Source organism: Polaromonas sp., from assembly GCF_029945685.1.
Classification (GTDB): domain Bacteria; phylum Pseudomonadota; class Gammaproteobacteria; order Burkholderiales; family Burkholderiaceae_C; genus Polaromonas.
In genome coordinates this window covers 119091-175982 of sequence record NZ_JAQSDA010000008.1, presented here as the reverse complement: position 1 = coordinate 175982, position 56892 = coordinate 119091, and the positions used below count along the sequence as shown (strand labels likewise).

48 protein-coding genes (1 of these 48 cut by a window edge) are annotated in these 56892 nt (G+C 64.5%); 25 read left to right on the top strand and 23 right to left on the bottom strand.

The genetic code is table 11. From position 1 onward, the window contains the following. A protein-coding gene (locus tag PSV26_RS06330; RefSeq protein ID WP_300568912.1) for an SH3 domain-containing protein crosses the window boundary here: on the bottom strand, positions 1-15 show its 5' end (the start). It extends 576 nt beyond the left edge of the window; 15 of the gene's 591 nt are visible here — the first part of the coding sequence; the start codon lies at positions 13-15; the stop codon falls past the left edge of the window. A 36-nt stretch (positions 16-51) separates the two neighbouring features. Here PSV26_RS06330 and PSV26_RS06325 point away from each other — a divergent pair, with 36 nt between their 5' ends. Then, positions 52-846, top strand: a complete 795-nt coding sequence (locus PSV26_RS06325) for an SDR family oxidoreductase (protein WP_300511644.1) — start codon at positions 52-54, stop codon at positions 844-846. Positions 847-983: 137 nt separating this feature from the next. Here the strand turns inward: PSV26_RS06325 and PSV26_RS06320 are convergent, their stop codons facing one another. Beyond that, positions 984-2204 carry an MFS transporter gene (locus tag PSV26_RS06320; RefSeq protein ID WP_300511643.1) on the bottom strand — a complete coding sequence of 407 codons (1221 nt, stop codon included), beginning with the start codon at positions 2202-2204 and terminating at the stop codon, positions 984-986. A gap of 127 nt (positions 2205-2331) precedes the next feature. On the opposite strand from PSV26_RS06320, the gene PSV26_RS06315 reads away from it, so the two are divergent. Both PSV26_RS06315 and PSV26_RS06310 read left to right on the top strand, forming a co-directional pair. Next, the gene (locus tag PSV26_RS06315; protein ID WP_300568909.1) at positions 2332-3429 is read left to right on the top strand and encodes an SMP-30/gluconolactonase/LRE family protein; all 1098 of its coding nucleotides are present in this window, start codon (positions 2332-2334) and stop codon (positions 3427-3429) included. Positions 3430-3625: 196 nt separating this feature from the next. Further along, positions 3626-4267 (top strand): hypothetical protein, encoded by a 642-nt coding sequence (locus tag PSV26_RS06310; RefSeq protein WP_300568906.1) that lies wholly within the window; start codon positions 3626-3628, stop codon positions 4265-4267. Between the two features lie 150 nt (positions 4268-4417). Here the strand turns inward: PSV26_RS06310 and PSV26_RS06305 are convergent, their stop codons facing one another. Further along, positions 4418-5317 (bottom strand): DMT family transporter, encoded by a 900-nt coding sequence (locus PSV26_RS06305; RefSeq protein ID WP_300568904.1) that lies wholly within the window; start codon positions 5315-5317, stop codon positions 4418-4420. A 169-nt stretch (positions 5318-5486) separates the two neighbouring features. Between PSV26_RS06305 and PSV26_RS06300 the strand changes: the two genes are divergently transcribed. From PSV26_RS06300 to PSV26_RS06285, 4 genes are all read left to right on the top strand, one after another. Next, positions 5487-6482, top strand: coding sequence for a quinone oxidoreductase (locus PSV26_RS06300; protein WP_300568901.1), 996 nt, complete (start codon positions 5487-5489; stop codon positions 6480-6482). Between the two features lie 83 nt (positions 6483-6565). Beyond that, a complete protein-coding gene (locus PSV26_RS06295; protein ID WP_300568898.1) occupies positions 6566-8020 on the top strand; it encodes a DUF1800 domain-containing protein in 1455 nt (484 codons plus the stop codon). 20 nt (positions 8021-8040) lie between these two features. Then, on the top strand, positions 8041-9408 hold the full coding sequence (locus PSV26_RS06290) for a DUF1501 domain-containing protein (RefSeq protein ID WP_300511637.1): 1368 nt from the start codon (positions 8041-8043) through the stop codon (positions 9406-9408). Positions 9409-9508: 100 nt separating this feature from the next. Then, on the top strand, positions 9509-10330 hold the full coding sequence (locus PSV26_RS06285) for an NUDIX domain-containing protein (RefSeq protein WP_300511636.1): 822 nt from the start codon (positions 9509-9511) through the stop codon (positions 10328-10330). On the opposite strand, the gene PSV26_RS06280 is transcribed toward PSV26_RS06285, so the two are convergent. The 5 genes from PSV26_RS06280 to PSV26_RS06260 form a co-directional block, all read right to left on the bottom strand. Next, entirely contained in the window at positions 10321-11556 is a 1236-nt protein-coding gene (locus tag PSV26_RS06280) for a multidrug effflux MFS transporter (RefSeq protein ID WP_300568895.1), read from the bottom strand. The genes PSV26_RS06285 and PSV26_RS06280 overlap by 10 nt on opposite strands. An 18-nt stretch (positions 11557-11574) precedes the next feature. Continuing rightward, positions 11575-13242 carry a Na/Pi cotransporter family protein gene (locus tag PSV26_RS06275; RefSeq protein WP_300568893.1) on the bottom strand — a complete coding sequence of 556 codons (1668 nt, stop codon included), beginning with the start codon at positions 13240-13242 and terminating at the stop codon, positions 11575-11577. 186 nt (positions 13243-13428) lie between these two features. Continuing rightward, complete coding sequence (lspA, locus tag PSV26_RS06270; protein ID WP_300511632.1) at positions 13429-13926, bottom strand: signal peptidase II; 498 nt, start codon at positions 13924-13926, stop codon at positions 13429-13431. Next, a complete protein-coding gene (gene ileS, locus PSV26_RS06265) occupies positions 13926-16745 on the bottom strand; it encodes an isoleucine--tRNA ligase (protein ID WP_300568891.1) in 2820 nt (939 codons plus the stop codon). The genes lspA and ileS overlap by 1 nt, the downstream gene beginning before the upstream one ends. Positions 16746-16853: 108 nt before the next feature. Further along, the gene (locus PSV26_RS06260) at positions 16854-17963 is read right to left on the bottom strand and encodes a bifunctional riboflavin kinase/FMN adenylyltransferase (RefSeq protein ID WP_300568888.1); all 1110 of its coding nucleotides are present in this window, start codon (positions 17961-17963) and stop codon (positions 16854-16856) included. A 161-nt stretch (positions 17964-18124) separates the two neighbouring features. Here PSV26_RS06260 and PSV26_RS06255 point away from each other — a divergent pair, with 161 nt between their 5' ends. Beyond that, positions 18125-18682: an HNH endonuclease gene (locus tag PSV26_RS06255; protein WP_300511629.1), complete on the top strand. Its 558-nt coding sequence runs from the start codon at positions 18125-18127 to the stop codon at positions 18680-18682. 273 nt (positions 18683-18955) lie between these two features. Here PSV26_RS06255 and PSV26_RS06250 read toward each other — a convergent pair whose 3' ends face one another. The 3 genes from PSV26_RS06250 to PSV26_RS06240 form a co-directional block, all read right to left on the bottom strand. Then, the gene (locus tag PSV26_RS06250; protein WP_300568885.1) at positions 18956-20332 is read right to left on the bottom strand and encodes an alpha/beta fold hydrolase; all 1377 of its coding nucleotides are present in this window, start codon (positions 20330-20332) and stop codon (positions 18956-18958) included. A gap of 58 nt (positions 20333-20390) precedes the next feature. Next, entirely contained in the window at positions 20391-21506 is a 1116-nt protein-coding gene (locus tag PSV26_RS06245; protein ID WP_300568882.1) for an acyl-CoA dehydrogenase family protein, read from the bottom strand. 162 nt (positions 21507-21668) lie between these two features. Beyond that, on the bottom strand, positions 21669-22850 hold the full coding sequence (locus PSV26_RS06240; RefSeq protein WP_300511621.1) for an acyl-CoA dehydrogenase family protein: 1182 nt from the start codon (positions 22848-22850) through the stop codon (positions 21669-21671). Positions 22851-23005: 155 nt separating this feature from the next. Between PSV26_RS06240 and PSV26_RS06235 the strand changes: the two genes are divergently transcribed. The 3 genes from PSV26_RS06235 to PSV26_RS06225 all read left to right on the top strand — a co-directional run bounded on the left by PSV26_RS06235 (position 23006) and on the right by PSV26_RS06225 (position 25532). After that, positions 23006-24211 (top strand): MFS transporter, encoded by a 1206-nt coding sequence (locus PSV26_RS06235; RefSeq protein ID WP_300568879.1) that lies wholly within the window; start codon positions 23006-23008, stop codon positions 24209-24211. Between the two features lie 11 nt (positions 24212-24222). Continuing rightward, a complete protein-coding gene (gene purN / locus PSV26_RS06230; protein ID WP_300568876.1) occupies positions 24223-24831 on the top strand; it encodes a phosphoribosylglycinamide formyltransferase in 609 nt (202 codons plus the stop codon). A gap of 146 nt (positions 24832-24977) precedes the next feature. Continuing rightward, positions 24978-25532, top strand: a complete 555-nt coding sequence (locus PSV26_RS06225) for a fasciclin domain-containing protein (RefSeq protein WP_300568873.1) — start codon at positions 24978-24980, stop codon at positions 25530-25532. 81 nt (positions 25533-25613) lie between these two features. Here PSV26_RS06225 and mdeB read toward each other — a convergent pair whose 3' ends face one another. Next, positions 25614-28289 (bottom strand): alpha-ketoglutarate dehydrogenase, encoded by a 2676-nt coding sequence (mdeB, locus tag PSV26_RS06220; protein WP_300568870.1) that lies wholly within the window; start codon positions 28287-28289, stop codon positions 25614-25616. Positions 28290-28391: 102 nt separating this feature from the next. Between mdeB and PSV26_RS06215 the strand changes: the two genes are divergently transcribed. Next, complete coding sequence (locus tag PSV26_RS06215) at positions 28392-28859, top strand: Lrp/AsnC family transcriptional regulator (RefSeq protein ID WP_300511616.1); 468 nt, start codon at positions 28392-28394, stop codon at positions 28857-28859. Here the strand turns inward: PSV26_RS06215 and PSV26_RS06210 are convergent. Continuing rightward, the gene (locus PSV26_RS06210; RefSeq protein WP_300511614.1) at positions 28826-30706 is read right to left on the bottom strand and encodes a 7TM diverse intracellular signaling domain-containing protein; all 1881 of its coding nucleotides are present in this window, start codon (positions 30704-30706) and stop codon (positions 28826-28828) included. The two genes, PSV26_RS06215 and PSV26_RS06210, sit on opposite strands and share 34 nt — an antisense overlap. Positions 30707-30977: 271 nt before the next feature. Between PSV26_RS06210 and PSV26_RS06205 the strand changes: the two genes are divergently transcribed. Continuing rightward, positions 30978-31907, top strand: coding sequence for a DUF3616 domain-containing protein (locus PSV26_RS06205; RefSeq protein ID WP_300568868.1), 930 nt, complete (start codon positions 30978-30980; stop codon positions 31905-31907). 89 nt (positions 31908-31996) lie between these two features. On the opposite strand, the gene PSV26_RS06200 is transcribed toward PSV26_RS06205, so the two are convergent. Next, on the bottom strand, positions 31997-33622 hold the full coding sequence (locus PSV26_RS06200; protein ID WP_300511612.1) for a peptide chain release factor 3: 1626 nt from the start codon (positions 33620-33622) through the stop codon (positions 31997-31999). 35 nt (positions 33623-33657) lie between these two features. Continuing rightward, entirely contained in the window at positions 33658-33894 is a 237-nt protein-coding gene (locus PSV26_RS06195) for a DUF1653 domain-containing protein (protein ID WP_300568866.1), read from the bottom strand. A gap of 54 nt (positions 33895-33948) precedes the next feature. On the opposite strand from PSV26_RS06195, the gene PSV26_RS06190 reads away from it, so the two are divergent. Together PSV26_RS06190 and PSV26_RS06185 are read left to right on the top strand one after the other, a co-directional pair. Continuing rightward, positions 33949-35202, top strand: coding sequence for an RsmB/NOP family class I SAM-dependent RNA methyltransferase (locus PSV26_RS06190; protein ID WP_300568865.1), 1254 nt, complete (start codon positions 33949-33951; stop codon positions 35200-35202). A 196-nt stretch (positions 35203-35398) separates the two neighbouring features. Further along, entirely contained in the window at positions 35399-36598 is a 1200-nt protein-coding gene (locus tag PSV26_RS06185; RefSeq protein WP_300511609.1) for an acyl-CoA desaturase, read from the top strand. A gap of 297 nt (positions 36599-36895) precedes the next feature. Here PSV26_RS06185 and rpmG read toward each other — a convergent pair whose 3' ends face one another. The 3 genes from rpmG to trxB form a co-directional block, all read right to left on the bottom strand. Next, positions 36896-37063: a 50S ribosomal protein L33 gene (gene rpmG / locus PSV26_RS06180; protein ID WP_007863188.1), complete on the bottom strand. Its 168-nt coding sequence runs from the start codon at positions 37061-37063 to the stop codon at positions 36896-36898. A gap of 11 nt (positions 37064-37074) precedes the next feature. Further along, complete coding sequence (gene rpmB / locus PSV26_RS06175) at positions 37075-37308, bottom strand: 50S ribosomal protein L28 (protein ID WP_096666509.1); 234 nt, start codon at positions 37306-37308, stop codon at positions 37075-37077. Positions 37309-37561: 253 nt separating this feature from the next. Further along, positions 37562-38503 (bottom strand): thioredoxin-disulfide reductase, encoded by a 942-nt coding sequence (trxB, locus tag PSV26_RS06170; protein WP_300511608.1) that lies wholly within the window; start codon positions 38501-38503, stop codon positions 37562-37564. Positions 38504-38706: 203 nt separating this feature from the next. Between trxB and PSV26_RS06165 the strand changes: the two genes are divergently transcribed. The 8 genes from PSV26_RS06165 to PSV26_RS06130 all read left to right on the top strand — a co-directional run bounded on the left by PSV26_RS06165 (position 38707) and on the right by PSV26_RS06130 (position 47803). Beyond that, positions 38707-39384: a Crp/Fnr family transcriptional regulator gene (locus tag PSV26_RS06165; RefSeq protein WP_300511607.1), complete on the top strand. Its 678-nt coding sequence runs from the start codon at positions 38707-38709 to the stop codon at positions 39382-39384. 70 nt (positions 39385-39454) lie between these two features. After that, positions 39455-41806 (top strand): DNA translocase FtsK, encoded by a 2352-nt coding sequence (locus tag PSV26_RS06160; RefSeq protein WP_300511606.1) that lies wholly within the window; start codon positions 39455-39457, stop codon positions 41804-41806. Between the two features lie 107 nt (positions 41807-41913). Beyond that, complete coding sequence (gene lolA / locus PSV26_RS06155; RefSeq protein ID WP_300568862.1) at positions 41914-42627, top strand: outer membrane lipoprotein chaperone LolA; 714 nt, start codon at positions 41914-41916, stop codon at positions 42625-42627. A gap of 21 nt (positions 42628-42648) precedes the next feature. After that, positions 42649-43989 carry a replication-associated recombination protein A gene (locus tag PSV26_RS06150; protein WP_300511604.1) on the top strand — a complete coding sequence of 447 codons (1341 nt, stop codon included), beginning with the start codon at positions 42649-42651 and terminating at the stop codon, positions 43987-43989. 264 nt (positions 43990-44253) lie between these two features. Next, the gene (locus PSV26_RS06145; RefSeq protein ID WP_300511603.1) at positions 44254-45183 is read left to right on the top strand and encodes a branched-chain amino acid ABC transporter permease; all 930 of its coding nucleotides are present in this window, start codon (positions 44254-44256) and stop codon (positions 45181-45183) included. Positions 45184-45193: 10 nt separating this feature from the next. Next, positions 45194-46282, top strand: coding sequence for an ABC transporter ATP-binding protein (locus PSV26_RS06140; RefSeq protein WP_300511602.1), 1089 nt, complete (start codon positions 45194-45196; stop codon positions 46280-46282). A gap of 10 nt (positions 46283-46292) precedes the next feature. Next, positions 46293-47060: an ABC transporter ATP-binding protein gene (locus PSV26_RS06135; protein WP_300511601.1), complete on the top strand. Its 768-nt coding sequence runs from the start codon at positions 46293-46295 to the stop codon at positions 47058-47060. Between the two features lie 14 nt (positions 47061-47074). Then, positions 47075-47803, top strand: coding sequence for an ABC transporter ATP-binding protein (locus PSV26_RS06130; RefSeq protein ID WP_300511600.1), 729 nt, complete (start codon positions 47075-47077; stop codon positions 47801-47803). Between the two features lie 588 nt (positions 47804-48391). Here PSV26_RS06130 and PSV26_RS06125 read toward each other — a convergent pair. Together PSV26_RS06125 and PSV26_RS06120 are read right to left on the bottom strand one after the other, a co-directional pair. Next, positions 48392-49393 carry a hypothetical protein gene (locus PSV26_RS06125; RefSeq protein WP_300568859.1) on the bottom strand — a complete coding sequence of 334 codons (1002 nt, stop codon included), beginning with the start codon at positions 49391-49393 and terminating at the stop codon, positions 48392-48394. A 3-nt stretch (positions 49394-49396) separates the two neighbouring features. Further along, entirely contained in the window at positions 49397-50473 is a 1077-nt protein-coding gene (locus PSV26_RS06120; protein ID WP_300511596.1) for a hypothetical protein, read from the bottom strand. A 134-nt stretch (positions 50474-50607) separates the two neighbouring features. Here PSV26_RS06120 and PSV26_RS06115 point away from each other — a divergent pair, with 134 nt between their 5' ends. Next, positions 50608-51603, top strand: a complete 996-nt coding sequence (locus tag PSV26_RS06115) for a tripartite tricarboxylate transporter substrate binding protein (RefSeq protein ID WP_300568856.1) — start codon at positions 50608-50610, stop codon at positions 51601-51603. Positions 51604-52204: 601 nt separating this feature from the next. On the opposite strand, the gene PSV26_RS06110 is transcribed toward PSV26_RS06115, so the two are convergent. Next, a complete protein-coding gene (locus tag PSV26_RS06110) occupies positions 52205-53248 on the bottom strand; it encodes a CDP-6-deoxy-delta-3,4-glucoseen reductase (protein ID WP_300568853.1) in 1044 nt (347 codons plus the stop codon). Between the two features lie 67 nt (positions 53249-53315). Here PSV26_RS06110 and PSV26_RS06105 point away from each other — a divergent pair, with 67 nt between their 5' ends. After that, entirely contained in the window at positions 53316-54251 is a 936-nt protein-coding gene (locus PSV26_RS06105; RefSeq protein WP_300568850.1) for an NAD-dependent epimerase/dehydratase family protein, read from the top strand. A 49-nt stretch (positions 54252-54300) separates the two neighbouring features. On the opposite strand, the gene PSV26_RS06100 is transcribed toward PSV26_RS06105, so the two are convergent. Further along, complete coding sequence (locus PSV26_RS06100) at positions 54301-55356, bottom strand: S1C family serine protease (RefSeq protein ID WP_300514548.1); 1056 nt, start codon at positions 55354-55356, stop codon at positions 54301-54303. A 123-nt stretch (positions 55357-55479) separates the two neighbouring features. Continuing rightward, a complete protein-coding gene (locus tag PSV26_RS06095) occupies positions 55480-56778 on the bottom strand; it encodes an amidase (protein ID WP_300568847.1) in 1299 nt (432 codons plus the stop codon). Positions 56779-56892 lie beyond the last annotated feature (114 nt).

Below are 56892 nucleotides of genomic sequence, written 5' to 3'. Positions count from 1 at the left end.
TTTACTCAGTATCATGGCTCCTCAACTTTCAACGAAGAAGCGGAAATTATTATGGATTTAGGTATCGCAGGCAAATGGGCACTGGTGTGCGGCGCAAGCAAGGGCCTCGGTCTGGGTTGTGCCCAGGCGCTGGTGCGCGAAGGTGTGAACGTGTTGATCGTCGCGCGGGGCGCCGAGGTCCTGGAAGCGACTGCTGCAAAATTGATAGCTGACAGCGCCCGGCCGGCGAGCGCCAGCGTGCAGTTTGTTGCGGCGGACATCACAACCGTTGAAGGCCGCGCGGCGGTCTTCGCAGTGCGCAAGGACTTCGACATCGTGGTGACCAACGCCGGCGGCCCGCCACCCGGTGACTTCCGCGACTGGAACCGCGACGCCTGGATCAAGGCGCTGGACGCCAACATGCTGACCCCGATCGAGCTGATCAAGGCCACGGTGGACGGCATGGCGGCGCGCGGCTTCGGCCGCATCATCAACATCACCTCCAGCTCGGTGAAGGCGCCGATTGACATTCTGGGCTTGAGCAACGGTGCGCGCAGCGGGCTGACGGGGTTTGTTGCCGGCGTGGCGCGTACCAAACTGGCGGCCCAGGGTGTCACGATCAACAACCTGCTGCCCGGCAAGTTCGACACCGACCGCATCGCCACCACCGTGCGAGCTACTGCCGAGAAATCCGGCAAGAGTGTCGAAGAGGTCCGCCGCGCGCAACAGGCGCAAATTCCGGCTGGCCGTTTTGGCACGCCCGACGAGTTCGGTGCGATCTGCGCCTTCCTGTGCAGCACACATGCCGCTTACATGACGGGCCAGAACGTGCTGGCCGATGGTGGGGCTTACCCCGGGACCTATTGATCCGCTAAAGGAGTTGGCCCGGAACCCCTGCGATTCTCGAGCGCGAACCCGGCCGCGTGTCGGAAGGCAGCTTGCCGTGGGTTGGCGTCTGACCTTGGTCATAGGGGCAGGGATGAGGCTTTCGGCTGGCACGCTGGTCAGCTCGCTGCCTGGGGCAGGCGCTGCAGCACCCTGACTTGCGAACCAAAAATAATCCAGGCCTGAACCGCGAACCCCGCCAGGGCCAGCACCAGGCAGGCCGGTTCGCCCCAGGTCGCGCCCACGACGCCGCCAAGTGCGGCGCCGATGGGCCGGGCCCCCGTATTGGCAGCCAGAAAAATCGCCGACACGCGCCCCAGCATGGCGCCGGGGGTGACGGTCTGCCGCAAGGTTGTGGAGGTGATGGTCCAGACAATCGGGCCGGCGCCGAAAAGAAAAAATGCCATGCCCGCCAGCACGCCGGATGGAAGGGCGAGTGTGGCGACCATGGTCAGTGCCGCCAGCACCGAGACGGCCGGCCCCAGCTGAATGGCCCGGCCGAAGGGCAGCCTCGCAACAAGGTGCGGCGCCAGCAGCGCGCCCACCACCATGCCGGCGCCATATGCGGCGAGTGTCATGCCCACGGCCGCAGCACTCAGGCCGAGCAGCCGGATGGCGTAGGGCACGTAGGCGGCCTGCAGGACGAACCAGGAAATATTCCAGGCCACAGCCGTCAGAAAAATGGGCCGCAGCAGCGCATGACCCCAGACCCAGTGGGCGCCGTCCCGTATGTCGAGCAGGGGGTGACGCCTGGCCATGGGCGCGCGCGGCGGCTCCACCAGTTGCAGCAACAGAACCACCGCAGACCCTGACAACACGGCCGCCAGCACAAACGCGGCCGGTGCGCCGGCCCAGGTGACCAGCGCGCCGCCGAGCGCGGGCCCCGCTGCAAAAGCGGCGCTTCGGGCGAGTTCCAGCCGGCCATTGGCACGCGCGAGGGCTTCACGGGGCACCAGCGCCGGCACCAGGGCGGGCGCAGCGACGCTGAAGCCCACCGTGCCAACGGCGCCGAGAAATCCCAGCACGGCCAGCAGACCGATGGAGAGCTGGCCGGACATCACGGCGGCCAGCAGGCCGAACAGGGCCAGGCCGCGCAGGGTTTCGGCCCACACCATCAGGCGGCGCCGCGATGTGCGGTCGGCCAGCAGGCCCAGGGGAATCGACAGCAGCAGAAAGGGCAGGGTCTGGGCGGTTGCCAGCAGCCCGATGTCGCCGGGCCCGGCGCCCAGGGCCAGCACAGCGACGATGGGCACCGCCGCCAGGCTCAGCTGCTCGGCCGACTGCGCCGCCAGGTTGGCTCTGGTGAGGGCCAGCAGGGAACGGGGAAGCGCAGGTGTCATGGGGCGGGTGTTTTCCGGAAACGGGTATCATGCCGCGGCCTCCGGGCGACGACTGGCCATTTGCGGACCTGTCAGCGAAGGCCTGCACGGTCGGCTACAGGCTGCGCTCAAGGCTATAGTGCAGTCTATGAAAAAGGCAGCATGGATCGTGGTCCTGATGGTGGCGGCGGCGGGTGCGTACCTGAGTGGGTGGCCGGTACCGATAGAGCCCGTGAGCTGGAACGCAAACACGGCCCCTGGCTACACCGGTGCGCACGCGGTCAACACCAGACTGGCGGGGCTGCAAATGATTTCGCTGGGTGCAGAAGAAGGGCCCGAGCATGTTGTCGTCGCCAGGGACGGCAAGCTGTACGCCACCGCCGCCAGCGGCAACATCCTGCGCATGAATCCCGACGGCAGCGCGCAGGAGGTGTTTGCCAACACCGGCGGCAGGGTGCTGGGTTTTGACTTTGACGCCGCAGGCCAGCTGATAGCGGCGGATGCGGTCAAGGGCCTGCTGTCCATCGGTCCGGACAGAAAAATAAGGTTGCTGACCGACAAAGTGGGGGGCGACCCGATCCGTTATGCGGACGCGGTCATCGTGGCCGGCAACGGGAAAATCTATGTCAGCGATGCCTCCACACGTTTTGCGCCGGCCGCGTGGGGCGGTACCTTTGAAGCCAGCGTGCTGGACATTCTCGAGCAGTCCTCGACAGGGAGAATCCTGGAATACGATCCGGCGACCCGGGCCACGCGGGTGGTCGCCCAGGGCCTGAGTTTTGCCAATGGCGTTGCCCTGAGTCAGGACGGTCGGTTCCTGTTCGTCAACGAAACCGGCAAATACCGCGTGTGGAAAATTTCCGTGGACGCCAGCCAGATGGACGTGGCGCAACCGAATCCGCAAGCCAGTGTGCTGCTGGACAACCTGCCCGGTTACCCTGACAACCTCATGCGCGGTCTGGACGGCAGGATATGGCTGGGCCTGGCCAAGCCCAGAAACCCGACGATCGACAAACTCGCGGACAAGCCCTTTTTGCGCAAGCTCACCCTGCGGCTGCCGCGCGCGATGTGGCCCATTCCACCCTCGTACGGGCATGTCATGGCATTCACCGAAGACGGGAAAATCGTCGCCGACCTGCAGGACCCCAGCGGGTCTTACCCGGAAACCACCGGCGTCACGGAAACAGCTGACAGGCTTTACATCCAGAGCCTGCATGCCAAAGGCCTGGGCTGGCTGGCGAAGTAAACCGGTCGGCACGCCGCCACCGGCATCCCACGGGCAGGCCGGGGCACTTTGGAAATGCAGCCTTTCACTGTGTATTTCCGCACCCCATGTTCCCGCGATGGCGCTGGAACTTGTCCGCACCTAAGCTTCATGACATGCACCTTGGCCTCGCCCGGGCACGGCTGATTCTCCGAACAACGCACCGCGAGAGAAAACAATGAAACATCGGTATCTGCTGGTCCTGGCGCTGGCCTTTCTGGTAACCGGCGCATCGGCTGCCGGCAACTCCGGCCGCAGCGCCATGGACTGTGTTTCCGCATCGCGCGACAAACAGGACATTGTTTTCAGGAACAGCTGCGACTACAAGGTCTTTGTGGTCTGGTGTGGTGAGCAGAAATACACGAAGAAGAAGTGTGGCGACGGACCGGCGGGAAACAGTTTTTACACCCATTCCAACAACATCGAAGCAGGCTCGAGCATACGGGCCAGTGGCATGCAGGAATACCGCTATGCAGCCTGCGAAGGCGGCATTGGTTTCGGCAAATCCGAAATCAGGGATTCGCCGGACGGCAGTTTTCGGTGTGTCGGCGCGGCTGCCGGAAAGCAGGCTTCATCCACGAAAGCTGAGGCGGCGCTACCGGCCAGCGCGGCTCACCAACGGCCGCTGGCGCAAGCCACGCCAGTGGGCGTCTGGCAGGTGGTCACCGAAGCAGGTGAACGCGCGAGGTTGACTCTCCAGGGGGACGGCGCGGCAAGCTATGCAGACAAGTACCCGGCGCGCTGGAGCCGGCAGGCGACAGGATCACCGTCATCGTGTATGCCAATGACGGCGCCATGCAGTCCGGCCGGAGTGCCATGACCTACGAACTCGAGATGACCGGCAGCACCATGACGGGCACCAAGCTCGCGACGCGCATCAACAACCAGGACTTTCCAGCGCTTGCGCTCACGCTTTCCCGGCTGAATTAGGCCTTGCGCACCGGGCCCTTGCGGCGCCTGACTCAGTGGCTTATCGCCGCGCCGACACCACAATCCCGCCCACAATCAGCGCGAACGCCAGTCCGTGGTACAGGTGCGGCAACTCCCCCAGAAAAGCGGCCGACATCAGGGCTGCAAACAACGGCGTGAGGTTGGCGAAAAAGCCGGCCACCGCGGGGCCGGCACGCTGCACGCCCACGCCCCAGCAGCGGTAGGCCAGGATGGCCGGGCCGAGTGCGACATAGAGCAGCGCGGCGACCAGGGGCCAGCCCCACTGGATGTGGGCATCGGTCAGGGCCCATTCGCTGGCCGCGAACAGGCCGGACCAGCCCAGCCCGAAAATCATCTGCGCCATCAGGAAGGCCGCCCAGTCCTTGCGGATCTCCGGCGGCTCCGCGGGTTTGGCCAGCAGCCAGCTGTAAAACGCCCAGGCCATGGTGGCCAGCAGCACATACAGGTCGCCGGGGACCAGCCGCACCTGGGCCAGCAGCGACCACTGGCCGCGCGACAGGACCACCAGCACGCCGGTTATCGACAGCAGCGCCCCCACGATCTGCCGGCGCGACACCTTCTGGGAAAAAAACAGCCAGCCTATGCCCAGCATCCACACCGGCGTGCTGGCCGCGACCAGCGTCACATTGAGCGGGGTCGAGGTCTGCAGCGCCAGGTATTGCAGCGCGTTGTAAGCGCCCACCCCGAGTAGACCTAGTAGCGCAAAACGCCGCCAGTGGGCCCACAGACCGCTGCGGCGGCGCAGCACCCAGCCGGCCAGCGGCAGCAGGATGACAAACGCCAGCGCCCAGCGCAGGAAGTTCAGCGTGATGGGCGGCACGAGCTGGTTGACCAGCCGCCCGACCACAGCATTGCCGGCCCAGAGCAGCGGCGGGATGATCAGGAGCAGGGCGGTGCGAGGAGTCAGGCCGGGCGTCATGCGGCGACTGTACCCAGCACTCGGCGCGATTGCTGAAGAAAGCCTGAACACCCGCCCGGTGCCCGGGCCGGCCGCGCCTGCGGCGAGCAGAGCCGGGTGATTCGTGGCAGGATGCAGGCCGCATTCGCCTTTTCACGTCCCTTCCATCGCATTCCAAGGAAAACTCACCATGGCCCAGACCACCTCGCTCGCCGTCCAGATTGACAAGAACGGCGGACCTGAAGAACTCAAGCTGGTGCAGGTGACTGTCGGCGAACCCGGCCCCGGCGAGATCCGCATCCGTCACAAGGCGGTGGGCCTGAACTACATCGACGTCTACCAGCGCGCCGGCCTGTACAAGCTGCCGATGCCGCTGCAGCTGGGCATGGAAGCCTCGGGCGTGGTCGAGGCCGTCGGCGAGGGTGTCACGCACCTGAAACCCGGTGACCGCGCGGCGTATGCGAGCCAGCCCCCCGGCAGCTACTGCGAGTTGCGCGTGATGCCGGCCAAGTGTGTCTGCAAGCTGCCCGACGACATTTCCTTCGAGACCGGCGCGGCCATGATGCTCAAGGGCCTGACGGTGCAGTACCTGTTGAACCGCACCCAGCCGCAGGGCGGCTTGCAGGCTGGGGATTTTGTGCTGTTTCACGCCGCGGCCGGCGGTGTCGGCCTGATCGCCTGCCAGTGGGCCCGGGCCATGGGCCTGCAACTGATAGGCACGGCCGGTTCGGACGACAAGTGCGCGCTGGCCAAGGCGCAGGGCGCGGCCTTTGTCATCAACTACGCGAAAGAGGATTTTGTCGCCCGCGTCAAGGAGATCACCGGCGGCCAGGGCGTGAAGGTGGTGTACGACTCGGTCGGCAAGGATACCTTCCTCAAGTCGCTCGACTGCCTGCGCCCGTTTGGCCTGCTGGCCAATTTCGGCAACGCCTCGGGCAAGGTCGAGTCGCTGGACATCGGCCTGCTGGCCGCCAAGGGCTCGCTGTATGTGTCGCGCCCCACCCTGTTCACCCACATCGCCACGCGCGAAAGCACGCAGGACATGGCCGACCAGCTGTTTGCCATGGTCAGCAGCGGCAAGGTGAATATCCCGATTGACCAGCGTTTTCCGTTGGCCGAGGTGCAGCAGGCGCACATCTCCCTGGAAGCGCGCAAGACCACCGGCTGCACCATCCTGACGCTGTAAACCGCGGCAAAGCTGTGTAAAGCTGCGCCTGCGGTTCAACGCCGGGCCCGGTCCCGGCGTTAAATGGGGCTTCAGGAGTGACCATGCCCACAGCCACCACGCTCAACCGACTGCTTGCAGGGATGCTGGCAGGATTGGCCAGCCTCGGCAGCCCCGCGCTGCAGGCCCAGCCCGACGCCGGCGCGCCTTCCGCCAACACCGCGGCCGCCTGGCGTGCCACCTCGCGCCTCGGTTATGCACCCACACCGGCTTCGGCGCAGGCGGCACAGGCAGCGCCGCGTGGCTGGGCGCTGCAGCAGATTGACGCCGCCTACGCTGCCAGCCAGCGGCCGCCCCGGTTGCCGGCCGAACTGGCGCGCATCAATGCGCCGCTGAACGACATCGTCCGCGAATTCCATGAAGAACGCGAAGCGCGCAAGACCCTGCGCGAGCAGGCCAGGCCGGACGCCGCCGGGCGAACCCCATTGACCGGCGCGGGCGGTGTGGAGGTGTTCAGCCGCGAGATGGCCCAGAGCGCCGCGGCCTGGCGGCTGATGGCCTGCAGTGACCCGGCGGTCGAGGCCCCCCTGCTGGCACGCATGACCGAGTTCTGGTTCAACCATCTCAACGTGTTTGTCGGCAAGGGCACGGTGCGGCCTTTTGTCGGGCACTACGTCCTCAACGTGATCCGGCCCCACGCGCTCGGGCGTTTTGAAGACCTGCTGCTGGCCAGCGCGCAGCACCCGGCCATGCTGCTTTACCTGGACCAGGCGCAGAGCAACAGCCGCGGACTCAATGAAAACTACGCCCGTGAACTCATGGAACTGCATACCCTGGGTGTGAACAGCGGGTACACGCAGGCCGACGTGCGCGAGCTGGCGCGCATCCTGACCGGCTGGACCGTGAACATCCGGGGCGGTGAGGGGTTCCGTTTTGCCGGGCGCCTTCACGATCAGGGTGACAAGACATTGCTGGGTCGCCCCTATGCCGCGCAGGGCATGGCCGAGGGCGAGGACGCCATCCGCTTCCTGGCGCGCCAGCCGGCCACCGCGCGAAGAATCTCGATGCGCCTGGCCAGTTTTTTTGTGGCTGACCAGCCGCCGGCGGCACTGGTGGAGCGCCTGAGCCGGACCTTTCTGGCCACGCAAGGCGACCTCCGCGCCGTGATGCGCACGCTGGTGTCGGAGCCGGAGTTCTGGGCAGCCGGGAACCAGCTCTTCAAGACGCCGATGGACTATGCCTGCTCGGTGCTGACCGCTGCCGGCGGCGTGAAGGACCGGCGCGACCTGATGCAGACCCTGGGTTTTCTGGCGCAGGCCGGCCAGCCCATGCATGGCTGGCAAACCCCAGACGGCTACAAGACCGATGCCGCCACCTGGCTGGCGCCCGAGGCATTGACGCGACGTGCTGACTACGCCATGGCCCTGGCGCCGCGCATGGCAGAACCCGCCTACCTCGATGTTTTCCTGAGCGGCCCCACCCGGGAGCGCATCGGCCGCGAGGCGGCCCCGCTGCGCACGGGCTTGCTGCTGGCCAGCCCCGACTTCATGCGCAAATAAACCCGAGCCGAGGAGTTGTCATGCATCCAGATCTGTTCTTCCTGCAACGCCGTCGCCTGCTTCAGGGCGGCGCACTGTCAGCGCTGCCCCTGGGTTCCGGCGCCTGGGCGCAGGCACTGGCGCCGGGAACCACCTCGCTCGACGGCGGCCGCCTCGTGGTGGTCTTGCTGCGCGGCGCTTACGACGGCCTGTCGGCGCTGGTGCCTTATGCCGACCGCGACTATTACGCCGTGCGGCCCAACATCGCGATTGCCGCACCGGATGGCAGCACGCAAACCGCCTTGCGCCTGGACAACACCTTTGCGCTGCATCCGGCGCTGGCGCCCCTGTTGCCGTTGTGGCAGCAGGGTGTGCTGGGTTTTGTTCCCGCGGCCGGCCTGCCCGCACCGAACCGCTCGCACTTCGACGCGCAATACCAGATGGAAATTGCGCAGCCCGGGCGCACCAGCAGTGCGCCGGGCTGGCTCAACCAGGTGGCGGGCCTGCGTGCCGGCGTCCGGGGTCCCGCGGTGGCACTGGGCGTGGGCGAGGCCAACCCGGCCATTCTCGGCGGGCCGGCTTCCGTCAAATTGATCCCGCGCGGACAGGCGGCCGAGCGCACCGGTGTGCTGGCCAACGACAAAACGCGCCAGGCCCTGCTGGACCTCTACGCCGGGGATGACAGCCTCAGCCGGGCCTTCCGCCAGGGGGCGGGCAGCCGCATGCAGAGCGCGCAGGAATTGAGCAGCGAAAAAGCCGCTGCCGACGTCCGCCGCAACGGCATGGACGCGGCTGGCATGCCCATGGCGGACCGCCAGCTGGACCGCGACGGCACCCCACCTGGTGCGCAGGCCCAGTCCGCCCAAATGCTGGCGGCGAGCAACGGCGCACCGGACCCGGTGGGCCTGCAGCTCGATGCCCAGCACCTGGGCACGCTGATGCGCAACGACCGCGGCCTGCGCCTGGGTTTTCTGTCGGCCGGCGGCTGGGACACCCACGCCAACCAGGGCGCCGCCACCGGCCAGCTGGCCAACAACCTCGGCAACCTGGCGCGCGGTGTGGCGCAGCTGCGCCGGGATTTTTCCGAACCGGGCGACGCGATCGTGGTCATGAGCGAGTTCGGCCGCACCACGGCGGAGAACGGCACCCGCGGCACCGACCACGGTTTCGGCAATGCGATGTGGCTGATCGGCAACCGGGTGAACGGCGGCCGCTGGCACGGCCAGTGGACGGGCCTGGCGCGCGGCAACCTCAACGAGGGCCGTGACCTGCCGGCCCACCACGACTACCGCGGGGTGCTGGCCCAGGTGCTGCGCCGCACCTTTGCGCTCAGCGATGCGCAACTGGCTACGGCGTTGCCTGGCGTCAACTGGGACCGGCGTCTGGACGGCCTTCTGGCCAAAATATAAGACGATTTCTGGAATTTTCCTCTGGATACGGGCGTCAGCAGCTATCAAATACATAGCTAATGCCGGGCGACGCAAGCCCGGGCATGGCTTAATACGCTTCATGAATTTTCCTGCCTTCGACCCCGCCCACCTTGACGCGCTGCGTGCAGCGGCCTCGCAAGCGCCGCTGCGTCCGCGGGTGCCGCTGTGGGCCGGTGAATCGGTGATTGGCTCGGTGGAACCAGATTTTCTCAATCAAATCGGTCTCGAGCCCTTGCAGGATGGGCGTGAACAGCTATCAAAAGAAGAGCGAAACGGGCAGGCCGGCTGGCATCTGCAGGGTGAGATCACGCAGGGCCTGAACCGTGTGGCCGCCGCCCTGCACGCGGTGGGGCTGGCGGGCGCCTGGCGCGATGAGCAACTCGCGGTGTGCGACCCGCGCGGCCGCCGGCTTGGCACGGTGGAGCGCGCGGCAGTGCGCCCGCTGGGCATCGCCACGCAGGCAGTGCACCTTGTCGGACAGGCGCCCGATGGCCGCTTCTGGGTGCAGCAGCGGGCTTTCGACAAACCCAACGACCCGGGCCTTTGGGACACCCTGATGGGTGGCATGGTGTCCGCAGCCGATACGCTGGACCTTGCATTGCAACGCGAAACCTGGGAAGAGGCCGGCCTTCACCTGCCCGAGCTGAAGGACATGCGCTATGGTGGGCGCCTGCACACCTGTCGGCCTGCCAGAGACGGAAACGGCGCAGGCTACGTCAGCGAACACATCGACTGGTACCGGTGCACGGTGCCCGAAGGCATGGTGCCGGTGAACCAGGACGGCGAGGTTCAGTGTTTTGCCTTGTTGGATGGGAACGAGCTGCTGCGCCAGATGCAACAGGGCCAGTTCACTCTGGAAGCCGCGTTGATCCAGGCGGCTGTGTTTTCAGATCAGTCCTGAGCCGACACCGCCCGGCCGATCTCCGGCCAGCGGTGGTGCAGGTAGAGCCAGGCCAGCAGGCCGATGCCCAACATCAGCAGTGACGTTGCCGCCAGCGCCACAGTGGAATGCATGATCAGCGGCGCGATCACGCCGGCCACAATGCCGTTGGCGGTCGAGCCGATGAAGGCCTGCAGCGACGAGGCCATGCCGCGCCGCTCGGGGTAGAGGTCCAGCACCAGCAAGGTCACCACCGGCACCATCAGGGCCCAGCCGAAGGCGAACACGGCAATCGGGAACAGCGCCCAGGACACATGGGCCTTGAACAGCAGGTTGGCCAGCAGGTTCAGTACCGCGACCACCAGCATGATGACAAAGCCGTGGCGGATCTGCTGCTTGGGTGCGATCCGGCCTGCCAGACGCCCGCTGAGCCAGGCGCCGGCCATGATGCCGGCAATCGTGAGCACGAAGAACCAGAAAAACTGGGTAGGCGCAAGCCCCAGGTGCGAGCCCAGGAACTCGGGCGCCGCCAGCACGTAGAGAAACATGCCGTTGAAGGGCACGCCGCTGGCCAGTGCCAGCAGGAAAAAACGCGCGCTGGAGCCGAGCTGCCAGTAGCCGCGCATCAGGTGTTTCACATTGAAGGGCTGGCGCTGCGTCACATGCAGCGTCTCGGGCAACAGGCGGTAATTGGCCGTCCACAGCAACACGCCGACGCCGGTGAGGAACCAGAAGATCGCGTGCCAGTTCAGGTGCACAAACAGCCAGCCGCCGATGATGGGCGCAATCGCCGGGGCCACGCCGAAATAAATCGTCACCTGGCTCATCACCTTCTGCGCCTGCGCCGGCGGGAACATGTCGCGGATCACGGCGCGTGAGACCACGATGCCGGCACCGGTGGACAGGCCCTGCAGCGCCCGGAAAAACACCAACTGTTCAATGCTTTGCGACAGCGCACAACCGGCTGAGGCGACGGTGAACATCGCAATGCCCCACAGCACGACCGGTCGGCGACCGAAGCTGTCGGCCAGCGCCCCGTGAAACAGGTTCATGAAGGCAAAACCGAACAGGTAGGCCGACAGTGTCTGCTGCATCTCGACCGGCGTGGCACCCAGCGAACGCGCAATGCCCGAAAACGCCGGGATGTAGGTGTCGATGGAAAACGGCCCGAGCATGCCCAGCAGGGCCAGCAGCACCGCCAGCGCCCAGCGCGGGGCGCGCCAGAGCTGTTGGGCGTCGGGGTTCATCGCTGCATGTCCTGCCGGTCAGCGGGAGACGGAATCACTGAAGGCGCTCTGGCGCAGGCGGTTGGGCACCAGCGCACCGGCCGAGTCGAGGATGGGGTAGGCGATGGAGCAGATGTGCGAGTTGATGCGTTTGAGGTCGCTGATCAAATCGATGTGCAGTGAACTGGTTTCCATGCTCTGCATGGTGCGCTCGGAAAGGCGGCCCAGGTGTGTCGTGGCGTAGGCGCGCTCCAGGTCGCGGAAACGCGCTTTTTCTTCGAGCAGCTTTTTCGCGTCGCGCACACTGCCGTTGAGGAACACGCTCATGCCCAGGCGCAGGTTGTCGAGCAGGCGCTGGTGCAACTCGCAGATCTCGGCCATGCCGGCTTCCGAGAAGTTGCGTCCCGGCTTGATCTTCTTGTCCTCGATGTCGATCAGCACGCGTTCGATGATGTCGCCGATCTGCTCCATGTTGATGGTGAAGCTGATGATGTCGGTCCAGCGCCGGCTTTCCTCCTCGCCCAGGGCCTCGCGCGAGATCTTGGTCAGGTAGTACTTGATGGCCGAGTACAGCTCGTCCACCGTGTCATCCATCTTGCGCAGGTCTTCGGCCAGCCGCAGGTCGTTGCGGCGCATGACCTCCAGCATGCCGATCAGCATGCTCTCGACCACGTCGGCCTGGTGCAGGGCTTCGCGGGCGGCGCACGAGATGGCCAGCGACGGGGTCGTCAGCGCCGACGGGTCCAGGTGGTGCGGGCGGCCGCCGGCCGCGGCACCTTTGACCGGGCGCGGCAGGAGTTTTTCCACCCAGCGCGCCACCACCTGCGTCAAGGTGATGAACACCAGCCCGACCAGCACGTTGAACATCAGGTGAAACAAGACGACCGTGGTGGCGGCCTCACCGAGGAGGGGGCGCACATGTCGCAGCCACAGGCCGACAAGGGGTGCGGCGGCAGCGACGCCGAGCAGCTTGAAAAGGAAGTTGCCCAGAGGCACCTGCCGCACTTCGATGGCGGAGCGGGCCGTGGTCAGCACCGCCAGCAGGCCGCTGCCGAGGTTGGCGCCCAGCACCAGCCCGAGTGCCACGTCCAGCGGAATCACGCCCGAGGCCGCCAGCGTGGCCGTCAGCAGCACGATGGCCAGGCTGGAGTAGGACACCACCGCCAGCACCGCACCGACCGTGATCTCCAGCAGCAGGTCGCTGCTGAGTGTGCCGAGCAGGGCCTTGACGGCCGCGTTCGAGGTCAGCACTGCGGTCGAGTCCGTCACCAGGCGCAGCGCCAGCAGCATCAGCCCCAGGCCGATCAGGATGCGGCCAAAACGTCCGACATTGGTGGTCTGGCGCGAGATGAAGAGCACCACGCCGGTGAAGATGAACAGGGGCGAGAGCCAGGACAGGTCAAACGAGAACACCACGGCCATCAGGCTGGTGCCGATGTCGGCGCCCAGCATCACGGCCAGGGCCAGCGGCAATGCGATCATCCCCTGGCCGACAAAGGAGGACACGATCAGCGAGGTGGCGGTGCTGGACTGCACCAGCGCGGTCACGCCGATGCCTGACAGGGCGGCGGTGAACCGGTTGCCGATGCTGCGCGACAACACGTGGCGTAAATTGGCTCCGAACACCCGCAGGATGCCGGTTCGAACCAGATGGGTACCCCAGACCAGCAGCGCGATGGCGGCCAGCAAATTCAACAAATGCTTCATAAGTGTTGAGGGCCACTATAACGCCGGTGCGCTGCTTGGGAGGCATTCTTCGAAACGCCAAGTGGCGATCCGGGGAAAAACGATGGCAATCTCCCGCAAGCAGGGGCCGCGGGACCGGCTTCGCCGGACCGCAGGCGCAGTGCCCCCTCGGGGGGAAGCGACCGGCGTAGCGGCGGAGCGTGGGGGCTAACTTTTTTTCACGCGCAGCAATTCGTCCAGCACCAGGCAGATGGCGCCGATGGTGATGGCGCTGTCGGCCACGTTGAACGCGGGGAAGTGCCAGCCGGCGTAGTGGAAGTCCAGAAAGTCAACCACGTAGCCGTGCATGGTGCGGTCAATCACGTTGCCGACCGCGCCGCCCAGAATGCAGGCCAGCGCAAAGGAGAACAGCTTTTGCCCCGCGTGCGACTTGAGCATCCACAGGATGAACAGCGCCGCCGCGATGCCGATGGCGGTGAAGAACCAGCGTTGCCAGCCCGACGCGGAAGCCAGGAAGGAAAACGCGGCGCCAGTGTTGTGCACCCGCACCACGTTGAAAAAGGAGGTGACATAGGTCGCGTCCCCGAGCTGGTAGTAGCCCAGGATCAGCACCTTGGTGAACTGGTCGGCAATCAGGAGGATCAGCGCCAGGCCCAGCCAGGGCAGCAGGCTGGGGGAGGTGGTTCCGAAGGTGGTTCTGGTCATCAGGCGTACTTCCTTTCTTCCCCTGCACCGAACAGGTTGCTGGTGCAACGGCCGCAGATTGTCGGGTGCGCAGCGTCGTGGCCTACGTCCTCGCGGTAATGCCAGCAGCGCTCACACTTCACGGCAGAACTGGCTTCAGTCCTTATGGATTGTGCGCCTCCAGCTATTAAATCAATAGCGGAAGTGATGAAGACGAACTTCAGATCCTCGCCAAGGCTGGCCAGCAGGGCGTGGTCGTCGGCGGTGACTTCCAGGCTCACCCTGGCCTGCAGCGATGAGCCGACCTTGCCGTCGGCGCGCAGCGCCTCGATGTCCTTGTTGACCGCATCACGCAGTTCGCGGATGCGTGTCCATTTGGCCAGCAGGGCCTCGTCGGGCGCGGCCAGGTCGGCATAGGTTTCCATGAAGATGGACTCCGAGCTGCCGAACACCTGCCAGGCTTCTTCGGCCGTGAAGCTCAAAAACGGCGCCATCCAGCGCAGCATGGCGTGGGTGATCTGGTGCAAGGCCGTCTGCGCGCTGCGCCGGGCCAGCGACTTCGGTGCGGTGGTGTACAGCCGGTCTTTCAGGATGTCGAGGTAGAAGGAGCCCAGGTCTTCGCTGCAGTAGATCTGCAGTTTGGAGACCACCGGGTGGAACTCGTAGACCTCGTAATGCGCCAGGATGTCGGCCTGCAGCTGGGCTGCGCGGCTCAACGCGTAACGGTCGATTTCCAGCATCTGCTCCAGCGGAACGGTGTCCTGGGCCGGGTCGAAGTCGCTGGCATTGGCCAGCAAAAAACGCAGCGTGTTGCGGATGCGGCGGTAGGCGTCCACCACACGGGCCAGGATCTTGTCGTCGATGGCCAGGTCGCCCGAGTAGTCGGTGGATGCGCACCAGAGGCGGATGATTTCGGCCCCCAGCTTGCCCGAGATCTCCTGCGGCGCCACGACGTTGCCTTCGCTCTTGCTCATCTTGCGGCCCTTGCCGTCCACCGTGAAGCCGTGCGTCAGCAGGCCCTTGTAGGGCGCGTGGTCGTACATCGCGCACGAGGTGAGCAGTGAGGAGTGGAACCAGCCGCGGTGCTGGTCGTGGCCTTCGAGGTACAGGTCGGCCGGCCAGGCCGACTGTTCGGCATGGCTGCGCTTGAGCACGTGGAAATGGGTGGTGCCCGAGTCAAACCAGACGTCGAGGATGTCGGTGCTCTTGATGTAATCCGGCGCATCTGCTCCGATGATGGACTCGGCGCTGGCCTTGCTCCAGGCCTCGATGCCACCGGCCTCCACCATGGCGGCGGCCTGGTCCATGATCGCCATGGTGCGCGGGTGCAACTCACCGGTGGCGGTGTGAACAAAAAACGGCAAGGGCACGCCCCAGTTGCGCTGGCGGCTGATGCACCAGTCGGGCCGGCCGGCAATCATGTCGTGCAGGCGGGTTCTGCCGTTTTCCGGGTAGAAGCTGGTTTCCTCGATCGCGGCCAGCGCCAGCTGGCGCAGGGTGCGCGGCGCCTTGTCCTTGGTGAACACGCCTTCGCCCTCGTCCATGCGGATGAACCACTGGGCGGCGGCGCGGTAGATCACCGGCGTCTTGTGGCGCCAGCAATGCGGGTAGCTGTGCACGATGTCATGCGTGGCAAACAGGCGGCCGGCCTCGCGCAGCGCCTCGGTCACCAGCGGCGCGGCTTTCCAGATGTTCAGGCCGCCGAACAGCGGCAGGTCATCGACGTAACGGCCGTTGCCCTGCACCGGGTTCAGGATGTCGTCGTAGGCGATGCCGTTGGCCACACAGGAGTTGAAGTCTTCCACGCCGTAGGCCGGCGAGGAGTGCACGATGCCGGTACCGTCGTCGGCGGTGGCGTAGTCGGCCAGGAAGACCGGGCTCAGGCGCCGGTAACCAGCATCCACGTCGTACAGCGGGTGTCTGAAATTGATCAGCGCCAGGTGTTTGCCGGCGGTGGTGGCCAGCACCGTGCCGGTGAGCTGGTAACGCTCCATGCACTTGTCTACCAGCGAAGCGGCCAGCAGCAGGATGCCGCGCTCGGTATCGACCAGTGCGTAGTCCAGATCGGGGTTCAGGTTCAGCGCCTGGTTGGCGGGGATGGTCCACGCGGTCGTGGTCCAGATCACGGCATAAGCGTCCTTGGCCAGGCTTTGCAGGCCGAAAGCGGCGGCCAGCCTGTCGGGCTGGCCGCACTGGAAGCCGACGTCCAGGGTCTGCGATTTTTTGTCGGCGTATTCGATCTCGAACTCGGCCAGCGAGGAGCCGCAGTCGAAACACCAGTAGACAGGCTTGAGACCGCGGTAGACAAAACCGCGTTCCATGATTCGTTTGAGCGCGCGGATCTCGTCGGCTTCGTTGCCGGGGTTCATGGTCAGGTAGGGGTTGGCCCATTCACCCAGCACGCCCAGGCGCTTGAAGTCCTCTTTCTGCTGTGCGATCTGCCCGGTGGCAAAAGCGCGGCTTTTGGCCTGCACGTCGTCTCTTGAAAGATTGCGGCCATGGAGTTTTTCGATGGCGTTTTCGATCGGCAGGCCGTGGCAGTCCCAGCCCGGCACATACACCGCATCCAGCCCCTTGAGCTGGCGCGCCTTGACGATCATGTCTTTCAGGATCTTGTTGGCTGCGTGGCCGATGTGGATCTGGCCGTTGGCATACGGCGGGCCGTCATGCAGCACAAACTTCGGTTTGCCGGCGCGCACGTCGCGCAGCTTCTTGTAGATGCCCTTGTCGTCCCATTCCTTGACCCAGCCGGCTTCGCGTTTGGGCAGGTCGCCGCGCATGGGAAAGGGGGTGTCGGGCAGGTTCAGGGTGCTGCGGTAGTCGGTTTTGTTGTCGGACATGGGATGCTCTTGTTGAAGCGGCCTGATGAGGCCAAGCCGCCGGAAGACGGGTCGGGAAGAAAGCCGTTCGCCGGGAGGCAGGGGCGGGGCCAGAGGCGACGAGATCGTCTAAATTCGGTCGCGTGTGGTCTGGCGGCTGGTTTCCGTGTGCATGGAGGCTGAAAATGACTTTGCGGCCTCGGCAAAAAATGCCCGCGCATCGTCGCAGTCCCTGGTGATGCCCGCCTTGAGGCTGTCCAGACCGTCGTATTTCAGTTCGTCGTGCAGTTTGTGTAGCAGTTCCACCCGGATGATTTTACCGTATGCCTCCTCCGGCCCCAAGCCGGCCGGCCAGGCCAGGCAATGGGTCTCCAGCAGCACACGTCCGCCGTTGACGTCGTCGGGGTCCAGCGAGGGCCGGATGCCCAGGTTGGCGACACCGGGCACGGGCTGGTCCGACAGGCCGAACACCTGCACCGCAAAAATCCCGCTGGCGGCCGGTTTCCAGTGGGAAAAGCGCAGGTTCAGGGTGCGAAAACCCAACTCGCGCCCGAGCTTGCGGCCATGGACCACGTGGCCGGAAATGCTGTAAGGCCGGCCAAGCAGGCTGGCCACGCGGCCCATCTGGCCCTGGCCCAGGGCTTCACGCACGGCTGAACTCGACACGCGGGTGCTGCGCCCGCCGCCGGGCCGCCCCGAGGCGGGCACGCCCCCTTGGGGGGCAGCGAGGTAGGTCCGAGCGTGGGGGTCCGGTATCTCGTAGCTGTTCATGCGGGCCACGTCAAAACCCAGCTGCTCCCCGGCGGCGTCGAGCATGGCGTAGTCGCCGGCGCGTTTGGCACCAAAACGGAAGTCGTCGCCCACCAGCACGTAACGCGCGCCCAGGCCGCGCACCAGCACGTCCTCGATGAAAGCCTGGGCCGGCTGGGCGGCCAGCCGGGCATTGAAAGGCAGCACCACACACTGGTCGATGCCGCAACGCGCCAGCTCGGTCAGCTTGTCGCGCAGCGTGGCGATACGCGCCGGCGCCAGCTCGGGCTTGCGCGCCACGGCGGCGAAGTAGTCGCGCGGATGGGGCTCGAAGCTCATCACGCAGCTGGGCACGCCCCGGTGCTGCGCCTCGTTTTTCAGCAGCGCCAGCATGGCCTGGTGGCCGCGGTGCACGCCGTCGAAATTGCCAATCGTCAGCGCGCACTGCGCCGCAAGCTGGGGATGCTGGTAGCCGCGGAAAACTTTCATCGTTTTATTATCGTTTTAATAGCACTTCGGGCCGGGTCCATGCGGCCCCGGCGCCTTAAAGGGGCTTGTGATCAGGCTTTGTCACAAATTCACTGTATATTGAGGGCTCAAGCAGTTTAAGTCCGGTTTCCAAGCGTTTTTTTTAAATGTTGGAGGTTCGTTTGAAGGTCTTGAAACTCTCAGCCCAGGGGTTGCCGCAATCGTGGATCAGCCTCGAACAAGCCGTGCTGCACTATGCCTCGGATGAAGTGCGCTGGGAGATGGGTGCGCAGGTGGCCACGTTTCACGGTGGCCACAACGCCATCACCGGCAACCAGTCCATCATCAACGTCAACAGCATCATCGGCACCAAGGGCGTGCCCAACATCAACCCCTTCGACCTCAAGCCCGGGCTCACCAACAGCAAGCTGTTCGCCCGCGACCGCAATGTGTGCGCCTACTGCGGCGACCATTTCCACGAAGAAGACCTGACCCGCGAACACATCATCCCGTTCGCGCAGAACGGCATCGACACCTGGATGAATGTGGTCACCGCCTGCCGCGCCTGCAACCACCGCAAAAGCAGCCGCACCCCCGAGCAGGCGCACATGCCGCTGCTCTACACACCGTACGTGCCCAGCCTGTGGGAAGACTTCATTTTGCGCAACCGCCGCATCCTGGCGGACCAGATGGAGTTTTTGATGGCGCACGTGCCGAGGACATCGCGTTTGCTGGTGTAAGCTGGGCGGCTTCCGTTGCAAATTTCCTGAGTTCAGACATCCGCGAGCGGCCCGGACAGCAAGCCCACCGGGCCTGACCTTCCTTGTTTTGGGCATCGGGCAGGCGGGTGTCGCCAGCGTGCGGCAATAAATTGCCCCCAGCCCTTGCGGAGAAAGCGTAGGTAGCTATTAAAATGATAGCTAACCCTGTTCGCACGATACGCGAGGGTGTCCCTGTCTCCGAGCGGACTTCGACACGCTCAGCTCCCATTGCCGAGCGGTGATTTCAGAACCTCAGTAGGTCAGCTCCAGCACCACCAGGTGCCCCTCCGCCATGGGCCAGGTCCGCCCCGTGATTTTTTCGCCGTTGAACTCCGCTGAAATCGGGCGAACACCGTCCTGGCTCAGGTTGATCTTGGAACTCGACACGCCTGCGCCCGCTGGCGGCACGCCAGGCAGCGCTTTGCCATCGAAGGACATCTTGTCGCGCGTCGCGTCGAAGTAGCCGCGCGGCCGGGTCAGGGTGACGCTGGACCTGGCGCTCTTGTCGGCCTCGGCGGGTCGGTCTGCACGCATGTGAATCAGTTGGCTGGAGCGTGCAAACGGACTGCGGTAGATGTGGGTGGTCGCATACCCTGGCGCGCTGATGACAAACTCATAGGGCGTGCCGGGCTGGGCGGTGAAGGGGCCCCAGAGGCCATCGGCACCCACCGTTTTGCTGTGCACCGCGTTGCCAAGGCGTGCACCGGTGGCTGCGTCGGTGGCGTAGACCGTGAGTTGCGCGCCGGGCAGCGGCAGGTTGTTCGAATAGTTGCCCGACGCCGGGTCGGTCGGGCGCAGGCCCAGGCCGGTGATCTTGCCGTTCAGCACCACCGGTGTTTCACTCTGGATGGTTGACGACTGGGGCGCCCGGCCGGTGATGAAACGGTAGGTTGCCTCAAACGCAGCGGGAGAAAACGAAGTCTCGCGGTGGTCCACGCGCGGCAGCACGAGGTTGGTCGCGCCCTTGAGGGCCGGGCCTTCGTAGGTCACGTTGGTCGGTGTGCCTTTGGCGCCTATCCACAGGCCGTCGGGCTGGGCGAATTTATCGTTGTTGTCAGAGCGCAGGGTCAGCCACTTGACCGGGCCGCTGACTTCGTCACCGGCAGCATTCTTGGGCGCATTGAGCCCTGTCAAGAAAGGCCCGGTGCCGGAAAACTCGTTGGCTTCGCGAAAGCCTTTGGTGGCCCAGACGCCGTGGTTGGGCGTGCCGCCCAGGATGGCGTGGCTCACGCGCGCGGCGCCGCCGCCGTTGTAGATGTAATTGCGGATGGCGTTGCCGCCGCGCGAGTTGCCCACCAGCACCACCTGGCGGGCGCCCGTGGCCTGCAGCACCTTGTCGACTTCCGCCTTCAGGTAGGCCATGTGTTCCGCGGTCGAGGTGCGTCCCGGCTGGGCCTTGCCGTCCTCGTCGCGCGCCAGTGGGTAGGGCAGGTCGATGGCGTGCAGGCGTTCGCGCGGCCAGCCGTTGGACTCGAAACGCCAGACCGTGCTTTGCCAGATGGAAGCGCTGTCGCCGTTGCCGTGCACAAAAACAATCGGTGGCTGCGATTCAAGGCTGGGTGCTGTGGCGCAGGCCGCCAGCAGCAGGCTGCTGGCGAGGATGGCAAATAGGCTGCGGCGTGAAGTCATGGTTGTCTCCCGATGAAAAAAGCCCGCGAGGGCGGGCTGATGCTGGTTGTGATCGTGATCAGGCGAATACGCCTGCAGTGTCCTGCATTCTCGCCGACACCTCGCCCAGATGGTGCAAGGTATCGCCAAAACTCATCTCCATTTGTGTCAGCCGCTTGAAGTAATGGCTCACGATGTATTCGTCGGTCACGCCGATGCCACCGTGCAGCTGCACCGCCTGCTGGCCGACAAAACGCATGGAGACGCCGAGCTGGTACTTGGCGCGGGCCATGGCGGCGCGGCGTTCGGCGGCCGGCGCGTTGAGCTTGAGCGAGGCGTAGTAACTCATGGAGCGGGCCAGCTCCAGCTGCATCTTCATGTCGGCCACGCGGTGGCGCAGCGCCTGGAAGCTGCTGATCAGCACACCGAACTGCTTGCGCGTGTTCATGTACTCGACGGTGATGGCCAGGGTCTTGTCCATCACGCCGACGGCTTCGGCGCAGGTGGCGGCAATGCCGATGTCGGTGGCATGCTCCAGCGCCGCCAGGCCGTCCAGCGTGATCAGCGTGGCCGGCGCGTCCTTGAGCACCACGTCGGCCGCGCGGCCGCCGTCCTGCGTGCCGTAGCCGCGGGTGGTCACGCCGTTGGCCGTGCGCTCGACCAGGAACAGGGCGATCTTGCCATTGGCCTGCGCCGGGACGATGAAGGCGTCGGCCTGGTCACCGGCGGGTACTATGTTTTTGGTAGCTGTCAGCGCCCAGCCGGTGCCGGCTGCGACCGCTTTTGCTTCACAAACATCGAGTCGGTAGCGGGCGGCACGCTCCTGCGAGGCGAGCACCAGCAGTGCTTCGCCGGCGGCGACTTTCGGCAGCCAGGCGGCCTTGACATCGGCGGGTGCGTAGCCGGACAACACGGCGCCGGCAATCAGCGCCTGCGCCAGCGGCTCCAGCACGATGCCGCGGCCGAGTTCTTCCATGACGACCATGCCTTCGACCGGGCCCATGCCCAGTCCACCGTCGTCCTCGGGAATGTAGAGACCGGTCAAGCCGAGTTCGGCCAGCTGGCCGTAAGCCTCGCGCGAGAAACCGCCGGCCTTGGCAATGCCGCGGCGGCGCTCGAAGTCGTAGGCCTTGGCGACCCACTTGCCCACGGCGTCGCGCAGTTGTTCCTGGTCGTCGCTGAAATCAAAATCCATGATGTCTCCTAAAAGTATTTGGCAAGGTTCCAGAAATTCAGCTTTTCGGGATGAAGTGCTAGGCGCAGGGAGCGGAGCAACCGGAATGTACTTGGGTACATGAGGATTGCGAGCACCGCGCAACGACGCAATTCGCCCGAAAAATGGATTTATGGAATCTTGCTAGCCCAGAACGAATTGCGACACGATGTTGCGCTGCACTTCGTTGCTGCCGCCATAGATGGTGGTCTTGCGCATATTGAAATAGGTCGAGGCCAGCGGCGCGTCGGCAGCGATGCCGCCGGGGAAGTTGCCCTGCCAGCCCGCTTCCATGGCTTCCTCGATGAAGGGCAGGCTGAAGGGGCCGGCGGCCAGCATCATGAGCTCGGTGTAGCGCTGCTGGATTTCACTGCCGCGGATTTTCAGCAGGCCGGCGATGTCCAGCGAGTTCTTGCCCGATTTTTCCGCCGACAGCACGCGCAGCACCAGCATTTCGAGGGCCACCACATCGACTTCCATCTTGGCGATTTCATCGCGAAAGCGCAGGTCGTCGTAGACGCCCTCGGCCTTGGCGATGCGTTTGAGGCGTTCGAGCTCGCGCTTGGCGCGGTTCACGTCGGCAATGTTGGTGCGCTCGTGGCTGAGCAGGTGTTTGGCGTAGGTCCAGCCCTTGTTTTCCTCGCCGACCAGGTTCCCGGCCGGGACTTCGACGTTGTCGAACCAGACCTCGTTGACCTCGGCCTCACCGTCGAGCAGCACAATGGGGCGCACGGTCACGCCGGGCGACTTCATGTCGATCAGCAAAAAGGAGATGCCCGTCTGCGGCTTGCCTTCGGTACTGGTGCGCACCAGGCAGAAGATCCACTCACCGTACTGGCCCAGCGTGGTCCAGGTTTTCTGGCCGTTCACGATGTATTTGTCGCCCTGCCGTTCGGCGCGGCATTTGACCGAGGCCAGGTCGGAGCCGGAACCCGGCTCGCTGTAACCCTGGCTCCACCAGACCTCGCCGCTGGCGATGCCGGGCAGAAAACGTTTCTGCTGCTCGGGTGTGCCAAAGGCCATGATCACCGGCGCCACCATCACCGGGCCAAACGGCACGACGCGGGGCGCGCCGGCGAGCGCACATTCTTCCTCGAACAGGTGTTTTTGCACTGCGTTCCAGCCCGGGCCGCCAAACTCCTTGGGCCAGCCATGACCGAGCCAGCCTTTTTTGCCGAGGATTTTGGCCCAACGCTGCATGTCGTCGCGGCTCAGGCGGAGGGCGTTGTGCACCTTGTGCGAAATGTCGGCCGGCAGATTGGCATGAACCCAGGCGCGAATGTCCTCGCGGAATGTCTGTTCTTCGGGGGTGAAAGCGAGATCCATAAGATGCGTGTCTCCGTGGGGTTCAAGTTACTGCCGCATTTTTAGCACGGTCGTTCGGAATTTTATGTCCCAGTTGGGACAAATAGCGAGCGATTCCGCCTTGCAGAATCGGGCGTGGGCCAGCGTTTTTTGCCGCCCCGGATAATCACCCCACCTTGCCTTCCTACCGCACCATCATCAGCGCCCTCAGTGTCGGCCAGATTCTTGTCTGGGCCGTCATGTATTACGGCTTTTCTTCCTTTGTGCTGCCGATGCAGCGCGACATGGGCTGGAGCCAGCCCGACATCATGGGGGCCTTCACGCTGGGCCTGATGGTCTGGGGCCTGGCGACTTATGCGGTCGGCGCCGCGATTGACCGCGGACGCGGGCGCTTTGTGCTGACCGGCGGCGCGCTGCTCGGCGCGGCCGGCTGTGCCCTCTGGTCGCAGGCGCACAACCTGCCGCTGCTGTACGCCGCGTGGGCGCTGCTCGGGCTGGCCATGGCGATGACGCTGTACGAGCCCGCTTTCATGGAGATCACCAAACGTTTCCCTGACCGTTACCGTCAGGGCATCACCACCATCACGCTGGTCGGCGGCTTTGCCAGCACGCTGTCCTTTCCCGCGGCGGCGTGGTTGCTGCTCACCCTGGGCTGGCGGCCTGCGCTGCTGGTGATGGCCGGGGTGCTGCTGCTGGTGGCGCCGCTGCATGCCTGGGTGCTGCGCGGACCCTGGAAGCGCCCCACGGTGCCCGGCACCGTGCCGGCCGGCGCGGTGCTGCAGGACCAGGCGACCTTGCGCCAGGCCATGCAGGGGCGCACCTTCTGGCTGCTGACCGCGACTTTCACGCTGTATGCGTTTGCGCTGTCGACGATCTGGGCGCACCTGATGCCGGCGTTCGAGTCGCGCGGGCTGTCGCAGACCGAAGCGGTGGCGGTCATGGTGTGGTTCGGCCCGGCGCAGGTGGCGGGGCGTTTTGCCTTCCTGTGGCTGGGCCGGGGGCTGAACCACCGGGCGCTGGGCCTCGCGGTGCTGGCCTTGTTTCCGTTGGCGCTGGGGATTTTTGCACTGGGCCGCCAGCCGCTGGTGCTGGCGGGATTTGCCGTGTTGTTTGGGGTGGCCAACGGCCTGATCACCATTGTGCGCAGCAACATCGTTCCCGACTTTTATGGCCGCGAACATGTGGGGCGCATCACTGGCGCGATGTCGGGCATTGCACTGTGCACCCGCGCGGCGGCGCCCTTCCTGACGGCCTGGGCCCTGCTGGGGCTGGGTGGCTACACCGGGCTGCTCTGGCTGCTGGTCGGCATGGGCGTGGTGACGCTGGCGCTGTTTGCCCTGGCCAGGCCGCCGCAGGCGTGGGCGGGATCGGGGTCGCGATAATCCAAGCACCCATGCCAAACCTGATGCCGCGCCAGCCCAAAAACATCGTGATCCTGATTTCGGGCAGTGGCTCGAACATGGCGGCCATCGTCCGGGCCGCGCAGGCGCAGCACTGGCAGCAGCAGTTCGGTGCCCGGGTTGCTGCGGTGATCAGCAACCGGCCCGACGCGGCCGGGCTGCAGCTTGCGCAGTCGCTGGGCGTGGCCACGCAGGTCCTGCGCCACCAGGCGTTTGAATCGCGCGAGGCCTTTGATGCCGCGCTGATGGCGCTGATCGATGCCCACCAGCCAGCCCTGGTGGTGCTGGCCGGGTTCATGCGCATCCTCACGCCGGACTTTGTGCGGCATTACGCGGGGCGGCTGGTCAACATTCACCCCTCGCTGCTGCCGGCCTTTACGGGCCTGAACACGCACCAGCGCGCCATCGATGCGGGTTACCGCGAGGCCGGCTGCACGGTGCACCAGGTGACGGCCGAGCTGGACCACGGCCCCATCCTGGCGCAGGCAGTCGTGCCGGTGCTGCCGGACGACACCGCAGACACGCTGGCCGCGCGTGTGCTGGTGCAGGAGCACCGGCTGTACCCCCAGGCGGTGCGCGACTGGTTGCAGGCGCAGCCCTGAACGGCGCCGGATCGGCGCCAGATACAAACGGATACCCGTGATTCGAGCGCGGTTGAATCTGCAGCCGTGCTGGCCCCGTATTCAGAACGGCCGTTGATGTCCCATCCTGGATGTCGGCTCCTTGTTCAACTTCAAAGGGTATTCACATGCAAACTAAACACAAACTGGCGTCCATCGGTCTGGCGGTCGTCATGTCCATGGCGGCAGCCACTTCCTTCGCCCAGGTGATGGTCGGTGGCGCGCCCATGCTGGCGTCCAAGGACATCATCGACAACGCCGTCAACTCCAAGGACCACACCACCCTGGTCGCCGCCGTCAAGGCCGCCGGCCTGGTCGAGACCCTGAAAGGCCCCGGCCCGTTCACCGTGTTTGCACCGACCAACGCCGCCTTTGCCGCGTTGCCTGCCGGCACCGTGGACACGCTGCTCAAGCCCGAGAACAAGGCCACGCTGAGCGGCATCCTGACTTACCACGTGGTGGCCGGCAAGATGGACGCCGCCGCACTGACCAGGGCGATTACCGAGGGCAAGGGCTCGGCATCGCTGAAAACCGTGGCGGGCGGCACGCTGACGGCCAAGGCCATGGGCGGCAAGGTCATGGTGACGGATGAAAAAGGCGGCTCGGCCACCGTGACCATCGCCGACGTGTACCAGTCCAATGGCGTGATCCACGTGGTCGACAAGGTGCTGCTGCCGAAGTAAGGTCACAGCAAGCGGGCCCTGACAGCCCGGCGACCACCCCCAGCCCGCGCACGGTTCTCCCCGTTCGTGGGCTTTGCTGTTTCAGCCGGCTTTCAACTGGTGCAGCGCCGCCTGGACAATGCTGGCCGCGTCCACACCGAAGAAACCGCGCAGCGCCGCGCGCGTGTCGCTGCGGCCGAAACCGTCGGTGCCCAGCGTCAGGTAGCTGCGGCCCGGTGGCAGGAAGGCTCGGATGCTTTCGGGCACAGCGCGCACGTAATCGGTGGCGGCAATGATGGGGCCTTCGCTATCTTTGAGTTGGCCCGCGATGAACGTCTCGGACATGGGCTGGCCCTGAAGCGCGCGCTGCTGGCAGGCCGCGCCGTCACGCGCGAGTTCGCTCCAGCTGGTCACGCTGTACACCGTGACGGCAATTCCGCGTTCGGTCAGCTGCTGCGCCGCCTTGATGACCTCGGTCAAAATCGCGCCGGAGCCCATCAGCGTCACGTCTTCAAGCTTTTTCGGGCTCTGGCCCTTGCCGGGTGTGCGCAAATAGCTACCAAATTTATAGCAACCGCGAACGATGCCGGCTTCCGAGCCGGGCCGCAGATCGGGCTGGGCATAGTTCTCGTTCATCAGCGTGACGTAGTAGAAAACGTCCTGCTGCTCCACCATCATCTCGCGGATGCCGCGGTCGATGATGACGGCCAGCTCGCAGGCGAAGGCCGGGTCGAAAGCCTTGCAGTTGGGAATGGTCGCGGCCACCAGGTGGCTGGAGCCGTCCTGGTGCTGCAGGCCCTCGCCGCCCAGGGTGGTGCGGCCCGAGGTGGCACCCAGCAAAAAACCGCGCGCGCGCTGGTCGGCCGCGGCCCAGATCTGGTCGCCCACGCGCTGGAAGCCGAACATCGAGTAGTAAATGTAGAAGGGCAACATCGCCAGGCCGTGCACGCTGTAGCTGGTGGCGGCCGCGGTCCAGCTGGCCAGCGCGCCGGCTTCGCTGATGCCTTCTTCCAGGATCTGTCCGTCGAGCGCCTCGCGGTAACTGAGCACCGAGCCGATGTCCTCCGGAGCGTACTTCTGACCCACGCTCGAATAAATCCCGACCTGCTTGAACAGGTTCGCCATGCCGAAGGTGCGCGCCTCGTCGGCGACGATGGGCACGATGCGTGGCCCCAGTGCCGCGTCTTTCAGCAGGCCGCCCAGCATGCGCACAAAGGCCATGGTGGTGCTCATTTCCTTGCCGTCGGCGGCGAGGGCAAAGTTCGCATACACGGGCAGGGCGGGGACGGTGACCGGGTCGGCGCCGGTTTCGCGTTTGGGCAGGTAGCCGCCCAGCGCGGTACGCCTGGCGTGCAGGTACTGCATTTCCGGGCTGTCCGCGGCGGGCTTGTAAAACGCCAGTTGCCTGGCCTGTTCGTCGCTGAGCGGCAGGTTGAAGCGGTTGCGGAATTCGAGCAGGTCGCTTTCGTCAAATTTTTTCTGCGAGTGCGTGGTCATCTTTCCCTGGCCGGCGCTGCCCATGCCGTAGCCCTTTTTGGTGTGTGCCAGGATCACCGTGGGTTGGCCGGTGTGGTTGGCAGCGGCGGCATAGGCGGCGTGGATTTTCACCAGGTCGTGGCCGCCGCGCTTGAGCCGGTCGATCTGCTCGTCGGTCATGCCCTGCGCCAGCCGCGCAAGCTCTTCGTTCTGGCCGAAAAAGTTGTCGCGGTTGAAGCGGCCGTCTTTCGCGGCAAAGGTCTGCATCTGGCCGTCCACCGTGTGCGCAAAGGCCTGGGTCAGCGCCCCCGTCAGGTCGCGCGCAAACAGGCCGTCCCAGTCGCTGCCCCAGACCAGCTTGATGACGTTCCAGCCGGACCCTAGAAACAGTTTCTCGAGCTCGTCGATGATGCGGCCGTTGCCGCGCACCGGGCCGTCCAGGCGCTGCAGGTTGCAGTTCACGACCCAGACCAGGTTGTCCAGGCCTTCGCGCGCGGCCAGCGTCAGCGCGCTCATGGACTCGGGTTCGTCCATCTCGCCGTCACCGAACACGCCCCACACTTTTCGGCCTGTGCAGTCCAGCAGGCGGCGGTGCGTGAGGTAATGCATGAAACGCGCGTGGTAAATCGAGCTGATCGGACCGATCCCCATGGAGCCGGTCGGAAACTGCCAGAAGTCCGGCATCAGGTAAGGGTGCGGGTAGCTCGAGAGCCCCTGCGCGTCCTGACCGGGCGCGGACAGCTCCTGCCGGTAAAAACCCAGGTCCTTCTCGTCGAGACGGCCCTCGAGGTAGGCGCGGGCATAGACGCCGGGCGCGCTGTGCGGCTGGAAAAACACCAGGTCTCCCCTGTGCTGGCCTTCGCCGAGTCCTTCACGCGCATGGAAGAAGTGGTTGAAGCCGGTTTCGAACAGGTCGGCCGCGCTCGCATAACTGGCAATGTGGCCGCCCAGCTCGGCCGAGCCGCCGGACTCGGCCTGGTTGGCACGTACCACCATGGCCAGGGCGTTCCAGCGCATCAGCGAGGCCAGCCGTTCTTCCATCGCCAGGTCACCCGGAAAAACCGGCTGCTCGTTGACACCCACGGTGTTGACGTAGGGCGTGGCGAGTTCCGGCTTCCAGCCCATGCGTTGCTCGCGTGCCAGCCGCGCCAGTTCATCGAGCAGGTAACGCGCACGCTCCGGCCCTTGCGTTGCTGCCAGTGCCATGAAGGCTTCGCGCCATTCGGCGGTTTCCTGGGGATCGGTGTCGGGTGTGGGCAGGGCGGCTTGCTGCAGGGCGTGGAGGGAGACGGGTGCATTCATGCCTCCAATATAGGCCGATGGAACCCCTATGAGCTGTCAAAATACGTCACTAAAATCGCTTATGACGGCATAAAATGCTTCAAATTGGAGGTTTTAGAGGCCATGAAGCTCGATGCACTGGATTTACGGATACTGGACGAACTGCAGCGCGACGGTTCGCTGTCCAACGTCGAGCTGGCCAGGCGCGTGCATTTGAGCCCGTCCCCCTGCCTGGCCCGGGTCAAGGCGCTGGAGGCGGCCCGGGTGATCGACCGTTATGTGGCGATCGCCAATGCCGCCGCACTGGGGCTGGGTCTGAGTGTGTTTATTTCCATCAGCCTGCGCTCGCAAAACAAGGATTCGCTGGCAGAGTTCGAACGGCGTATTGCCGAGCACGACGAGGTGATGGAGTGTTACCTGATGACGGGTGACAGCGACTACCTGATCCGCGTCGCCGTGGCCGACATCGCAGCGCTCGAGAAATTCATCCTCGAGCAGCTCACGCCGATACCGGGCATTGAAAAAATACGCTCGAGTTTTGCGCTCAAACAAGTGCGCTACAAGACCGCGTTGCCGCTGCCTGCGCCCTGACGGGGGTGTTCCTGGGGTCCGGCTTGTTCGGCCGGATCCGGCAGCGGCGACTGCGTTTCGCTCGTCAGGGCCGGGTGCGAGACTTCAATCGCATTGATTTTGGCGACCAGGTCTTCCCGCCGCGCGCCGGCCTCTGCCGGAACGCTCGCAGGTTCGCCGGCAGCATCGACAAACTGGACATAACGCCTGGGTCCTGACGTCATTCGCCGCAAGCGGGTTTTGAGGCTGTCGATGATTTGCGGCCCGGTCTGGTCGCCGGGGCTGTCATGCCAGATGGCCATGTGCAGGTTGAAGGCGTTGGGGTCGTCCAGTTTTTCGGACAGGCGTATGCAGTCGGCCTGGATCTTGGTGGCGACCTCGGTGACGGCCTCGCGGTTGACCGGGCCCTCAATCAGCATCAGAAAGAGGTTCTCGTCGTAACGAACCACCGTGTCCATGTCGCGTGCGGCCCGGCGCAGGATTTCCCCGATGCGCGACAGCGCGGTGCTGCGCTTGTGATCGTTCAGTTCGTCCGGGCTGGGGGCCTGGTCGGGCCAGCTCAGCATGATCAGGCCGCATTCCGATCGTTTGCGGCGCGCGCGCAGCAGCATTTGCGCCAGCCGGTTGTCGATGACCCGGGGCAGCATCAGTCCGCTGGCCGGGTCATAGGTGGCGAGGGCAGCCCCGCGCTGGTTGGAAAACAGTGCCGCCCGGCTGCGCCAGGCAAGCACAAAAAAGATCCAGAGCAGGCCGACCATGGCCGACAGGACGCCGGCCGCCTGTGCCGCCTCGACATTCCGCACCCATCCCGCGTTGTGGGAAAGCCGGGCCAGCGCCGCCAGCGCGATGGGTGCCGTGCCCAGCAACAGCAGCAGGTTCCACGCCTGTCCGCGCAGGGACATCCATACCAGGCTTCCCAGGATCGTCACCGTGGCCAGTGCCAGCCACAGATTGCGGAAGTCGCGCGGGATGAGGTCGCGATTGATCGCCATCAGCCCGGCCATGAGCAGGCTACCCACCGCGAGCGCTGCCAGCAGCCGGTAAATCCGCGGGTGGGCGCTCCTGGCGTAACTGGCCTGGGCGCAAAACCATGCCCCGGCGGCCATGCTCAGCGCGGCCGAGACCCAGCCCATGACCTGGTTGAGGTGTGCACTGCCTGGCCACATGCGCCAGCCGCCATAACCGATCAGCACCAGCTGCGTGAACATCAGCGTCACCACAACGGCGCAAAACCACAGGAAGACACGGTTGCGTGCCATCGCCAGGGCGGCCAGGCTCAGTGCGGCCAGCACGCTGAACATGCCCCACATCAGGCCGATCACCACTCCCACCCGGGACGCGCCGTCGACGTACTCCACGGGAGACAGCAGCATGGGCTGCCCCGTGAGGGCCCGGGCGTTTTCAAAGCGCATGTAATAGGTCTGTGCGCGATCAGTGCGGGTTTGCAGTTCAAAGCTGGGCACACGCGTGCGCAAGGACCAGTCAGCCGGCGCAATCGCTTCGCCGGCTGACTGGACCAGCCACTCGTCCCGGGGACCCCGGGAAAAAAGACTGGCCTTGACGAGCGCCTGGCCCGGCAGCCGGATGAACCAGGTCTGGAGCGACTCGGTGGCCGGGAGCGAGAAGGTGGCCCAGACGTCGTGCTTGCCGGAGGTGGGTAGCTCCGTGCTGTCGGTATAGGGCTGCAAGGGCCACGGGCCGGCGGCGGTGAAGGCGTCAGGCGAGGTGATGCTGCCCTTGGGCACGGCTACCCACTGCAGCGGTTCAGCCAGCGTGATGGTGACGCTGTCGCTGTAAAGGCGGTCAAAGTCCTGCGTGTGGCCTGTCCGCAGCACCAAGCCAAGCAGAACCAGGAAAAAAACGCGCAAGCTGGCCTTTCCGAACATTTGCATAGCTTATTGCATAAGTGTCGGTTGTCCGATAGCGGTCCGCCCGGTCATCACGATGTCACAGGAAATGACCCCCATTCGTCTTCCTCCAACAACGGATGTTTCATGTTTTGTTTCCGAATCCAAGGCCTGGCTCTCCAGCCGGTTTTATCCCTGCTGGCCGCTTCGCTGCTGGTCGCGCATGCACAGGCCGCACCTGTGCCGGTTTGTCGCTACAGTGAAGGCCTTATATATCCTCTGGAACGCGGCGATGCCCAGCCCACCCCCATCTGCGCCCCTGTTCCTGCCACTGACAGGCCTCTACGAGCCATCAGCCATCCAGCAACTCGCTGACGGACGTTTCCTGGTGGTGGAGGACGAACCGGAGCACCCATTCAGCCTGGTCACCCTGGGCGCTGACGGTACGGTCAAAAGCAGGCCCATGGGCCCCGGCTGGCTCGAGGGGAATGATGCATTCTGGAAGCTCGATGACCTGGAAGGTTTGACGGCGGACACCCAGGGCTACCTCTACGCGGTCACCTCGCACTCGCGGGACGACGCTGGTGATGAGAAGAAGTCGCGCGACAAGCTGGTGCGTTTCCGGATCGAGGGCGACCGCGTTCGTGAGCCCCTTATTGCCAGCGGGCTCAAGCCGGCCCTGGTCGCAGCGCACCCGGTGCTGGCAGCCGCGGCGCGGATTGAAGACGTCAAGTCAGACGGCGGCCTCAATATCGAGGCGCTGGAGATCACGCCCGACAGCCAGCGGCTGCTGGTCGGGTTTCGCAGCCCCCTGCTGGACGGCGCAGCCATCATCGCCAGCATAGCCAACCCGTCGGCCATTTTTGAGGCCGGTGAACTTCCGCGCCTGTCGGGCGGTTTGCTGACGCTGGACCTCGGCGGGCAGGGCATTCGCGGCATGGCCTGGATCGCGGCGCTCGGCGGGTATCTCATCATCAGTGGACCCGCATCGCTCTCGGACCAGTCATTTGGACTCTGGTTCTGGGACGGTCAAGCCCCGTCGCCTGCGCACCGCGTAACGGTTCCCGGCTTGCCGAACTTTGAGCGGGCGGAAGGGTTGAGCACAGCCTTGATCGATGGTGTGTCATACATCGTCATCGTCAGCGATGACGGCAAGAGGGAGAAAGGGCGCTTAGCGCATTTTGTGCTGCTGGAGCCCGGGCAACTGCAGATTTCCCCCTGAAGCTGGAAGCCCGGGCGAGCCTGGGTGTCAATTGCTACTGAATTGATAGCTGCTTGCGCCCGCCAGCCATGGGCTGGATGCCTGAAAGACTATATTTTCGACTGGAACACCAGGCCGGCGTGTTCACGCAAGGCGTGGAACTTGATCTTGGGCCACTGCTGCTCGACGGCGCGCAAGGTGGCGCTGTGATCGACCAGCAGGGTCGGTGCATCCACGGCATCGAGCGCCACGCGGTGTGCATTGGCGTCGATGAATTTTTTCAGCTCGTTCGGGTCGTCGCAGGTGACCCAGCGCGCGAGGTTGAAGTTGCTTGGCATGATGCGCGCCTTGACGCCGTACTCGTGCTCGAGCCGGTGCGCCACCACTTCAAACTGCAGCTGGCCCACCGCGCCCAGCAGCAGCAGGGAGCCGGCAATCGGGCGGAAAACCTGGATCGCCCCTTCCTCACCGAGCTGGGTCAGGCCGGCACGCAGCTGCTTGCTGCGCAGAGGGTCGGCGACCTCGACCGCGCGGAACATTTCCGGCGCGAAGAAGGGCAGGCCGGTGAATTGCAGCGCCTCGCCTTCGGTGAGCGTGTCGCCGAGCTGCAGGATACCGTGGTTCGGAATGCCGATGATGTCGCCGGCAAAGGCGGTGTCCAGCAGTTCGCGGCGCTGGCTCATGAAACTCACCACCGTGTTGGGCCGGATTTCCTTGCCGCTGCGCACCACCTTCAGGCGCATGCCGCGTGTGAACTCGCCGCTGGCCACGCGCAAAAACGCGATGCGGTCGCGGTGCGCCGGGTCCATGTTGGCCTGGATCTTGAAGACCACGCCCGAGAATTTCTTTTCCTCCGGATGCACCACGCGCTGCAGGGCGCTGCGGTCGGCCGGCGCCGGTGCCAGGTCCACCAGCGCGTCCAGCACTTCCTGCACGCCGAAATTGTTGATGGCCGAGCCGAAAAACATCGGTGTCTGTTTGCCGGCGAGAAACGCGGCACGGTCAAACTCCGGCGAGGCGCCTTCCAGCAGCTCCAGCTCGCCCTGCGCCTGGCTGAACTCGGCGCCAAAACGGCGGGCCGCTTCGGCGTTGTCCAGGCCTGCCAGGATTTCATCATCGCCGCCGGCCTTGTCCTCGCCGGGACTGAACACACGCATGCGCTTTTCGCGCCGGTCATAGACGCCGTGGAACAACTTGCCCATGCCGACCGGCCAGGTGAAGGGCACGACCGTCATGCCGAGTTCCTGCTCGATCTCGTCCATCACGCTCATCGGGTCCTGCACTTCGCGGTCCATCTTGTTGACAAAGGTCAGGATGGGCGTGTTGCGCGCACGGCAGACCTGCAGCAGGCGCCGCGTCTGCGGCTCCACGCCGTTGGCCGCGTCGATCACCATCAGCGCGGCATCGACCGCCGTCAGCACGCGGTAGGTGTCTTCCGAGAAGTCCTGGTGACCGGGGGTGTCGAGCAGGTTGATCACGCAGTCGCGGTATTCCATCTGCATGACCGAGCTGGCCACCGAGATCCCGCGCTGCTTTTCGATTTCCATCCAGTCGGAGGTCGCGTGGCGCGCGGCCTTGCGCGCCTTGACACTGCCGGCGATCTGGATCGCGCCCGAAAACAGCAGCAGCTTTTCCGTCAGCGTGGTCTTGCCGGCGTCAGGGTGGGAGATGATGGCAAACGTGCGGCGGCGCTTGACCTGTTTTTCGATTTCGGAGAATTCGTGGGGAGAGGACATAACCCACGATTATCGTTGACGGGGGAAAGCCCGCGCTAGTCGGCCTGCCTGGCAAATCGCGGTTGCCTCACGCCGTCAATGTCCACTTCTTCATTGAACATGGCGGCTGGCCGCACCCACAGGCCATGTTCGCCATACAGCGCGCGGTACAGCGTCAGGGGTTCGAGGGTTTCACTGTGGCGTGCGGTACCCACTACCTCGTAAAGCATGCCTTTGCAATGGCGGTACAGGCCGGGCGGGGTGGTGATCAGCGGGGGGAGGTCGTCAGACATGGACATCCAGATGCAAGAAGGCGCGCTGCAGGCTCGCGGTGGGACAATAGGGGCATGCATCCTAACGCCTTACTCGACAGTTGTGCCACGCTTCTCAAGCAGGTCCTCAAATTTGAACATCCCGCCGACATGGTGGTGTCGCGCCATTTTCGTGAGCAGCGCCTCGGCCCGCGCGAACGCGCAACCGTGGCCGAGACGATTTACGGCGTCCTGCGCAAGAAAAATCTCTACACCTACCTGGCCCAGCACGGCAGCGGCCCGACCGAGCGTCGCCTGGCCATTCTGGGTTTTGCGGCCGAACGCGATTTCCTGCTGGGCGCCTTGACGGACCAGGAAAAAGACTGGCTTTCGCGCTGCGACCAGGTCAAACCGGACGACCTGATGGAGCCGCACCGTCACAACCTGCCGGCGTGGCTGGTCGAGCCGCTCAAGGCACAGCTTGGCGACGACTTCTGGCCGCTGGTGGAAAGCCTCAATGCGCCGGCCGGGCTGGACCTGCGGGTCAATACCCTCAAAGACAAGCGCGCAGACATCCAGAAGGAGCTGGCCAAGGCCGGCATCAAGGCCGTCGCAACGCCGTATTCCCCCTGGGGGCTGCGACTGGCGGGCAAACCGGCGCTCAACAAGCTGGACGCCTTCACCCGCGGCGCAATCGAGGTGCAGGACGAGGGATCGCAGTTGCTGGCCTTGCTGGTCGATGCCAAACGCGGCGAAATGGTGGTGGACTTTTGCGCCGGCGCAGGCGGCAAGACGCTTGCCCTGGGCGCCAGCATGCGCAGCACGGGCAGGCTCTACGCCTTTGATACCTCGGGCCACCGGCTCGATGCGCTCAAGCCGAGGCTGGCCCGCAGTGGCCTGTCCAATGTCCACCCGGTCGCCATTGCCCACGAGCGCGACGAGCGCATCAAGCGCCTGGCCGGCAAGATCGACCGGGTGCTGGTCGATGCGCCCTGTTCGGGCCTGGGGACCCTGCGCCGCAACCCCGACCTCAAATGGCGGCACAACCCCCAGGCCATCGAGGAGCTGACCGCCAAGCAGACCGCCATCTTGCAGAGCGCTGCAAGGCTGCTCAAGCCGGGTGGACGGCTGGTGTATGCCACCTGCAGCATCCTGCGCGAGGAAAACGAGGCGATCGCCGAGGCCTTCAGCGCTGCGAATAAAGAATTCACCGTCCTTGAAACCGGGCCTTTGCTGACCCATCTGGGAGTGGAGGCGGCTCAGACGCTTTGCCGCGGCCCGTACCTGCGGCTTTGGCCTTACCTGCATCAGACAGACGGATTTTTTGCGGCAGTGTGGCAAAAAGCTTGATGCTTTTGGATGAAAAAGATGCCAAATAGACCGAAGTTTTCGACTCTTCAGTGATTTTGTTTGTTTTTACCCGGTTTCGGTGCGGGTTCGCCAGCTTGCTGTTTGGCACTGTACGAATTAGAATGGAAAGTTGTCCGGTACAGCCTCCGGAGATGACTTTTGGTTGACTTGGCTGGTGACTGTTTAAAGGATTCTCATGGTCTTGTTTGATGCCGCCCTTGACTGGCTGGCTAATGGTTTGCTCGCCGCCAGCTGGTGGCAAATTATCCTGTACACCCTGGTGACGACCCACATCACCATTGCCAGCGTGACGATTTATCTGCACCGTCACCAGGCGCACCGCGCGATGGATCTGCACGCCATCCCTTCGCATTTTTTCCGGTTCTGGCTCTGGCTGGGCACCGGTCAGGTCACCAAGGAGTGGGTGTCCATTCACCGCAAGCACCACGCCAAATGTGAAACGGTGGAAGACCCGCACAGCCCGCAGGCCTACGGCATCAAGAAGGTGTTCTGGGAAGGCGCCGAGTTGTACCGTGCTGAAAGCAAGAACAAGGAAACCATGGTCAAGTACGGCCATGGCACGCCGAACGACTGGATCGAGCGCAACCTCTACACCCGTTACAGCTGGCAGGGTGTTGGCCTGATGATGATCATCAACCTCGCCTTGTTCGGCGCAGCCGGTCTGGCCGTCTGGGCTGTCCAGATGATCTGGATTCCCGTGACTGCCGCCGGCATCATCAATGGCATTGGCCACTACTGGGGTTACCGCAACTTCGAGGCGCCGGATGCCAGCACCAATGTGTCGCCCTGGGGCATCATCATCGGCGGCGAAGAGCTGCACAACAACCACCACACCTATCCCACCTCGGCCAAGTTCTCTGTCAAGCCCTACGAATTCGACATCGGCTGGGTGTACATCCGCGCCATGGAAAAAGTCGGCCTGGCGACGGTCAAGAAGGTTCCGCCCCGGCTTCAGCTCGGGAGCATCCAGCCTGTGGCCGACGAAAAAACCCTCGAAGCCCTGATTGCCCACCGCTATGAGGTGATGGCCGGCTTTGCGCGTGAACTGCGCCGCGCCGGCAAGGCCGAGATCGAGGCGCTCAAGGCGCGCAAGGCCGACATTTCGGTGCTGCAGGCGGCCAATCGCTGGTTGCATCGCGACGATGACAAGGTGCCTGCCGCTGTCAAGCCCCAGGTGGCACAGGCCCGTGCCGAGCACCCGGTGCTCGACAAGATGGTCACCATGCGTGAAGAGTTGCGCCAGATGTGGCTGTCGAGGTCGGCATCGCGCGAGCAGCTGGCTGCCGACCTGCAGGCCTGGTGCCGCCGCGCCGAGGAAAGCGGCATCGCCGCCTTGCAGGATTTTTCGATGAAGCTGCGCGCCGCACGCGCCTGATCCCGCTCTCAGGGGGTGGGGGCTTGCTCCCCACGCTGCAAACCGCCTCGGTGCTCCGCGCCCAGGCGGTTTTTCTTTGGATCCCGGTTCCCGCCCATCAACACGGGAGGGGCGACCGTGTCGAACTCCACCAGCCTGCCTCGTTGCGGAACAGCCTTGGGCCACCCCGCGAAGGCCTGCCGGGTGGCCCGTGGTGACGGACGAGCCAATCGGCAGGGCCATGAAAAAACCCGCCTGGACACTGGGCCTGGGCGGGTTTTTCAGGGTGCAGCACAAGTGCTGCAGGTTCAGGCTGGATTACTTCAGCTTGATTTCCTTGTATTCCACATGCTTGCGTGCCTTGGGATCAAACTTCATGATCAGCATCTTGTCAGGCGTGGTTTTCTTGTTTTTGGTGGTCGTGTAGAAGTGACCCGTGCCGGCAGTCGATTCCAGCTTGATTTTTTCGCGTGCGCCTTTTGCCATGATGATTCTCCTTAGATTTCACCGCGGGCACGAAGGTCCACCAGGACCGCATCAATGCCGAGCTTGTCGACAAGGCGCAAACCGGCGCTGGACGTGCGCAGACGCACCCAGCGGTTTTCCGTCTCGACCCAGAAACGGCGGTATTGCAGATTAGGCAAGAACCGGCGCTTGGTTTTGTTGTTCGCGTGAGAAACGTTGTTTCCCACCATCGGGCCTTTGCCCGTAACCTGACAGACGCGTGCCATGAGCACTCTCCGTATAAAAAAGAAAAAAAGGGATGCTGGCACCCGTCGGATACTCAGCCAAGCCTGCGATTATAGCCTGAAAACCATCTGCCCTCAAGTCTCAAGTTTCCTGCGGTGAAGGTGCAGAGCCTGATTGCCCGCCGCACCCTAGAAAAAATCAAGCAGGGGCCGCGGATCCGGCTTGGCCGGTCCGCAGGCGCAGCGGCCCCCTCGGGGGGGCAGCGCAGTACGCAAAGCTACAAGCGTGGGGGCTCTAGCTCTGCTCCAGAAAGCGCTGGGCGTCGAGGGCCGCCATGCAGCCGGTGCCGGCACTTGTGATGGCCTGGCGATAGACGTGGTCCTGCACGTCACCGGCGGCAAAAACGCCCGGCACGCTGGTCATGGTGGCAAAACCCTGCAAGCCGGCGCGGGTGACGATGTAGCCGTCCTTCATGTCCAGCTGGCCGGCAAAAATATCGGTGTTCGGCTGGTGGCCGATGGCGATGAAACAGCCCTGAACGGGGAGATTTTCAGTGGCACCGGTTTGCGTGTGTTTGAGCCGCACGCCATTGACGCCGGCGGCATCCCCCAGCACTTCATCGAGTGTCTGGTGCAGCTTCAGCACAATCTTGCCGGCAGCCACCTTTTCGTGAAGCTTGTCGATCAGGATGGCTTCGGCCTTGAACTTGTCGCGGCGGTGCACCAGATGGACCTTGCTCGCAATGTTGGACAGGTACAAGGCTTCTTCCACCGCGGTATTGCCGCCGCCGACCACGCAGACTTCCTGGTCGCGGTAGAAAAAACCGTCGCAGGTGGCGCAGCCCGACACGCCCCGGCCCATGAAGGCTGTCTCGGAGTCCAAGCCCAGGTATTTGGCAGACGCACCGGTGGCGATGATCAGCGCGTCGCAGGTGTAGGTGCCGCTGTCGCCGGTCAATGTGAAGGGGCGCTGGCTGAAGTCGACCTTGTTGATGTGGTCGAAGATGATCTCTGTCTTGAAGCGCTCGGCATGCTCCAGAAAACGCTGCATCAGCGCCGGGCCCTGAACACCCAGCGGATCGGCTGGCCAGTTGTCCACGTCAGTGGTGGTCATCAGCTGTCCTCCTTGCGCGATGCCGGTGATCAGCACCGGGTTGAGGTTGGCGCGCGCTGCATAAACAGCCGCCGTGTAGCCTGCGGGGCCAGACCCCAGAATGAGAACTTTAGAATGTCGCATGGTGAAAATCTGTAGGGGAAAGCATTTGAACTCAGTTAGAGTCGGGGCTGACCACAGGGTTTAAAACCCCCGGTGGGCGGAAATAGTTGGCACAACACACGCTATTGTAAGAACCCGTTTCAGAAGTCTGCATCGCGGACCCCTTGCCCGGGAGCTGGCAGGCTTCTGTATCCCTTTCACCGCGTGGTCTGGAGAAGTTTGTCATGTCTACGATGGTGTCTAATCTTGAACTGATTCGTCGGGTGCCCCTGTTCTCGATGCTGACAACCAGCCAGGCGGAATCCGTGGCCCAGGCGGTGATCAAGCGCCGCTACAAACGGGGTGAAGCCATTGTCGAGCAGGGCAAGAAGTCCAACGCACTGGCCATTATCCTGACCGGTCGGGCGCGCGTTGTGACGACCGATGCGCGCGGCCGCGAGGTGATCCTGGCCACCTTGCACCCCGGTGACTACGTCGGCGAGATGAGCCTGATCGACAACGAACCCCATTCGGCCACCGTGCGCACCGAAGTCCAGACCGACGTGCTGGTGGTGGGACGGCCGGAGTTTGCCCGTTGCCTGCCCGAAAACAGTTCCATGGCCTATGCGGTCATGAAAGGCCTGGTACAGCGCCTGCGCCAGGCCGACCGCAAGATTGAATCGCTGGCCCTGATGGACGTCTACGGCCGCGTGGCCAGGGCCTTGCTGGAGTCGGCGGTGCCGGACCGCGAGGGCAAGACCGTGATCCGCGAGAAGGTCTCGCGCCAGGACCTCGCCAAAATGGTCGGGGCTTCGCGCGAGATGGTCAGCCGCGTGATGAAAGACCTTGAAGAGCGCGGCTTTATCGAGACCCGCGCCGATGGCTCGATGTGGGTCAAGGACAGGCTCAATACCCTGGGCTGACGACAGCTTTTCTGTCACCTTTTTGCGCCGTGCAGGGCGGGTTAACTGAGGTAAGCTCAGTGCTTGCCCTATGACTTATTCGCTTGATACCCTGAACTCCCGCACCTCTGCCGCCGCCGGTCCCGCAGGTGGCGTGAAACGCTTCGCGCATGAAGTCAGCCTGATCCTGGGCCTGCTCGCACTGGTCTTCTGGATCGGAGCCCTGCTCAGCTATTCGCCGCAGGACGCGGCCTGGTCCACCACCGGCAGTACCGAAGCGGCCGGCGCTCTCAAGGCGGGCCAGGCCGTGACACGCAATTGGGGAGGACGCCTGGGCGCGAACCTCGCCGATGCCAGCTATTTCCTTTTCGGGTTTTCCGTCTGGTGGGCGCTGGCTGCGGGTGTGCGCGCCTGGCTGGGCTCGCTGGCGCGCGGTCTGCGTGGCCAGCCGGCGGCCAGCACGGCTTTCGATCGGGTCAGGTTCTGGTCCTGCCTGGTGCTGCTGCTGCTGGCCAGCGCGGCACTCGAATGGTCGCGGCTGTACCGCTTTGAATTCAGGCTGCCCGGCCATGCAGGCGGGGTGCTGGGTTACCTGGCGGGGCCCGCCAGCGTGAAGTGGCTGGGTTTTACAGGGTCCGGCCTGGTCTGGATTGCGGTCGGCGTGATTGCGGTGTCTGTGGTGTTTGCTTTTTCCTGGGCCCACACGGCCCAGCGCATAGGCGCATGGCTGGACGAGCTGATCGAGTCGCGCCGCGAAAAACGCGAGATCGCCGAGGATCTGGCCGTGGGCCGTGTCGCAGCCCGCGAACGCGAGGAAGTCCTGCAGGAAGAACGCACCGAGATCGAGGAGCATCACCCGGTGCCGGTGCTGATCGAGCCGACGCTGGTCGAGATTCCAAAAAGCGAGCGGGTTGCCAAGGAGCGGCAAAAGCCGCTGTTCAGCGAGATGCCCGACTCCAAGCTGCCGCAGGTGGATCTGCTCGACGGTGCGCTGATACGTCAGGAAACCGTGGCACCCGAGACGCTGGAGATGACCTCGCGGCTGATCGAGAAAAAACTCAAGGACTTCGGCGTGGACGTGCGTGTCGTGGCAGCAGCGCCCGGTCCGGTCATCACGCGGTACGAGATCGAACCCGCCACCGGCGTCAAGGGCGCGCAGATCGTCAATCTGGCCAAGGATCTGGCGCGTGCGCTCAGCCTGGTGTCCATCCGCGTGATCGAGACCATTCCCGGCAAGAACTACATGGCACTCGAGCTGCCCAACGCCAAACGCCAGTCCATCAAGCTCAGCGAAATCCTGGGCTCGCAGGTGTACAACGAGGCCAAGTCCATGCTGACGATTGGCCTGGGCAAGGACATCAGCGGCGCGCCGGTGGTGGCCGACCTTGCCAAGATGCCGCACTGCCTGGTGGCCGGCACCACCGGCTCCGGCAAGTCGGTGGGGATCAACGCGATGATCCTGAGCCTGCTCTACAAGGCCGATGCGCGCGATGTGCGCCTGCTGCTGATCGACCCGAAGATGCTCGAGATGAGTGTTTACGAGGGCATTCCGCATCTGCTGGCCCCGGTGGTGACCGACATGCGCCAGGCCGCGCACGGCCTGAACTGGTGCGTGGCCGAGATGGAAAAGCGCTACAAACTCATGAGCAAGATGGGTGTGCGCAATCTGGCCGGCTACAACGTCAAGATCGACGAAGCCAAGGCGCGCGGCGAGTTCATCTACAACCCCTTCAGCCTCACACCCGAGCAGCCCGAGCCGCTGGAGCGTCTGCCCTACATCGTGGTCGTGATCGACGAGCTGGCCGACCTGATGATGGTGGTCGGCAAGAAGATCGAGGAACTGATTGCGCGGCTGGCGCAGAAGGCGCGCGCTGCCGGCATCCACCTGGTGCTGGCCACCCAGCGCCCCAGCGTGGATGTGATCACCGGACTGATCAAGGCCAACATCCCGACACGGCTGAGCTTCCAGGTCAGCAGCAAGATCGATAGCCGCACCATTCTGGACCAGATGGGCGCCGAAGCGCTGCTGGGCATGGGCGACATGCTCTACATGCCCAGCGGCACCGGTTTTCCGATTCGTGTGCATGGCGCGTTTGTCAGCGACGATGAAGTGCACCGCGTGGTGGCTTACCTGAAGCAGCAGGGCGAACCCAATTACATCGACGGCGTGCTGGAAGGCGGCACGGTGGATGGGGACGGCGATCTGCTCGGCGACGGCAATGGCGTCGCGGGTGGTGAAGGCGAAAAAGACCCGATGTACGACCAGGCGGTCGAGATCGTGCTGAAAAACCGCAAGGCCTCGATTTCGCTGGTGCAGCGCCACCTCAAGATCGGTTACAACCGGGCCGCCCGCATGCTTGAGGAGATGGAGAAGTCGGGCATGATCAGCGCCATGTCGGGCAGCGGGCAGCGTGAAATTCTGGTGCCCGCACGCGCCGAATGACGACAGCAGGGCATTTACAGCAGCGATACATTGTTCAGGCAACCAATGCCCGCCGCATGAGTCCCACAAGCACTGTTCACCCAACGGGGCTTACCCCTCCATTTGCCATGATCCATTTCTTTCCATTTCCCGTCCTCGCCGCCCGCCGCCCCCTGGTCGGCGCATTCCGGGTCGCATCGGCGGCTTTTTTGGCTGTTTTTGCCATCGCTGCCAGCGCGCAGGTGAACACTGCCAACGGCCTGGAAAGCCTGGAGGCCTTTGTCAAGAACACAAAAAGCGGGCGCGCCGTGTTCACCCAGGTGGTGACCAGCCCGGCGCGCGAAGGGCAAACCGCCAAGACAAAGGCCTCCAGCGGCAGCTTCGAATTTTTGCGGCCCAACCGGTTCAAGTTTGTCTACAAAAAGCCGTTCGAGCAAAGCATCGTGTCCGACGGCCAGACCCTGTGGCTGCACGACGTGGACCTGAACCAGGTGACCGCCCGCAAGCTCACGCAAGTGCTCAGCGGCACGCCTGCCGCCGTGATCGCGGCGGCGGCAGACATCAAGGCGCTGCAGGCCGATTTCACCCTGGTGCCGCAGCCCGACCGGGCCGGACTCGAATGGGTCCAGGCCACACCCAGAACCCGGGACGGCCAGGTGCAGAGCATCACCGTTGGTTTCAGGAACACCGGCAAGGGCAGCGAGCTGGCGGTGCTGGAGATCCTCGACAGCTTCGGCCAGCGCTCGGTGATGACCTTCACCCAGTTCGAGGTCAACCCGGCCCTGGGCGCCAGCGTATTCGAGTTCAAGCCGCCTGCCGGCGCGGACGTGATTCGCCAATAGGAAAAACAGAAGAAGACAGGCATGACCGCTCTTGACGGGACCCCTTTCGGGCAGGTCGCCGATGCCCGGGCCGCGGCCCCGCTGGCCGAGCGCCTGCGTCCGAAAAACCTCGGTGAGGTGATTGGCCAGCAGCACCTGCTCGGCGCGGACATGCCGCTGCGCATTGCCTTTGAATCGGGCCAGCCCCACAGCTGCATCCTCTGGGGCCCGCCCGGCGTCGGCAAGACCACGATCGCGCGCTTGATGGCCAGCAGTTTTGATGCCCACTTCATCACCATTTCGGCCGTGCTCGGCGGTGTCAAGGAAATCCGTGAAGCGGTCGAGCAGGCCAGCATCTGGCAGGGGCAGGGCGGCAAACGCACCATCGTGTTTGTCGACGAGGTGCACCGTTTCAACAAAAGCCAGCAGGATGCGTTCCTGCCGCATGTGGAAAGCGGCCTGTTCACCTTTATCGGTGCGACCACCGAGAACCCCTCGTTTGAAGTCAACTCGGCCCTGTTGTCGCGCGCGGCGGTGTATGTGCTCCAGCCCCTGGGGGAAGAAGATCTCAAGCAAATCATTGCCAAAGTCCTTGCCGAGAAAGCGCTGCCAGCTATTAAAAGCATAGCGCCTGACGCTGCTGACCAGCTCGTGGCCTACGCCGACGGCGATGCCCGGCGGCTGCTCAACACGCTGGAGTCGCTCAATGTGGCGGCCCAGCGCGAAAAAAAGGGTGGCAGCCTGGAGGTCACGGCGGCCTGGCTCCTCAAGGTGCTGGGCGAACGCATGCGCCGCTACGACAAGGGCGGCGAGCAGTTTTACGACACTGTCTCGGCGCTGCACAAGGCGGTGCGCGGCTCCGACCCGGATGCCGCGTTGTACTGGCTGGTGCGCATGCTTGACGGCGGTGCCGAGCCCAAATACATGGCGCGGCGCCTGATCCGCATGGCCAGCGAAGACATTGGCCTGGCCGACCCGCGTGCGCTGCGGCTGGCGTTGGACGCCGCCGAGGTCTACGAGCGCCTGGGCTCGCCCGAGGGCGAGCTGGCGCTGGCCGAATGTGTGGTCTATCTGGCGATCGCCCCCAAGTCCAATGCGGTGTACAAGGCCTTCAACGAGGCGCGTGCCCTCGTGAAAAAAGACGGCACCCGGCCGGTGCCGCTGCACCTGCGCAATGCGCCGACCCAGCTGATGAAAGACCTCGACTACGGCAAGAACTACCGCTATGCCCATGACGAGGAGGGCGGCTTTGCCGCCGGTGAAAGTTACTTTCCCGACGGCATGCCGGTGCCGGTGTTTTACCGTCCGGTCAACCGCGGTCTGGAGATCCGGATTGCCGATAAGTTGAATGAGTTGAAGCTGATGAACAAGCAGAAAAACTAATGAAAAACAAATCCTGCTCATAAAGCCTGATTCGGTTCGATAAATGCGGTTTCTCAAGGGTAAACCCCGCGAAAACCGGCTTGCTGGCCCGTTTCTCGCTAGAGACGCATGGCTACAATTTGCGGATTAGCTCGCCACCCAATCCAGTTGTCCTCTGGTGTTGATAGGCGGGCTTTTTGTTAACTCACGTGGCCTCACGGTGATCCCGGGGAGGTCGTGGCCGCAGGCGGAGTTGACAATTTCAACCAATCGGGAGACTGAGTTATGGAAGTTTTGCTTCAGCAGATCATCAACGGGCTGGTGCTGGGCAGCATGTATGCCCTGGTCGCCCTGGGCTACACCATGGTGTACGGCATCATCAACCTGATCAACTTCGCGCATGGCGAGGTGCTGATGGTGGGCGCGCTGACCAGCTGGACCATCATCGTGTGGATGCAGGAAGCCATGCCCGGCACGCCGGGCTGGGCCATCCTGCTGATTTCACTGCTGATCGCCTTCGTGGTGTGTGGTGCGCTCAATTTCGCGATCGAAAAAGTCGCCTACCGGCCGCTGCGCAACTCGCCCAAGCTGGCGCCCCTGATCACCGCCATCGGCATGTCCATCTTGTTGCAGACCCTGGCCATGATCATCTGGAAGCCCAACTACAAGCCTTACCCGACCCTGTTGCCGTCCGAGCCGCTGCAGATCGGCGGCGCGGTGATCACCGTCACGCAAATTTTCATCCTGGGTGCCACCGCGGTGTCGCTGTCCATCCTGATGTACCTGGTCAATTACACGCGTCTGGGCCGGGCCATGCGCGCCACCGCCGAGAACCCGCGGGTGGCCGCCCTGATGGGGGTCAAGCCCGACACCGTCATCTCGGCGACCTTCATCATCGGCGCCGTGCTGGCGGCACTGGCCGGCGTGATGTACGCCTCCAACTACGGCACGGTGCAGCACACCATGGGCTTTTTGCCCGGCCTGAAGGCGTTCACCGCCGCCGTGTTTGGCGGCATCGGCAACCTGGGCGGTGCGGTACTGGGCGGCATTCTGCTCGGGCTGATCGAAGCGATTGGCGCCGGCTACATCGGCCCGCTGACCGGCGGTGTGCTGGGCAGCCAGTACTCGGACATCTTCGCCTTCATCGTGCTTATTTTTGTGCTCACGCTGCGGCCTTCAGGGCTGCTCGGGGAACGTGTGGCGGACAGGGCCTAGGAGAACTTCGATGAAAACCAAAAAAATCGTCACCTTTCTCATCGTCGCGGCGGCACTGCTGGTGCTGCCCCTGCTGCTGCAACAGGGCGGCAACGCCTGGGTGCGCATTGTCGACATGGCCCTGCTGTATGTGCTGCTGGCCCTGGGCCTGAACATCGTGGTGGGTTACGCCGGCTTGCTGGACCTCGGTTACGTGGCTTTTTTTGCCGTCGGCGCCTACCTGTTTGCGCTGCTGGGCTCGCCACACCTGGCCGATGCCTTTCCCGCGGTGAAGGCGGCTTTCCCGAACGGACTGCACCTGCCGATCTGGGCCATCATTCCGATGGCGGCGGCCCTCGCCGGCCTGTTCGGCGTGATCCTGGGTGCGCCCACGCTGAAGCTGCGCGGCGACTACCTGGCCATCGTCACGCTGGGTTTTGGCGAAATCATCCGGGTGTTCCTGAACAACCTGGACCGACCGATCAACCTGACCAACGGGCCCAAGGGCATCAACCAGATCGACTCGATGAAGTTCTTCGGGTTCGATCTGGGCAAGTCGCATGACTTCTTCGGCATCGAGTTCACCTCGGTGTCGATGTACTACTACCTCTTTCTGGTGCTGGTGATCGTGTCGGTGGTGATTTGCCACCGGCTTGAGAACTCGCGCATCGGCCGCGCCTGGATGGCGATCCGCGAAGACGAGATCGCGGCCAAGGCCATGGGCATCAACACCCGCAACCTCAAACTGCTGGCGTTCGGCATGGGCGCGACTTTTGGCGGCGTGTCCGGCTCCATGTTTGCCGCCTTCCAGGGTTTTGTCTCGCCCGAGTCCTTCAGCCTGATGGAGTCGGTCATGATTGTGGCCATGGTGGTGCTGGGCGGCATCGGCCACCTGCCGGGGGTCATTCTCGGTGCGCTGCTGCTGGCCGCGCTGCCGGAAGTGTTGCGCCACGTGGCCGGTCCGCTGCAGGCCATGACGGGCGGCCGCCTCGACGCCGCCATCCTGCGCCAGTTGCTGATTGCGCTGGCCATGATCACCATCATGCTCTCCAGGCCGCGCGGCCTGTGGCCGGCGCCCGACCACGGCAAATCGCTGGTCAATACCGGCAACGGCAAATAAGGGCAAGGTCATGAGCGAAACCATTCTCAAAGTCTCCGGTGTTTCCAAGCGTTTTGGCGGCCTGCAGGCCCTCAGCGATGTCGGCATCCACATCGAACGCGGCCAGGTCTATGGCCTGATCGGCCCCAACGGCGCCGGCAAGACCACCTTCTTCAATGTACTGACCGGGCTGTACACCCCTGACAGCGGCACTTTCGAGCTTGCCGGCAAGCCGTACAAGCCGTCGGCCGTGCACGAGGTGGCCAAGGCCGGCATTGCGCGCACCTTCCAGAACATCCGGCTGTTTGCCGACATGACGGCACTGGAAAACGTCATGGTGGGGCGCCACATACGCACCAAATCGGGCCTGATCGGCGCGGTGTTCCGCACACCCGGGTTCAAGGCCGAGGAAGCGGCCATCTCCAAACGCGCGCAGGAGCTGCTCGACTATGTGGGCATCGGCAAATACGCTGACTTCAAGGCGCGCACGCTGAGCTACGGCGACCAGCGCCGCCTCGAGATCGCGCGGGCACTGGCGACCGACCCGCAGCTGATAGCGCTGGACGAACCTGCCGCCGGCATGAACGCCACCGAGAAGGTGCAGCTGCGCGAGCTGATCGACCAGATCCGCAAGGACAACCGCACCATCTTACTGATCGAACACGACGTCAAGCTCGTCATGGGCCTGTGCGACCGTGTCACCGTGCTCGATTACGGCAAGCAGATTGCCGAAGGCCCGCCTTCCGAGGTGCAGAAAAATGAAAAAGTGATCACCGCCTATCTGGGCACAGGTCATTGAAGGAAACCAAGAACATGGCCACTACAAGTCATACCACCCTGCTCAAAGTCACCGGCCTCAAAGTGGCCTATGGCGGCATCCAGGCGGTCAAGGGCATCGATTTCGAAGTCAAGGAGGGTGAGTTGGTCACGCTGATCGGCTCCAACGGCGCCGGCAAGACCACCACCATGAAAGCCATCACCGGCACGCTGCCACTGCTGGGCGGCGACATCGAGTACCTGGGCAAAAGCATCAAGGGCCAGGGCGCCTGGGACCTGGTCAAGGAAGGTCTGGCCATGGTGCCGGAAGGCCGCGGCGTGTTCACCCGCATGACGATCACGGAAAACCTGCAGATGGGCGCCTACATCCGCGACGACAAGCCCGGGATCGCTGCTGACATGGAAAAGATGTTTGCGCTGTTCCCGCGCCTGCGCGAACGCAAGGACCAGCTCGCCGGCACCATGTCCGGCGGCGAACAGCAAATGCTGGCCATGGGCCGCGCGCTCATGAGCCGTCCGCGCGTCCTGCTGCTCGACGAACCGTCCATGGGCCTGTCCCCCATCATGGTCGACAAGATTTTCGAGGTGGTCAGGGACGTGTCGGCGCAGGGCGTCACCGTGCTGCTGGTCGAACAGAACGCCAGCCGGGCCCTGGGCATTGCCGACCGCGGTTATGTCATGGAGTCGGGCCTGATCACGATGAATGGCGAGGCGAAGGAATTGCTCAATGATCCGCGGGTGAGAGCGGCTTATCTGGGGGAGTGATTCTTCAGGTGATTCAGGGCTTTGGGCCTTATGGGACGGGCGCAGGCAGCTATTGAATTTATAGCGATTCGGAACCCACCCCGCCGTTCGGGCTGGGCTTGGCCTGTCCTGAGCTTGTCGAAGGGTCGAAGCCTGTGCGGGCTTGCGCTTCGCTGGGTCTTCCAGCAAGCCGGGACTCGCCCCGGCGGGCGAGGCACTTTGTCTTTGCTTCGCCAAAGAAAAGTACCCAAAAGAAAGGCGACCCGATGGTCTGGGTCCCTCCGCTTCGCTGCGGGCAACCTGCGGTACTCGGCAAAAGCGGGGTCAGGCACAACTCGGCTGCGCCTCAAACAAGTGCCTGCCCCGATCCGCTTTTGCCTGCGCTCCTCGGCCCAGCCCGACGGGTGGGGGAATAAATGCGGATTCGGGTGCGGGGACTGTCATGTATGCACGCGCTTGCAGCACACGCGGCCACATGAAGCTCCCCTCCATCGCCCAGCGGGGCGAGGGAGGGGCGGGGGAGGGAGTGGGGAGTTACGCCTACTGTCGGGAGCGACCCGCAAATGCAGTGTGCGGTAATCTGGCCGGCAACGGCCGCAAAGGGCAGGCTTATTTCCCCGCCGCGTTCGACTTTTCAATCCCGGTCGCCACCGCCTGGGCCAGACTGTTCGACAAGCTGCTGTCACCCGTCACCTTGCCCAGCGCCGCGCCGGTCACCAGCTGGATCAGGCGGGTCGAAGGGTCGGTATTGGCCGATGCGCTGGCCGAACCTTCCGGGGCGGTGGCGCTTTTCATCAGGCCGCTGACCAGGTCCATGGCAAACCGGTTGCCCGAACTCCCGCCGCCGCCACCGCCGGAAGAACCCGCCATGGTCAGGGCCACCTGGCCCAGAATGGCGAAGGCCGTGCGCCAGGCCTTTTCGCTTTCCTGCTGCTTGAAGTCGCTCACGGCAAGCTGCAGGTCGCGGTGGTACTGCTGCTGCAGCAAGGCCATGTAGTCAGGCCGGGCCGGCATGAACATCACCACGCCGCCGCCCACCACCGCGCTGTTGCTGACAAACAGGCCGGTTTCCTTGCTGTTGTCTTCCAGGTCCACCTTGTCACCATAAAAAATGATGTGGCCCATGGTGATGCGTCCGGCCTCCATGCCCTTGGCCGGCATGTAGTCGAAGCGGCCGCGGTATTCGATGCCGTTGCCCATGGCATACACACCCTCGTAGGGCACGGCCAGGCGCGCCCGCATGAAGGCGTGGTCCATGCGCCCGAAGGTGCCGGTGAACACGGGCACGATGTTCATCGCCCCGAAACCGCGTATCTGGCTGCCGCGGTCCATCAGGCCATCCGCGCCGTAGAACTGCTCGTACTTTTTGCCCTTGGTCAGCGGATGGCTGACCAGGTAACGCTGGCCGGGGATGGTCTTGCTGCCTTGCCAGACGCCTTCGAGCATCTGGTTCTGGTACATGTCGTGCACTGTTCCCTGGCCGTCGCGGCAGTCGCCCTGCACGCAGCGGTAGAAGTCGGCATTGGAGATGTCCAGGGCCTGGACGGCCGGCGCCAGCGCAGCCAGCAAGGCGGCCAGCGCCATGGCGCGGCGTGACGGGCAAGCGCGCATCCCTCAGTCCTTCGGGCAGGTCTGGGCTTTGGTCAGCACGCCCTCGATGAAACAGGTGCGGGTCTCGATCATTTCCACGCCGCCCACCGTCACCAGCCGCGCGGTCTCCATGCCGGGGACCTGGTCCAGCCGCATGCCCGACGCTTTCAGGTAGTTCTCCTGGGTCTGCACCTGTTCGCCGTGCGGCTTGCCGTTTTTCATTGACGTCTGGCTGGTCATGAACATCTTGTCGTTCTTGTACATGACCATGCGCTGCAGCGGCGTGTTCATGCCCGAGGTGAAATGGCTGTCGAGCTGCTGCTGGAAGCTGGTGTTGACGCCGAACAGGCCGGCGCTGATCCTGGGCGCCATGCTGACCGTGAACATGGACATTCTTCCGGCTCCGAAGTTCATGTAGTTCAGCGTGACCTGCGGCTCGGGCGCATCCGGGATTTTTGTTTTCGCCATGGTCTGGGTCATCTGTGCATCGTCATACAGGGTCTCGTTGCGCATGGCCAGCTGGGTGACGTGGTAGCGGTCCCCGTCCTGGAGCTTGCCGTCCTTGAAGCTCAGGAAATAACGGCTGGCCTGCTGCGTCCCCATTTTCATGGTCATCTTCACCTGCTTGGTGCCGAGGTCCATGGTGTTGACGTTTTCCATCAGGGTGTCGAACTGCACCAGGAAATCGGTGTCACCGTCGAGTTTGCCGTCCTTGCAGGTGGCTTTGAGCGGCGTGATGCGGATGTTGCTGTACTGCATGGGTTTGGCGGCGGTGTCCGGGTCCATGCCCATGTCGCGCAGCTGTTTGCGTGACATCAGCCGGATCTTCTCGGCCTCTTCCGGAATTGCCATGAACAGCCCGAGCGGCGTATACAGGTCACGCTGCGCCACCTCGCAGGGCAGGGCCATGGGTGCGGCCGGCGGCTTGAAATAGTTGGGGTCGGCCTTGATGCGGGCGTAGTCGGCCTGGAAACGCCGGACCAGCGCCTGCGCCTCGGGCTCGGCCGGGTTCGGCAGGTCCAGCGCGAGCGCGGGACCCGCGCCCAGACAGACAAGCGCCAGCAGGCACAAACGCGGGACACAGGGGGCAAAACGGGGCATGACAACTCCAGGGCTAGGTGCAGGCCATGTTAGCCACCACTGTGCATTCGGGGCATCCCGCGTTTGTGGGAGGCCGGGCGCACTAGGGAATGCCACGGTGATCCGGTTTGCCGTTCTTTGCCACAATCAGGGCCATGAAAACCTCCTTCTTCCTCCCTTCTTTCGCGGCCCGCGCGCTGGCGGCGGCCTCCATCGCCGTGCTGGCCCTGTCGTCCCCCCTCGCCATGGCGCAGCCCAAGGTCATGCGCATCATCGTGCCCTACGCACCGGGCGGGCCGATCGATGTGACCGCGCGCCTGATGGCCGAGCGCGTCAAGGACTCGCTGGGTACCGTGATCATTGAAAACCGCCCCGGCGGGGGCGGCAACATCGGGGTGGACGCCATCGCCAAGGCGGCCCCCGACGGCCTGACCATCGGCATCGCCGCGGTCGCTACCCACGCCATCAACCCGTGGCTCTACAGCAAGATGCCCTACAACGCGGCCACCGACTTTGCGCCCATCACGCAGATGCTGCGCGTGCCGAACGTGCTGGTGATGAACGCCGACACCGCCAGACGCCTGAACATCAACACGCTGGCGGACCTGATCGCCTATGCCAAAGCCAACCCGGGCAAACTCAATTACGCCAGCGGCGGCAACGGCAGCGCCGGCCACCTCGCGGGGGAAATGTTCAAGAAAGACGCGGGCATTTTTGCGCTGCACATTCCCTACAACGGTGGCAACCCGGCGCAGCTGGCGCTGCTCAGCGGCCAGGTTGACTTCAACTTCGACAACCTCGCGACCGCCTCCGCCAACATCAAGGCCGGCAAACTCAAGGCGCTGGCCGTGACCACCGAAAAACGCAGCGCCGCGCTGCCCGATGTCCCGGCTGTGGCCGAAACGCTCAAGGGTTTTGCCATCGACACCTGGTGGGGGCTGGTGGCTCCGGCCGCCACGCCGAAAGACGTGGTCGCCAAATTGAACCAGGCCTTTGTGGCAGCCCTCAATTCGCCCGAAGCCAAAGCCCGCTTTGCCACGCTGCTGGCGGAACCGGTGGCCAGCACGCCCGAGCAGTTTGGCGCTTTCATGAAAAGCGAACTGGCAAAATACGAGAAAGTGGTGAAGGCTTCCGGGGCTCGGGTGGATTGATTTTGTAAAGCCTTTTGAGGCTTTGTCCCTTATTTTATGGGTGCAGGCTGCTATTGAATTTATAGCGAATATTTTCTGTGGCTTGTCATCCCGGACTTGATCCGGGATCCATGTGTGCTGACTACCTTGCTCCACTTTTTGTGGTGTGCCGGCAAGCCGGGTCTCGCCCCGGCGGGCGAGGCACTTTGTCTTTGCTTCGCCAAAGAAAAGTACCCAAAAGAAAGGCGACCCGATGGTCTGGGTCCCCTGCGCTGCGCTCCGGGGCAACCTGCGGTGCTCGACAAAAGCGGGGTCTCGCTCGAACTCGCCTTCGGCTCAGACAATCGCGAGCCCTGATCCGCTTTTGCCTGCGCTCCTCGGCCCAGCCCGACGGGTGGGGGGCAAATGCGGGTTCGGGTGCGGGGAGACGATGACGCGCTTTGCGCGTCATCGTCTGAGTACGGGACCGTCATGTTTGCACGCGGGCGCAGCTCACGCGTCCAAATGAAGCTCCCCGCCATCGCCCAGCGGGGCGAGGGAGGGGCGGGGGGAGGGAGTGGGGAGTCCGTCCTACTGTCCAGGACGAACCGGGGACGCAGCGTGACGCCAGCGGCGAAAAAATTCAGGCCAGCGCTTTGGCCTTGTCCGCCTCGGTCGTGAACGAGTCCGCAAAAAACTCTTCGTCCGGCAGGCCGCCGAGTGCGCTGTAGTCGGCGCGGGCCGAATCCACCACGATGGGTGCGCCGCAGGCATAGACCTGGTGGGCCGAAAGGTTGGGGAAGTCTTCCAGCACTGACTTGTGCACGAAGCCGGTGCGGCCGGTCCAGTTGTCTTCCGGCAGCGCGTTGGAGATCACCGGCACATAGCTCAGGTTGGGCATTTCGGCCGTCTTGGCCATCACCCAGTCGTTCATGTACAGATCGGCCGGACGGCGGCCGCCCCAGTAAAGTATCGCGGGCCGGGTGATGCCCTTGAACTGCATGTGTTCGATCAGCGCCTTGATGGGCGCAAAACCGGTGCCCGATGCCAGCAACACCATGGGTTTGTTGCTGTCTTCGCGCAGGAAGAAGCTGCCGTAAGGCCCTTCGATGCGAAGGATGTCTTTTTCCTTCATGGTGCCAAACACCTGCTCGGTGAACTTGCCGCCCGGCATGTGGCGGATGTGCAGCTCGATGCCCGGGGTGTCGACCTGCGTGTGCGGCGCATTGGCCATGGAGTAGCTGCGGCGGTCGCCGTCGCGCAGCAAGAACTCCACATACTGGCCGGCGTGGTACTTGAAGACATCGCTGGCCGGCAGCTGCAGGCGGATCACGATCACGTCGTGCGAGGCGCGCGCCAGGCTGCTCACGCGGGCCGGCATTTTCTTGATCGGGAAGGCGCTTTCGTCGGTCACCTGGCGCGACTCCAGCACCACGTCGGTCTGCGCCACGCCGCAGCAGGTCAGGATGAAGCCCGCGGCTTCTTCCTCGTGACTCAGCGCCTTCAGCTGGTGCGGGCCGTGCACGACCGTGCCTTCGATCTTTTTGCACTTGCAGGAACCGCAGGCGCCGTCCTTGCAGCCATAAGGCATGCCTATGCCCTGGCGGATGGCGGCGGCCAGCAGCGCTTCGTCGGGGTTGGCGGTGAACGAACGGCCGCTGGGCAGCACGGTGACGTTGAAAGTCATACTGGTTATCCTCTGACGTATTCCTGTTTTTTTATAACTCTGGCTGTTTTCAGCCGACCCCCCAATTTTGCCCTCAAACCAAAGTCCCCTCGGCGCCCTGCCTTCGCGCTTTCGCCGCCAGCGTATCCTGATCATCGGCTGCGGCGACGTCGGCCTGCGTGTGGCACGCCAGCTGGCGCCGCGTGTGCGGCTGCTGGCCCTGACCTCGTCGCCCGAACGCAGCCCTGAATTGCGTGCCCAACACATCACACCGCTGGCCGGCAACCTGGACCAGAGCGCCACCCTGCGGCGGCTGGCCGGGCTGGCCACCCGCGTGGTCCACCTGGCCCCGCCGCCCGGCGAGAACCTGACCGACTGGCGCCGCGACCCGCGCACGCTGGCCCTGTTGCGGGCGCTGCGCCTGCGCGGCCTGCCGCAAGCGGTGGTGTATGGCTCGACCAGTGGCGTGTACGGCGATTGCCAGGGCGAGTGGGCGAGTGAAACCCGCGCCGTGAACCCGCACACGCCGCGTGCCTGGCGCCGGGTCGATGCCGAGGCCCAGCTGCGCTTTTTTGGCCGCTCCAGCGGTGTGCGCGTGCACACGCTGCGCATCCCGGGCATCTACGCCCCCGACCGCGAGGGCGGCACGCCGCGCGCCCGTTTGCTCAAGAGCACGCCGGTGCTGGCGCCCGCCGACGACGTGTTCACCAACCACATCCATGCCGACGACCTGGCGCGCGCCTGCGTGGCAGCCCTGTGGCGCGGCAAACCCCAGCGCGTGACCAATGCCAGCGACGACACCGAGTTGAAGATGGGCGACTACTTCGACCTAGCCGCCGACCTGTACGGTCTGACGCGCCCGCCGCGGGTGGCACGCAGCACTGCGCAGGACGAGTTGCCGCTGATGCTGCTGAGCTTCATGAGCGAGTCGCGCCGGCTCGCCAACACGCGGCTGAAGCAGGAGCTGCGGCTGCGCCTGCGCTACCCCACTGTGGCCGAGGGCTTGACGCTACAAACAACATAGCACTCTGCGCACGCTGGTCAAGGGCTGGCGGCCGATTTGACCTGAAGAATCAGATGCCGGATGGTTTTCTCAGGGTCTGGAGCCGGTCCTGGGCCTTCAGCACAATGGTCTTGACGTCGGCGCCCTGCAACACCGTCAGTGAGACTTCCGCATCGGGCGCGGCCCGGTCCCAGAGTTTCTTGTAGAACTCGGCCAGTGTCGCGACCTTGGTACCGTCCACCGCGAGCACCACGTCACCCGCCTCCAGGCCGGCCAGCTCGGCCGGGCTGTCCTTGCTGACGCGCACGATCTGGATGCGGCCGCCCTGGTCGCTGGAATTCAGGCCCAGCCAGGGCCGGTGGCTTTGGGGACTGCTGCCGGAGCGCTGCATGTCGACCAGGATGGGGCGCAGGAGGTCCACCGGCACAAACATGTTGCCGGGCAGGCGCTGGTTCTGCCCGCTGGCGTCGGCCACCAGCAGCGAGCCTATGCCCACCAGCTCCCCTTTCTGGTTGAACAGCGGCGCGCCGCTGTGGTTGGCGCCGTTGCCCAGCAGGGGTGGGCTGGTGAACAGGGCCGTGTCGAGGTGGTACTCCCAGGTGCCGGAAAACGCGCGCTTGCTGACCAGCCGCGTCATGCTGACCTCGCCGTCGTCGCTGGTCTGCGGGCCGGTCACCGCCATCAGCGCCTCGCCGGGTTGCAGGGGCTGGCTGCTGCCAAGCACGGCGGCACTGACGCCGCTGCCGGCGCGCAGGGGCAGCAAGGGCCGCAGCAGGCCGAAACCGGTGGCCAGGTCGTAGGCCACGGCGCGCGCCGGCAGGGTCTTGTTGTCCTGGGTCACGATTTCAATCTGCTCGGCCTCCAGCATCAGGTAGCCAATGGTCAGGATCAGGCCGTCCGGCGCAATCATCACCCCCGAACCGCGGCGGTGCTGGCCCAGGGTCTCGGCCGAGCGCGCTTCGTCGGCCACCATGACCCGCACGCCCACCACCGAGGCATTGGCCCTGGCCAGCGCCGCAATTGTTTCCTGTGCGGTCGGCGGTTGCACCGTGGCCGCCTGCAGCGGCAGGGCACCCAGCAGGAAGGCCGCAACAAAGGGTTGGGTCCAACGAGGAAGTGAGCGCATGACGGACTCCCGAAGCCGCAGAAAAAACTGCGATTCGAGAATGCGCCTAATTCAATGCCATGGCAAGGCGCTGGGTCAAATTGCCCAGCCCCAGCCCCAGCCCCTGCGCCTTGCTGCGGGCATTCAGGGGCTCAGGCGCGCGTGCACCCAGTGCGCGGCCGCCAGCAGGCGGTGGTCGTCGCCATAAGCGCCGATCAGTTGCAGGCCCACGGGCAGGCCGCTGCGACCGCGGGCAAACGGCAGGTGCACGCAGGGCAGGCCCAGCAGCGTCCAGCTGCGGCAAAACAGCGGGTCCCCCGTGCCGTCCAGCCCGGCCGGCGCCTCGCCGATGCTGCTGGGGGCCAGCAACACGTCGTGGGGTCCAAACAAGTCCTGCGCCTGGCGCCGCGCCTGCGCGGTCACCCGCAGGTTGTGCGCATGCGTTTCACCACTGATGGTCAGCCCCGCAGCGATCAGCGCCTGCAGCGGCGCACTGAGCTGGTCGCGGTGCCGCAGGCGCTCATGGCTCAGCGAGCGCGCGGTCTCGAAGGCCTGCACCTCTTTCTGCACGGCAACCAGGCCCGACAGCTCAGGCGGTAGCGCCAGCGGCACGCCGTGGCCGGCCAGCGCGGCTTCGGCCCGGGCCCAGGCCTGCTGCGTATCGGCATCGGCCAGCGCCCACTCGGGCGTGCGGCAAAAGCCGATGCGCGGCGCGGCCGTCTGTGCAAAAGCAGCGGGGTCGGCCAGCCGCGCATCACCGGTCAGCACGGCGCCCAGCAGCGCCACGTCGCGCACGCTGCGCGCAAAGCCGCCCACCGTGTCCAGCGTTTCCGAAAGGCTTTTGACGCCCGCTTTGGGCACCCGGTTGTGGCTGGGTTTGTAGCCGACCACGCCGCAGAAAGCCGCCGGCCGAATCAGCGAACCGGCCGTTTGAGTGCCCAGCGCCAGCGGCAGCATGGCGTCGGCCACGGCGGCGGCCGAACCACTGGACGAACCGCCCGGCGTGTGCGCGGGGTGGTGCGGGTTGCGCGTGACGCCGGGGAACATGTTGGCCAGCTCGGTGGTCACGGTTTTGCCGAGCAGCACCGCGCCGGCTTCGCGGCACAGCGCCACGGCCGCCGCGTCGGCCAGGGGTTGCTGGCCGGCATAGATCGGCGAGCCGTAGCCGGTGGGCAGGTCAAAGGTGTCGAACAGATCCTTCACGCCGAAGGGCAGGCCGTGCAGCAGGCCGCGCACCGGCCCGGCATCGAGTTCGCGCGCCGTCGCCAGCGCGGCGTCGGCGCCCAACTGCACAAAAGCCTGCAGTTGCGGCTCACGTTCGGCCATGCGGTCCAGGCAGGCGCGGACCAGGTCCACGGCCTTGAGTTCGCGGCGCGTCAGCAGAGCGGCGGCTTGCCAGGCGTCAAGTTGGTGGAGCGGGGTGGCGGAGCGCGAGGAAGTCATGCCCGCCAGTATCTGTGCTTCTGTGGTTTCGCGCGCAAGCGCCCACAAAAAAGGCCCCACCAGAACTGGAGGGGCCTGTATCTGGTGCCCGGGGCCGGAATCGAACCCGCGTAC

Excerpts from the sequence above, each read along its gene's own strand:
- PSV26_RS06205 (WP_300568868.1), top strand. The coding sequence starts at position 30,978 with ATGCCCAGCCCACCCCCATCTGCGCCCCTGTTCCTGCCACTGACAGGC.
- trxB (WP_300511608.1), bottom strand. The coding sequence starts at position 38,503 with ATGCGACATTCTAAAGTTCTCATTCTGGGGTCTGGCCCCGCAGGCTAC.
- lspA (WP_300511632.1), bottom strand. The coding sequence starts at position 13,926 with ATGACCAGAACCACCTTCGGAACCACCTCCCCCAGCCTGCTGCCCTGG.
- PSV26_RS06200 (WP_300511612.1), bottom strand. The coding sequence starts at position 33,622 with ATGTCCTCTCCCCACGAATTCTCCGAAATCGAAAAACAGGTCAAGCGC.
- PSV26_RS06140 (WP_300511602.1), top strand. The coding sequence starts at position 45,194 with ATGAAAACCAAAAAAATCGTCACCTTTCTCATCGTCGCGGCGGCACTG.
- PSV26_RS06225 (WP_300568873.1), top strand. The coding sequence starts at position 24,978 with ATGCAAACTAAACACAAACTGGCGTCCATCGGTCTGGCGGTCGTCATG.
- PSV26_RS06280 (WP_300568895.1), bottom strand. The coding sequence starts at position 11,556 with ATGAACCCCGACGCCCAACAGCTCTGGCGCGCCCCGCGCTGGGCGCTG.
- PSV26_RS06215 (WP_300511616.1), top strand. The coding sequence starts at position 28,392 with ATGAAGCTCGATGCACTGGATTTACGGATACTGGACGAACTGCAGCGC.
- PSV26_RS06250 (WP_300568885.1), bottom strand. The coding sequence starts at position 20,332 with ATGACTTCACGCCGCAGCCTATTTGCCATCCTCGCCAGCAGCCTGCTG.
- PSV26_RS06160 (WP_300511606.1), top strand. The coding sequence starts at position 39,455 with ATGACTTATTCGCTTGATACCCTGAACTCCCGCACCTCTGCCGCCGCC.
- PSV26_RS06110 (WP_300568853.1), bottom strand. The coding sequence starts at position 53,248 with ATGACTTTCAACGTCACCGTGCTGCCCAGCGGCCGTTCGTTCACCGCC.
- PSV26_RS06135 (WP_300511601.1), top strand. The coding sequence starts at position 46,293 with ATGAGCGAAACCATTCTCAAAGTCTCCGGTGTTTCCAAGCGTTTTGGC.
- rpmB (WP_096666509.1), bottom strand. The coding sequence starts at position 37,308 with ATGGCACGCGTCTGTCAGGTTACGGGCAAAGGCCCGATGGTGGGAAAC.
- PSV26_RS06145 (WP_300511603.1), top strand. The coding sequence starts at position 44,254 with ATGGAAGTTTTGCTTCAGCAGATCATCAACGGGCTGGTGCTGGGCAGC.
- PSV26_RS06285 (WP_300511636.1), top strand. The coding sequence starts at position 9,509 with ATGAATTTTCCTGCCTTCGACCCCGCCCACCTTGACGCGCTGCGTGCA.
- ileS (WP_300568891.1), bottom strand. The coding sequence starts at position 16,745 with ATGTCCGACAACAAAACCGACTACCGCAGCACCCTGAACCTGCCCGAC.
- purN (WP_300568876.1), top strand. The coding sequence starts at position 24,223 with ATGCCAAACCTGATGCCGCGCCAGCCCAAAAACATCGTGATCCTGATT.
- PSV26_RS06275 (WP_300568893.1), bottom strand. The coding sequence starts at position 13,242 with ATGAAGCATTTGTTGAATTTGCTGGCCGCCATCGCGCTGCTGGTCTGG.
- PSV26_RS06125 (WP_300568859.1), bottom strand. The coding sequence starts at position 49,393 with ATGCGCGCTTGCCCGTCACGCCGCGCCATGGCGCTGGCCGCCTTGCTG.
- PSV26_RS06115 (WP_300568856.1), top strand. The coding sequence starts at position 50,608 with ATGAAAACCTCCTTCTTCCTCCCTTCTTTCGCGGCCCGCGCGCTGGCG.
- PSV26_RS06240 (WP_300511621.1), bottom strand. The coding sequence starts at position 22,850 with ATGGATCTCGCTTTCACCCCCGAAGAACAGACATTCCGCGAGGACATT.
- PSV26_RS06310 (WP_300568906.1), top strand. The coding sequence starts at position 3,626 with ATGAAACATCGGTATCTGCTGGTCCTGGCGCTGGCCTTTCTGGTAACC.
- PSV26_RS06320 (WP_300511643.1), bottom strand. The coding sequence starts at position 2,204 with ATGACACCTGCGCTTCCCCGTTCCCTGCTGGCCCTCACCAGAGCCAAC.
- PSV26_RS06100 (WP_300514548.1), bottom strand. The coding sequence starts at position 55,356 with ATGCGCTCACTTCCTCGTTGGACCCAACCCTTTGTTGCGGCCTTCCTG.
- PSV26_RS06095 (WP_300568847.1), bottom strand. The coding sequence starts at position 56,778 with ATGACTTCCTCGCGCTCCGCCACCCCGCTCCACCAACTTGACGCCTGG.
- PSV26_RS06245 (WP_300568882.1), bottom strand. The coding sequence starts at position 21,506 with ATGGATTTTGATTTCAGCGACGACCAGGAACAACTGCGCGACGCCGTG.
- PSV26_RS06295 (WP_300568898.1), top strand. The coding sequence starts at position 6,566 with ATGCCCACAGCCACCACGCTCAACCGACTGCTTGCAGGGATGCTGGCA.
- PSV26_RS06165 (WP_300511607.1), top strand. The coding sequence starts at position 38,707 with ATGTCTACGATGGTGTCTAATCTTGAACTGATTCGTCGGGTGCCCCTG.
- mdeB (WP_300568870.1), bottom strand. The coding sequence starts at position 28,289 with ATGAATGCACCCGTCTCCCTCCACGCCCTGCAGCAAGCCGCCCTGCCC.
- PSV26_RS06130 (WP_300511600.1), top strand. The coding sequence starts at position 47,075 with ATGGCCACTACAAGTCATACCACCCTGCTCAAAGTCACCGGCCTCAAA.
- PSV26_RS06290 (WP_300511637.1), top strand. The coding sequence starts at position 8,041 with ATGCATCCAGATCTGTTCTTCCTGCAACGCCGTCGCCTGCTTCAGGGC.
- PSV26_RS06190 (WP_300568865.1), top strand. The coding sequence starts at position 33,949 with ATGCATCCTAACGCCTTACTCGACAGTTGTGCCACGCTTCTCAAGCAG.
- lolA (WP_300568862.1), top strand. The coding sequence starts at position 41,914 with ATGATCCATTTCTTTCCATTTCCCGTCCTCGCCGCCCGCCGCCCCCTG.
- PSV26_RS06185 (WP_300511609.1), top strand. The coding sequence starts at position 35,399 with ATGGTCTTGTTTGATGCCGCCCTTGACTGGCTGGCTAATGGTTTGCTC.
- PSV26_RS06195 (WP_300568866.1), bottom strand. The coding sequence starts at position 33,894 with ATGTCTGACGACCTCCCCCCGCTGATCACCACCCCGCCCGGCCTGTAC.
- PSV26_RS06150 (WP_300511604.1), top strand. The coding sequence starts at position 42,649 with ATGACCGCTCTTGACGGGACCCCTTTCGGGCAGGTCGCCGATGCCCGG.
- rpmG (WP_007863188.1), bottom strand. The coding sequence starts at position 37,063 with ATGGCAAAAGGCGCACGCGAAAAAATCAAGCTGGAATCGACTGCCGGC.
- PSV26_RS06315 (WP_300568909.1), top strand. The coding sequence starts at position 2,332 with ATGAAAAAGGCAGCATGGATCGTGGTCCTGATGGTGGCGGCGGCGGGT.
- PSV26_RS06325 (WP_300511644.1), top strand. The coding sequence starts at position 52 with ATGGATTTAGGTATCGCAGGCAAATGGGCACTGGTGTGCGGCGCAAGC.
- PSV26_RS06300 (WP_300568901.1), top strand. The coding sequence starts at position 5,487 with ATGGCCCAGACCACCTCGCTCGCCGTCCAGATTGACAAGAACGGCGGA.
- PSV26_RS06260 (WP_300568888.1), bottom strand. The coding sequence starts at position 17,963 with ATGAAAGTTTTCCGCGGCTACCAGCATCCCCAGCTTGCGGCGCAGTGC.
- PSV26_RS06305 (WP_300568904.1), bottom strand. The coding sequence starts at position 5,317 with ATGACGCCCGGCCTGACTCCTCGCACCGCCCTGCTCCTGATCATCCCG.
- PSV26_RS06120 (WP_300511596.1), bottom strand. The coding sequence starts at position 50,473 with ATGCCCCGTTTTGCCCCCTGTGTCCCGCGTTTGTGCCTGCTGGCGCTT.